Genomic DNA, 55,037 nt, shown 5'->3' on the forward strand with positions numbered 1-55,037 from the left:
GTGGCGTTAGTCTCATTAATGAATACCCTGATCCACCCCAGGCAGGTTATGTAGTTATTAACAAATTCATTCGTCTCAACATACACCTCAGGTCCACTCAATGACCCGTTTAATAATGGGGTCAGTGTCTCGTTGATCTCACCCATGCATTGACTGAGTTGCTGTGGCATGGGTATTGTGGTGTTTAGTAACGTCGATAATTGACTAAGGGCCCCTGAGACATTCTCACCCAGTGGTGTGATGTATGGCATTACCACCTGTAATAGCGTGTGGGTCCTTGCACTTGGGGGAGTTAGTAATGAAATTGTTATTATTTCGGTCTTAATAATTGTTAATTGCCTAATCGTTGAGTTATAGCCCGCACTCATTAATTCATTATACGTCGTATTTAACACGTTGATTGCGGTGTTTAAACCTAGGAGGGCATTAGGCGGCACGTATAGGTGTAGGTGCTTTTCCTCATTGCTTAGTATTCCAATGCTCATGTTTAATAGGTACGTGGTATTACCACCCTTGCCTAATGCCGTCAAGACTCTCAATGTGAAGTTAGCTATGGTCTCATTACTTAACAAGTTATTAATTATGGTATTATTTAGTGCCGACGTAAATGAAGCATAGTTGTTAATCACCGTCTGTGTTGAATTAACATGCCCACCAGCCATTAACTGAGCGGCGAGGTTAATCGCGCTATTTAACGTGACAATAGCCTCCAGGTAGTTACCCGCATTGGCGTAGGATACCGCCTCATTAATTAACTCAATAACTGCCGTTGAATTAATACCACTCGCATTCAGAGCCTCAACAATGCTCAGCCATGATTAGGTGAACGTAGTAAGATGCGATGAGACTTGTGGCATTAACACTCCCATTGACGCTAATAGATGAATTAACACTTTGGGCATACGAAATAGTAATACCCATAATGACTAATAGGGCGATTCCCACAAGGAGGAGTATTGCCAGGGACCTCATCGGAATTGAATTTAGGGAATAGATATATTTAAGGAAGCGCCCGTGGAAAGACCGTGAAAAGATAGAAATGCAATAATAAAATTTAAATTATGGACTTAATACATTAATGCAGTGTCTCTATGTCCCGTACAATTAAGATTGAGGTCGATGCCTACCTACTCTTTGCCGTCTTATTTGGAGTCCTAATCATCACTGGCCTAGTGATTTATGCCGTAACCGCAAACCTTACTGAGTATGAGAACAATTTAGTAAGGGCTCTTGGCTACGTACCCTGCAAGGCACCCACATTATCAAAGTACGTAAATATTCCCCTACTATATTTACCAAATGGTACACTACTAATTGGTGGCAACGTGGATAACATCATCATGGTGGATTTCGCACTCAATGGGACTTACTACATAACTGGTGAGTTCTACTTAAGGCCGTCGGTTTACGTGTGCATAATGCCGGAGGCTGCGACAAGTCTCATTCCATTAACTGTCGGGAATAACACATTCATACCCAGAAATGGTTATGGCTACATAAGGTGCGTGAATGGTAGTGGCCCGGTATGGCTCAACGTAACCCTAGGGCCTGGGGCATACACAATAATCGTAGCGATTTACGGGCATAACGAACCAAACACGCCAATAAACATAACGGTACTAAAGCCATTAACTGGGACGCTAATTAGCAATATTGTATTCTACCCACAATGTGGATACACCTCACCGAATGTCGTACCCCCAAATACGCCAAGGGAGAAGCCACAACCAATACCTTTCCAAAGCGAAATTATTGGAATACAATGATTTGCTGGAGCCCCGGCCGGGATTTGAACCCGGGACCTCCCGCTTACAAGGCTTGCACGGGGCGATTGCCCCAGGGCGCTCCGACCGGCTGAGCTACCGGGGCTCGGCACTTACTGTGTTACATGGGTTTTAAATTTTTCGTAATGTATTTACCGTGAATTACCAATGCCCTGTACCTATTATGGGTTATGTGCTTAGTTTGGAAGTTGAGTGGGTATGGCTAATCTTAGGGCTTACGTAGTTATTTTTATGGATTCAATATCCCTGGCTTGCCATTATGTCCTCAACTGCCTGGTTGAATAGGTAGCCTATTTCGTGTATTTTAACCGTGTCTTCATGCCTTGGTCTGGTTACTGTGGCTATGTAGACACCGTAGTCTGAGTGATTACCCTCCTCTGGTCCCTGTGGGTTTCCGTAGGGTGAGAATAGTATTATGTGCGTTATGTCACCCCTCATTATTAAGGTCCTCAATGCCCTGTCGAGTTGGTTATAGATTTCGCACCTCATTTGTGGCTTTACGTGTAGGAATCTGTCGAGTGCATTTATTGAGGCTATCACGGGCCTTGCCTGGGCCTCGGTTATTATAGCACTTATTACGTTGTTTATTTCCGTGGCTGGGTCAACCTCCTGGTCCATCTTTATGCTGTACTTTCCGTATGTGGGGTTTGTTATTGGTATGTTTATCAGTGATGCCCTGGTTAGTTTAACTAGCGGCGCCTGCATTGGGTCTATGCTTGGTATGTCCTTAACGGGCTCCATCATAAGCACCGACCACCAGGACTTGTCTGGGTACTGGGGCTTTTTGTTCTCGGTGACTCCCCTCTCTATTGAGTTCATTAGTGATAGTAGGAAGTTCGTCTCACACTCCATGAAGCCCTGATACTCAAGCCCTGGGACACCCAGTAGTATTGGCTGCATCCCACTACGTCACTGTTTTGCCTTTAATATCATTTCTCAGTCATACTTATGACTAACGATTACGTAACTCACGTAAAATCAACCTCAGGCTGCCTACTCTTTATTAACTCCCTGAGGAGGACCGTGGCATAATTACCGCGGGGTAGTCGGAAGACCATGTCCAATTCACTACCAATTAAATTAACGCTAATAATCATGGGCTTGATAAATAACGGTCTATAACCACCCCTAACCGATAACTTGGGTATTGACTTGACCATGAACATCGCCGGGTCCACACCCTCACTCCTAAGCACGCCAAGCTCCATATCGCCCTGAGGACCAGGTAGAAGCCTAGTGTTATAACCCACTAAGTGACCAACGGGGACTGCGCGACCCCTCACTATCAACTCATTGACCTTATCCACCATAGACTCATTCACGTGGATAACGTGCTTTGTCGGTAACCCATGCTCATCGAGTAGGGCAACAATGTCACCAGGCAACGCCTATTTATTGGTAGGCCCCTGCCTATCCTCTCGCTCAGGGCTAGGTTGAATAGGTATGATTGGTATGATTCCACGTATAGATTTAACAATTCGTGAGGTAACTTCCTGAGGGCGTTAACGAAGTCCCTTGGATTACTAACCAATTGCCTAAGTACGGCTCTCTCAGGGTAGTACTTGTAACTCCTCGGTATTAGCTCAAGGGCCCTTGAGTAATCACCTCTCGCAATGAGTTCCCTGGCTTCCCTAATCCTTGGCGGCTCCATCGGGTATGCATGGGCTAGTAACTCATCGACAGCCTTATCAAACTCCCCAAGGACTATGTACTTACCAATGACGTGGGAATTCGGTCTCCTCAGGCCGAACCTTTGATAACCGTAGTAGGTCGGTAATCCCCTCTCCATTAATTGATTAAGCACACAATTAATGCTTCCCATCCTAGATATGTCGATATTCCTGACCCTAATGGTGAACTCGTTACCCCAAATATCGCTGGTTATGAAAGCCCTATCCATGCTCACCGCGCTGAGCACCTTAACATCCCTACCAAAGTCACTGGGCACATCATTAATCGAGACCCCACGCACAGAAACTATTTGCGACGTCACCGCCACAGCATCCTTAAGACCACCGAAGCTAATGTCACGTGGGTTAACACCGAGCTTCCTACTAAGTATTAGTAACAACGTTATTGCGTCAATACCCCTCTTCTCAATTATCATCCAGACCCAAGGACCTGGCTTATTAACGATCTTGGGTAGCGGCTTTCCGGTTATGCTGGTCGGCACGACCTGCCCATCAATAAGCACCTCCTCAACAATGAAGTCCTCGAGTCTCTCCTTAACCCTACCACCAACACCCTCACAGTCAGTGATGTAATAATTCATCCCAACATACCTATCAAGCCAAGCCTCGGATGCCAATGGCATTATACTGACCTTGGCAGTGAAGGGAAAGAAGAGGAATTTAATACTTAGTGACACATTGGCTCATCAACTCGGCAATATCTAGGTATGCCTTCCCAAGGCAGTCCCGGCACAGCACCTTAGTAACTCTATTATTGATTATTTCCACGTAACCGAGATCCTCAGGCCCAACCCAGCGACCACACGAAGAACACCTCCTCAATCCAAGCAACCTATTTACCTCACTAACTACTTCTGATGCCTCATTATTTATTAATACATACCTTTCATTGTCCATCTCAGCCACTGCAATCGTTAATCCTTTAACCCTCATTAGTGAAAGTTTTCTGAAGCTACCCATCAACTAGTTACTCTCCCTGCGATTAATAAATTACTTCCAGAGTCATGTATACAATAAGTAACAGGGTTGAGTGAAACTTTTACTTCACTTCCTGCCCACGACTCGATAGGCAATGCCCGATGAGCTCGTCGACGCGTGTGAACGGTGACTTACGTACGTTATACCCCATACTCATTAACTTACCAATTAGGGATAGGTAGTCACTGAGCCCCATGCTCTGTGGTAGGGAGACAAAGACATTACCATCGCAGTAATTGGTGTCTGTCTTAACATCCACGGGCTTTGGTAAGGTGAGTACGAAGTCCTTACCAATGACCCTACTCACAGCCCTAACCCTAAGTCGGGTGATTGAGGAGAAGATTGGGTCCGAGACCTCGACACCCTCAACCCTAGGCACCGCAAACTTACTATAGGGTATTAAGCCGGGGTTGGACCAATCAATCACGTATATGTTGGATTCATACTGCCTTGATAGGTGTACGGAGAATGTTCTCTTAACGACCATGCACTTAGCCTCGAGGTCTATCGTTAACTCCCTACTGACTAGCTTATTAGGCACTAGGTCGGCGGGCTCCCTAACACCGGCTAGTATGGACTCAGGGTTCTCATAAAATATTGCCAGGCCTAGGTCTAGGACGTTAATGTCATTGATAAGTTTGAGGTAATTATTCATCATTATGAGATCAACCAGGGAGAAACTTCTCCTACTGAGCAAATCGATTAGGGCCCCTGCCAGGTCAACATCCCTGATCAAACCCCTCCTATACTGAATTGCCAATGCGTGGACATCCTCGATAAAGCTTGCATTACCCGTTAGCCCATTCCAAACCCTTAGGAATGGGCTATTAATCGACTCGTCATAACCACCACCAACCATCACGATGAGCGATAGGGCTTGCTTCATATTCCTCGTTAGTAACTCATCCAGTGTTTTGTAGTCCTCGATTAGGCGTCTCCATTCGGGGTAGTCAATGTAGGCTAGCACGCCATACTCCTTATTAATGACTTGTTAATAAGGCATTGCCGTGTATGTGTTGACTAGTAAGTGGGCTAGGTCAATGATGGCTTGGCCGCTTGGTATAGCCATTAGTAGGGAGGCGCCTGACTCGATCATTAGGGTAAGGAGTGAGTATGAAAAATCATTCCTAATAACGGTTGGTGATGTGGTTACCCTGAACACAATTAAGTATTGGAGGGTACCCAACCTTGCGTTTATGGATTTAAAGACGAGGAGGACCATTGGTATGGGTGGTGCCGAGGCCACGGGGTTCGACGAAGTCATTAGTATAGTGAATAGCCGGCCACGTTGAGTATTGAGGTGATTAACGCGGTAAGGAGGGCCATGGCGATGGCGATGGGTGGGTCGAGGGTGCTCATTCAGGTTGATGGTGAGGAGGATTTACTCGCCATACCAGCCGTGCTCCTGGCGCCGAGGGGCTCGTTGGTGCTGTACGGTCTCTATACCGGTTACTTAATCGCAATTCCCATCACTGACGAGTACAAGCTAGCAATGCTAAAATTATTCTCAATGATGAGACCAGGCAATGCCTAGGCCCTACGTCATCATAGTCTCAGCAGCCTCGATAGATGGTAGGATAGCCAGTAAGACGGGTTACTCAAGGCTTTCCTGCCCCTTCGACCTAAAGAGACTCCACGAGGTGAGGGCAAGCGTCGACGCAATAATGGTTGGGGCCAACACCGTGATTAATGACGACCCATCACTAACGCCTAGGTACGTTAAGGCAAGTAGGAACCCAATAAGGGTGGTCATAGACGGTAAGTTAAGGATACCACTGACGGCTAGGGTGATTACGAATAAGGAGGCGCCAACAATAATAGCCACCACTGAGGCGGCCGATCCCAATAAGGTGATGCAACTGATTAACATGGGCGTCGAGGTTTGGGTAATGGGTAAGGAGAGGGTTGACCTTGGTAAAGTCCTCGAGAGGTTATTCACGGAGAAGGGAGTTAGGAAAGTCCTCGTCGAGGGCGGCGGCCACCTTAATTGGGAGTTGATTAAGGAGGGTCTCGTTGATGAGATTAGGCTCACGATATCGCCTTACATATTTGGGGCAGGTACATCATTCATGGAGGGAATTGGCTACCCAACAACGATGGAAGGACCAAGGCTGAGACTAAACTGGGTCAGGGTTTGTGAGTGCGGTCAGGAGGTTGTGCTTGATTACACCGTTGAAAGGCTTAATTCCTCGTAAACCACGTTTAAGCCATAACGAGGTCGGTAATTGATTACGTTCAATTACCCACCTGACCCATGAATATGGCTAATCCGTATGGCCTTGAATACTCTAACCTGCCAGTGGTTGGATCAACACGAAGGCCAAGGCCCTCAAGCGTCACGACGCCCAGTAATGGCTCTGGAGACTCCATAATGACGACTGGAAACACGCCATCCCTATCGAGGAATCGCATGTAGGCTAAGGACAAACTGGCAGTAACCTCACGACCATCAGCTAGCTTAAGCCTTATTGTGGTCATGGGCTTTATACCCAGGTCCTCAGCGAGTCCCGGACCTATCACCGTGTAGAACGCGCCAGTATCAACTAGGAAATCAACCTCCTTAACTTTCGACCCATCCGCACTGCCTATAACGCCCTTAACCCTAACATAACCCATATGCACATGAATAATAACTAGGAGTAATTAAGCCTTTAGGAATTACTGTGGGGTTATTTCAATCCTTATTCGGCCCAACTTTTATGAACACCCGAAGTAAAAAAAAAAATCCGATATGCAGTGTTAAGTTGATGGGTATGAGCCTGTCTAGGTCGTGGGTTTTAGCTCTATCAATACTCGCCATACTAATGGCAATAGCCATCACCTTCACAAGCCAGTACATAATTATACCAAGGCACGCGAAACCCACTGAGTATCAATCAACTTATTTCTCATTACCTACCAGCGCAAATGTCTTCGTGGTAGGTCCCCAATCACTAACTAAAAACTTAACGGGATTAGGATTCCCATTAAGTGCCATAAGCTTTGTTAACCCTAGTGAATTACCCTCAACACCTAGCGGCTCAGTCATAATCATAGATTGGAACTACGTAAACAAGACACTGCACATAAATTATAATGAATTAGCAAGGGCACTGGAGAATCCAATAGGTAAGAATGACCTCATCATAATCATAAGCAAAGACCCAAAGGAGATCCTAATGCTTGAGGAGACAATAGCCGTGGCTTGGGGTAACCACTATCACAGTAAGGTAATAGGCTTCCCAGTCTTCTCTATCAATGAGTCATCATACATCGTCGGCTTTGGTAATAATGGTTTAACAATTAGTGTGGTGCCTATCAACCAGATAGAGCAATTGCAATCAATAATGAGGACTTGGTACAACATAACTCATAAGAGCGTCAATATTAATACCGCTGCCAATCTTGACCCAATAATTAATCAAGACCCATGCCAATACATACAAGTTAACTATGGTGGGCAACTTAATGGTCAATATGGTTGGTTCTTCGGTACAGGACCTCGACAAATAACCGCGTATTATGATGGAATAACCTCAACATATCAATTCGATTATTGTATCGTAGTCGTTAACTCTATGTCCACAGGTATCATACCTGAGGTTCCAGTTGAGTATCTTGGCTTCATGAATTATATACCAGGCTTCAGCGGTGGTTCCTTCGCCTACTACAGGGCTGGTATTAACATGACCACGGCGTGGGATGACTATTACGGCGTGCTGAACGGCATTAACTCATACATGGGGTATGTAGGTGGTACGGGTATACAGCCTGGCACAATCACCTGTACGCCTGGTATATTGAGCTATATCAGCATATCAGTACCTTTACCAGGTGGTGTTACTCTTAACTTCCAATTCCAACCAACGGCCTCTAGCACAGGTACGACCGATAGGAACTTCATAACGGATTTTCAGTCCACGCCCACGGTATCGCTTAATAACATTGTTTGGTGGTTCGCATTCCTCAACCAATGGACCTGCCTACCGCAATCAACGAGTGCCAATGCTTGGTACCCAGTGGGTTTTGAGGTCAATAGTGGAGAATGGGCATTAGTTCAGGGAGCTAATAATCTCAATACCGTGGTCTCGCCAGTCTATTGGGAGAGGGGTGTCGTGTGTTATGGCTCCTATCCTTATGAGAATGCATTTGGTAGCGTTGTGTATTTCGTACTTGAGTACCAACCAGGCACGCCCTGGACTGTTAAGCAATTATCGATTAACTACCCCTCTGGTGTACGTACAACGTGATCTACGGTACTAATAAGTGCCCATAATTATTGCTCCTTCTATCTCTCAAAACTACATTATTATTTCATAATACTGTGTCATAATTATTAGGGCTTATGTTAATTCTGGTCTATACGTTGAAAATGGACGGGATAAAGCATAATATAGTCCATAGTAAAGTATTATTTTAATGAAGACGGTATTTGTAGGAACCTGCGGATTCCCCACCTCACGATCTAAGTACTACTCGCTATTCAGGGTTGTGGAGTTGCAGGACACGTTCTATGACATGCCGACCCAGGAGAGAATGAGTAACCTAAGGAGTGAGGCGCCCGGTGATTTTCAGTTTGCCGTTAAGGTGTTCCAGGGCTTAACCCACACGAACGATTCACCGACATGGCGTAGGATGAGGAGGACTAGGCTCACGGGCAACCTGGGTAATTATGGCTTGCTGAGACCCACTAGGGAGAATCTCAAGCTTTGGGACGAATTCCTCAAGGTAACCAAGCCGCTTAACCCGGTTTTCTACGTGTTTCAGACTCCGCCGTCCATGGAGATTACTGAGGAGTCTGCTAGGGAGGTTATTGAGTTCTTCCGAACCATAGGCATTGGCGAGAGGGCTGGTTGGGAGCCAAGGGGCATTAGCTACAATAATATTGACCTGCTGAGGAGGATTTTCGAGGAGGCAGGCGTGATCCATATCGTTGACCCATTTAGGCGGGAAGTCCTGGTTCACCATGGCATGGCGTACTTTAGGCTTCACGGTATTGGTAAGGGCGAGGTTAATTACTCATATAAGTATACTGATGATGACTTAAGGAGACTTAAGGAGTTGATTGATGGTATTGAGGAGTCCACGGTTTATGTAATGTTCAATAACGTTCACATGCTTAATGATGCCCTTAGGTTTAAGGAGTTGATTGGGAAGTGAGTATGCAGACCTTCAGTAGGCGCGTGGCCGAGGAGGTCCTTAAGGTCCTTGGTAGCGACGATGTTAAGGTACTCGACCAATGCAATTGCTTGAACTACACATACGTGCTGATTAACACGAGACTTGGGGAATTCCTCGGGATAGCCTACACACCCACCGAGGACCTGAGAGCCGGTGAGATAGGCGTTGAACCGAGGGTTGAGGAGCTCCCTGAACTCGTTACCAATCTAGACTCATTGGTCAGGGCGTTGGGTGTCGCCTTAATTAACGCCATATCCCATTACCTGGTTGTTCGTGAGGGGTTAAGGCTGAGTCAGGGTGATTTAAAGAGTGAGATCTTGAAATACGTAAGGCCTAATTGCACGGCATGTTTCGTGGGTAGTATCACGCCTGTCGCTGAGGCGCTTAGGGGTGGGTGTACCGTGTATCAATTGGAGAGGAGGAGTGACTTGAGACATGATAGTTACCCAGATATTGATGCGCCACTTATAATACCCAACTGCGACCTACTCGTGATAACGGGCTCAGCAATCGTGAACAACACAATCGACCAACTACTAGCCTGAGAAAGGGCAATGCAATTACTGTGCTAAGTGGGCCAACGGCGGCTGCCTATCCTCCCGTGCTTCATGACCTGGGTATCGACGTTGTTGGTAGTTCCTTGGTTAGGGACCCGCGCGTCATCGTTCAACTGCTTAAGCTCGGTGCTGGTTATAGGTTGCTTGATAAGAGGGGGTTATTATTTAAGTACGTATCCACGAAGACAACTCAGTGGGTAAGGTACTCGTCATAGTTAATTGTAGTAGGAGGAAGTCCGTGGACATGGAGGAGGTTAGGAGGAGGTTGGGTAGGGTGCCTGGCTTTGACCTTGAGAGTGAGGAGTGGTACAGGGAGGTTCTTAGCGATTTAGTGAAGCCAGCTCTTGACATGTATGATGGGCCTGAATTTAGGGTTTTAAGGCACTTTAGGGATTGCATTGATGTATTCGTCTTATCTGCCAGGTATGGCATTATTTCTGGTAATAGATTGGTAATACCGTATAATGCATACCTGGGCAACGCCGATGAATCCGTAATCCAGAGGTGGGCTGTTTATGGTAACCCTGACCTGGGGCGTTTGATTAGTGGTAAGTGGGATCACGCCATTATTAGGTTAACGAGGACATACATGGGTTATTTCAGGAGGTTGGTAGTTAATCCCTGCGTATTGGGTAGGGAAATTCACGTAATCACAGCCAGAGATAGCATTCTCAATTGCAGTAATGCGGTTCATCACTTCATTAAGGGGCCTGGCGATTCCCAATCAGTACTGAGAAGATTATTGATTGGGCTGTGTCCTTCAATTTCTAATTACTCTAAATAGAAAATTTTTAAAAGTAATCGTCAATAAGGGAAAGACTCCACGACCTTTTCAGGCGAATATCTTAGTAAAAGGCAGTTAGTTTTTTTAAAGACATTGTTTCTGCGCTATCATAAAGTCATAGATATGAACAACAGCATAAATAATAATTTGCGTAATAGTGTAAGTGAGGTCGGCCTGCGTAGGGTGCTTGGATTCTGGGATGTATTCTTCGCAAGCCTAGGCGGGCAATCACCCTTCCTTAGCGACTTGACTTACGCCTCAGCGGTTTTGGCAATAGCTGGCTTGGCAGGTCCCGTGGCAATAATAATCGGTACCCTGGTCGCGTTTATTAATGGCTTAGTGGTTGCTAGGCTGAGTAAGAGAGTTACTGAGGCTGGCGGTTATTATAAGTACGCCACTAAGTACCTTGGCGGTAAGCCAACGGGCTTCTTCATTGGTTGGAATTACCTATTCTACGCAATCCTTTATGGCGCGGCTTACGTAATTGGTGCCTCGTACCTAGCCAGTGGATCCTGGGCATTCCCTGGCAGGTCAGCTATCCATATCCCTATTGGTAATGACGATATTGGCGTACCTAGGTATTAGGATCTCGGCTAAGTACGCAATCTTTGCCGGCTCTCTGGAGATGGTAGCCCTCGTACTAATATCCGTGGTGTTATTGCTAATTCCTCATGGGATCTTCTTCAATCCCTTTGCTTACATGAGTTCGGTACCGTTATCAACACTGATGGTTGCCGTGGTCTACGCAATAGCCATACCTACGGGCTATGGCACAATAGCGCCGTTGAGTGGTGAGGTTAAGAGGGCTAGGGAGATAGTTAGTCGTGCGGTTCAAGCCGTCATAATCACCGGAGGCGCCCTGGCTGCCTTAGCCATTTACTCAACGGCTGTTGCGGGCTTATCGTACATGAACATCCACGAATTCATTAACTTCCTAAGCAAGGCCACTAGTAGAGGTTTATCGCCTGTTATCATCATACTGCATCACTTCCTCGGCGTATTACTCGACCCAATAGTAATATTTGCGATGATTAATGACGGCGTGCTCGGTAGTCTTGCCTATGTGCTTGCTGCGTCAAGGACGCTATACGCTATGGCTGATGATGGACAATTACCAAGCATATTATCGCTGATTAATAGTAAGGGTAACCCAGTCATTTCGGTATTAATCAGCGCATTAGCCCTTGACGCACTTGCCATAACAACGACCTACTTACTCGGCCCGTTCAACGCCTTCCTACTCCTTGGCTTCCTATCAATGCTCGCAAACCTAATCGTTCACCTATCAGCCAACTTCGCCCTCTTTAGAGCAGCCACGAGGAAGATTAAGGCCGTGCTCTACGGCGTAGACACCATGAGGGGTTTGGATAAGGCCGTGTCCATAACCGCAGCCTTAATAACGATATTCACGGCTGTAGAGTCCGTGCTTGGTGTAAACCTGGTCGAATTAACGCCGTACTTTGTGGTTCTAGCGATGGTTGTCATTTACCTAATGGTAAGGTCATTATTAATGAGGGGGCTCCTCGGGTCCGGATTTCGTTATAGAATTGTTAAGTAGTCTTCACAAGCCTTAGGAGTGGTAAAAGTGCTAGGGATACTATCACCATTAGTGCCCAGGGCAGCGTGCTTGACATAACCATGGTTTCTGTGAATAATACACTCAGCCACATGCCAATGACCATGTTAAGGGCGTTTAGGGTCGCCAGGGATAGGGCTGGGTTCTCGTGCTTGGCAGCCAACGTGTATGCTGCCGTCAGTGCTAATTCGTTTGTGAAGCCCATTAGGCTTCCAGCAATTATTATGGCCGCCACGTTTAATGTTGGTACTGAAAGGAGTGGTATCGTGCTATTATTGTCAGTATAATTATTAGTAATACCCTATTCTTAATGATGTCGATTACCCGTCCAGAAAGTCCTCCGAAGATACTCGAGAATAGCATTATTGATGTGAGCAGTGAGGACGTGTACAGCGGTAAGCCCCTGGACACGGCGTACGTGGGTAATAAACTACCTGCAGCATAATACGCGCCCCAGAAACCACTTGTTGCTATACCTATTACTATCGCATCACGGCTAAACCTAATACGTGGTACACGCATGTAACCACCCTGGAGGAAAAACACCACCAGGCTAATGGAATACCGACAGCACTGAGCAGCATTGTTGATATCCTCCACCCAAGGAATGCATACGTAACGCCCCACGCCAACCCTATACCAGAGCCGAGACCGAATGCTGCGTTATAAATGCCGAGAAGTGTGCCGACTCTTTCAGGGTAGGCTGTCGATAGCATTGCGGCGCCTGTCGAGAAGAACAGGGCAGCACCAACACCGGCGATTAGCCTGAGGATTAATACCTCGTAGAAGCTGGTGCTGAGTGGCGTTAATAGGCCAGTTACGGCCATAATTAACAGGCCGAGACCCGCCGTCCTCGCATTACCAATGCGGCTTGCTATTACACCCGCCGGTATTTGGAATGATGCCGCACCAACAATAAATATGAATGGCACCAAACCAAGCAGTGCCTTGCTAACCCTAAACTCAATACTTATTATTGGTAGTGCTGGTGCCAGGTAAAACCAGTAGGCACTATATACTATCCTTGCCAGTATTATGACTATGGCTATTACCGACCTCCTCACCACGTGCCATTACTCATAACGTATTAATTTTTTTATTGCAATAACTCACATTCAATGACTTATATATCATCCCTGAAATTATAAATAGTATAAATATTAAAAGTAAAACATACGCTTTTAAATTAATACTAACTATCAATTACTTCGTATGGTCGCAGCATCTAGCATGGCTCTGGCGGCAACAGACCTTGTGTATATAGTTGGTGGTGCCATGCTAATAACGGTCGGCGGTGTCAATATGAATATTGGGAAGAAGAATGAGCCAGGGACTTGGGCATCGTCTTCATAAGTGGTGGAATCATGCTATTAATAGGTACGTTATTTGACGTACTCGCAGGCGATGCCCTAGCCGCAGCTGCCACTGCCGTCTTCGACGCACTCCTATGGATGATTGGTATAGCGGCTACGATAGGTAAGAGCAACCTGTTTGCCATGAACCATGTATTGCTTTACTCAGGGATTTACTTCCTCTTCGTTACCGCATTGGCAGGGCTAACTGCAGATACTGCTGGCGTTGGCGTTGCTCTTCCTTGCGCTCCAGGTATTGACTGCAGCAATAGCCGGTTATAGAATGAGCGCTAGACTACACTGGACCTCAGGTCTCTTGGCGATAATAGATGGAGTACTATTTTTAATACTTGGCGCCGTAGTGTCGTTGGGAGTACCACCACCGCTTGGCATAATACCGCCGTGAAAGTCTAAGTAATCATCATCCATTAAAACATGGTTTTATTTTTCTGTTTCTTTACTCTCAACATCAATACCCATATCCTTTAATAAATAAGCAGCATTATCATAAAGTATCATTTCCAAATCATGCTTGGGTAAACCCGACGTCTCTATACAGTTTAAATTCCTAATTACCTGCCTAAGCCTTAGGTATGGGTAACCGCCACCATAGAGTATTTTCTCAGTACCAACCGACTTTACGAAGTTCCTACCCATTAATGTATTGAATAGTATGCATGAAATACCTGTTGATTCTATGTAAACCCTATCATACCTCTTCACCAGCCTAGCTATTCTCTCAAGCCATGGGTAGGTCATGCCCTCGGATAACCCCAAGGCAGATATTACCAGGTTAATGCTATACCTCTCAAGAACCTCATTGAGTATGTCGGGCATGAGGTTCTTGAAACATATGTCCACATTGTATGGGCAGGGATCTAGGTGCATTATGAGGAGCATGTCATTTTTCTCAACATACTCAAGCACTGCCCTAAAGGCTCTCGTATTTATTGGGTCGAATAATTGAAGGGTGGGTGATACGACGATACCCCTGATATTTAGGCCCTCGAGCTCGTCGAGCTTTTCATAGACGTACTTAACGCCAAGGGATGGGTTAATACTGGCTAGTGGTATGAAGAATCCCTCATAATTTGCTGCCTCATACCATAATTTCACGTTGTCATACATCCTCGGTGACCACATACTCGTTAACCTAAGTATAAACTTACTCCAGAGTAATGCCGAGTATGGGTCCTCCATTGATAATTTTCTAAAGAAATCATTGGGTAATACATGGAATAGTGGTAATGCATCTATTGGTTGTAGGACAACCTTGGTAACCTTCATTAATGAGAGTCTATCCTTAATTAGGGATAAGTCTACAGATGGGCATGCGTGAAAGTCTATTATCATATAGAATGCATATAGTGGCTGCGTTTTTAAATACTATTCACTAAATACTTTATATAATTCATTGAGATAGCACGTTCTTATAAATCTCCCTAAGTACCTTCTTATCGGCTTGGCTGTGCTCGTCTTTGGTAACTCCTTCTCACTAATTATTACCTTGTCTGGTATCCACCACTTCGGTATCTCGCCCCTCTCCACGAACTGCATCAGGTAGTTCCTAATCTCATCCTCCGTAACCCTCTTCCCAGGCCTGGCACGACAATCGCCACAGGCCTCTCACCCCACTTTGGATGCGGAACACCAATAACCGCAACCTCACCAACAGATGGATGAGTACTAATGATGTCCTCTAACTTCGTGCTCACAATCCACTCACCACCACTCTTGATAACGTCCTTAAGTCTATCCATAATCCAAATGTGGCCGTCTGAATCCCATACGGCGACATCGCCTGTGTGTAGCCAGCCACCGCGCCATAACTCCTTGGTCTTCTCGGGATCCTTGAAGTAGGCGGGCGTTAGCAGGGTGACCTAACCACAATTTCACCAATGGTCTTACCATCCTTAGGCACGTCCTTACCCTGCTCATCAACAACCCTAATGAAGGTAAGTGGTATTTGTCTAAGCCCCTTCATTAGGTAGTTTTCCTTCTTATCCTCGGGCCAGTTCAGTGTTGATGCCTTAAATAGGGCTTGGGCAATTACTGGCGCCGTTTCTGATAAGCCATAGCCATTAATTACTATGATGCCCCTAGACCTAGCCAGCTTGTATAGACCTTCAGGTATTGCGGAACCGCCATTACCATACTTGAGACCCCTAAGGTCGTACTTTGGCGAGTCAGGGTGGGTAAGGAGTAGGTATAGTATTACGGGGACTCCGTATATGTAAGTGACCTTCTCCTCACTTATTGTCTTTAGTATGTATCCCCAATCCATACGCCCAGTGAAGACGTACTTCTGACCTGCGAGGAACATGGCATGTGGTCCTCCCCAGGCATGCACGTGATACATGGTTACCAGGGGCATTACTACGTCTCTGACGCTAAGTTCGTAGGGTGGTGCCGCCGTTGATATTGCGATCGCCATGGCATGTAAAACCAACTGCCTGTGAGTGAAGAACACGCCCTTTGGCGGCCCCGTGGTGCCGGAGGTGTAGAATAGTGTGGCTACTGTTCTTTCATCAAGGTCCTTGAAGTCGTATGGGCTTGAGCTCTTTATTAAATCCTCATAATTATAAACCCCAACACCTGGAAGCTTCACCTGCGGTGGTTCTGACTTATCAGTCATTACAACGACTTTCTTAACGGTTTTAAGCCTAGGCATTACTGCCTGAAGCAGCGGTAGGAATTCATCCTTAACGAATAATATCTCATCACCGGCATGATTAATAGTATAGACTATATCCTCCGGTGAGTACCTTATATTAACCGTGTGCAACACAGCACCAAGACCTGGAACTGCGTAATACAGCTCTAAATACCTATGCGAGTTCCACTCCAGTGCGCCAACCCTAGTACCTAATCTCTTGGGATCACCAGGTTTAACACCAAGTTGCTCAAGGGCTGTTGCGAGTCTCCTAACCCTATCCCAAACCTGGCGAAAGTAAGCCTAAGTTTAGGTGCGTCTGGTGGTGCATAGACGATTTCCTGCTCAGGGAATGTCTCGGCACCCCACATTATTAGGTTCGTAAGCGTTAACGGGTAATCATAGAATTCCGATGCCTTTTCGATTAGCTCCTCGGCAGACATCATTAATATTAATTTTAGAGAATCCTTAGGCTTAATTCTTATCATTAATATATAGCCCTATTTACTCGTTTAATAAAAATCAAGGATAAAGCTGATAAATAACAATTATATTAAAATCGATAAATTTTAAGGTAATATAAACAAAGGAAACTCCAATAAGTTAATCATATACGGGAATAAGACTGTTGAGAATACGTGCTGTTGATTCCGGCGATGATGATGCGTATATATAGGGTATTTATTAACTATGTTTAAGTGCGTGGGGCTGGAATAGTCCTTGATGACTGATATTCTGGATCTGTTCCCTCAATATGCAGAGGAACTGAAACTACTCAGAAAGACCGCTAGGGAGTTCGCACAGAGGAACTTCTCGCCAGAACTTGCCAGGGAGTACGAGAAGAAGGAGGAATTCCCATGGGAATTATATAGGAAGGCTGGTGAACTCGGCTTACTGGCTCCATCAATACCCACTGAGTATGGGGGTGGCGGCTTCACAACATACATAGCCGATATAGTCGTTACTGAGGAGTTGGTTAGGGCGGAACCAACGCTGGGAGTTGCGATAATGAGCGGCCCCTTTACATCCCACATGCTCTACTTCTTTGGCACCGAGGAACAGAGAAAGAAGTACTTACCGCCAGTCTATAGGGGTGAAAATACATTCTTCGGCGCATATACTGAACCTGAGCATGGTAGTGATATTACGCAGTTAAATACTGTTGCGGAGAAGAAGGGTGATAAGTACATAATTAGGGGCATGAAGACCTTCATAACAAATGCACCAACTGCTAAATACGGCTTACTCCTAGCACAAACAGACCCAGGGAAGAGACATAGAGGTCAAACACTCTTCATAATACATACCGATTGGCCTGGCGTAACCATTAGAAGATTAACGGGGAAGTTAGGACAGAGGACAATACCCGTTGGTGAGATTTACCTCGATAATGTCGAGGTCCCCGCCGAGAATATATTAGGCGGTGAAGAGAAGGGCCTAAACCAAGGCTTTTACTGGACCTTGGCTTACTTCAACGTCTCAAGGATCGGAGTCGCAGCCCTAGGGCTTGGTATGGCTCTTGCGGCCTTTGACAAGGCCCTTGAATACGCACAGAAGAGAGCCCAATTTAATCAGACAATTATAAACTTTGAGATTATTCAGGAAAAGCTAGCTAGAATGGCGATGCTCATTGAGGCAGCCCGATCATTAGTCTATAGGGCTGCGTATTACGTTGATGATTACCTAAAGTTTAAGATTGACCCAAGAGCCATGGGTGCAATTGCAGGCGCTGCTAAAGTTTACGCGACTGAAGTTGCAAGTTATGTAATTGACGAGGCAATACAGATACACGGTGGTTATGGGTACTTCGAGGAGTTTAATGTGGAGAGGTATTGGAGGGATCACAGGGTCACGAGGATCTACGAGGGAACAAACGAAATAAACCTACTAACAATTGCTGATGCGTTAAGGAGAGGAGTATGGAAACCATAATACTTTCTCCTTAAATTAATTTTAAATCTAAGTAAATGTAAATGACGCCGAAATTTACGCCTATATATAAGCTATACTTATTTATCTGCAAATTATAAGTTATTCATGCCTAGATCAGCCACGGAGTACATAAACTCCGTTAGAGACGGCAGGACCGTTTATTACAGGGGTAAGAGGGTTGATGATATAACGACTCACCCTGTCATTAGCATAGCCGTTAGGCATGCGGCGGATTTATTCGACGTTAAGGATAGGCTTTATGAAGACCCTAATTATGGGCTCATAAGCAAGTACTTCAGGGTCCCCAGGAATACGAATGACTTGCTCGAGAGGTATAAGTTGATTTATGAAGATACCCTCAGGTTTGATGGCTTATTTAACATTGTGCAGGCGATTGGTAGTGACGCCTCTTCTCATTGATGATTATTGCTAGGAAGGTTGATAGGAAGTACGGCACTAATTACTATGACAGGGTAATGAAGTATTACGAGTATGTCGTTAAGAATGACCTAGCCATAGCCGTTGCCCAGACAGATGTTAAGGGTAATAGGGCTAAGAGACCCCATGAGCAGGAGGATAAGGATATGTACCTTAGGGTCGTGGAGGTTCGTGACGATGGCATTGTGGTTAATGGCGCGAAGATACACACCACGCAGGGTCCTGTGGCTAATGAGATAATTGTATTGCCGTACAGGGCCATGGTCGAGGGCGACAGGGATTACGCAGTTGCTTTTGCCGTGCCTGCGAATGCGAAGGGCCTTAAATTCATTGTTAGGCCCGTGCTTGAGTATGATGGCAATCCGAACGCAGTTAACTCGGCGAGTAGGTTTGAGGTTGAGTCATTAACAATATTCGACCACGTATTCGTGCCGTGGGACAGGGTATTCCTATTCAGGGAGTGGGACTTGGCGGGGCAGTTGGCTTGGACCTTCGCGACTTATCACAGGTTCACGGCAATATCCTATAGGGCGGCCACGGCAAACCTATACCTGGGCGCCGCACTATATGCCGCCAGGGCTAATGGAATTGAGAATGCACCGCACGTGAGGGATTGGCTTGTGCAGATGATAATGTATAAGGAGATCATGAGGATGGGTGCCATGGCCGCAGCCCTGGAGCCCTGGATTGACGAGGGAATTGCCATACCAAACCCAGTATACACGAACGTCAGTAAGCTCTACGCCAATGCCCACTTCATAGATGTTGTGCATGGCTCATAGACATCGCAGGCGGCCTAATAGCCACAATGCCCTCACACGACGACTACGCCAACCCAGAAGAGAGGCAGTACATTTCGAAGTACCTCAGGGGCGCCGTTGATGGAGATACTAGGTACAAAATAATGAGCTTGGTGAGGGAATTAGGCGCAAGCCACTTGGTGGGTTACTTGCTAACGGCCATGATACATGCAGAAGGCTCTGAAGCAGCTAGTAAGATAGGAATGCTGAGGGAGTATAATTACAGAGAAGCTGAGGAATTGATAAATAAAATACTGAATAAGCTAAAATTATAGTTAGTAATTAATTCATAATATAAAACCATTGTTTAACATAAAATCAAAAATAGTAGGATAATATTCATAATGCTTGATACTTAAGGTAACAAAGCTATTTAAGTTTCTTGATACTTAGAGCAGCAAGTCATGAGCCTTGATGAGTTCAATCCATGGTGGAGGGGTAGGGAACGTATTGATGAGGACCCTGACATAGTTAGATTGCGTAATGCCAGGGTTAGGTGGGTTCCTAGGGAGATTAATCTCGTGTCTCTGAGGCCGTTTTCGCTCAATTTCATTTATGGACCAGGCAGGTGGGTAAGACGACAATGATCAAGTTAATTATTAAGGACCTGCTCAATGAGGTTAGGCCCGAGGCTATTTTTTTACTATAGTTGTGATTTGCTTAGTGATTATGAGGAGTTGCTTAACGTATTAAGGAGGTATCTCAGGATTAAGGAGGAGCGTGGTATCAGGACTAGTTACATATTCCTTGATGAGATCACGTACGTGAATGAATGGTTTAGGGCGATAAAGTATGGCATTGATAGGGGATTGTTTAGGGATGACGTAATCACTATAACGGGCTCCACGAGCCTATTCATAAAGGGTGATGTGGAGACATTCCCTGGAAGGAGGGGCTTCGGTACTGACGTGGTGGTTTACCCGCTTAGTTTTCAATCATACATAAAGGCCCTGAGACCTGATGTCCACGTTGAACTTGGTTGGTACGAGGAGATCAGGAACCTCTTTGAGAAGTACTTGATAACTGGTGGGTTCCCGCTATCGATCAATTCCTACTTTAGTACGGGCACAATAACCAGTGACGTCTATAAATCATACATTGACTGGATAATTTATGATGTGAGGAGGGCAGGTAAGGATGAGGGCTTGGTTAGGGAGATACTCTCGATACTGCTCGAGAAGGCTGGCTCTAGGGTAAGCCACAACTCGATAGCAAAGGACTTGGGTATATCCCATAGGACGGTGTCTGAGTACCTTGATTTGCTTAGTAGGATGTTCCTGATAACGGTGTTGAACTACGTCGATGTTAATACAGGGAGTAAGGACTATAGGAAATTGATTAAGATACATTTCACTGACCCATTCATATACAGGGTGGCGTCGGTATGGACAGGCGTTAGGGTGCCCGATGAACCAATAATTGTGGAGGGTGTTGTGGCGTCGCACCTGGCTAGAACTGGTGAGGTTGGTTATACGACTATTGGTGATAGGGAGATTGACGTGGTCTCGCTTAGGGATTTCGTTGGTTATGAGGTTAAGTACAGCAGGGGTGCTGAGCGGCTGGGCGTAAGGGCTAGTAGGATGAGGAGGGTTGTCACGATCTCGAGGGATGTGGAGGATATTGATGTGATACCTGCCCACCTATTTTTAGCCAGCATTAACGCGTAGGTACATTCTCACGACTTCTCAAAGCCGAGTACATCAGCGAAGTTACCTAGGTCGAGTAGCCCATGCCTTGATAGACTTTATGGTCTCTTAATAAATTCCTTAAGCTGTGGTCTTCTTTTATGGACGTTAAATTCATTATATATTTTCTGATTAATTGTTTCTTCTTCTCATCGCTTATATCCTCATACTTATGGTAAAGTATCGTTATAATAGCATCCCTTAATTCCTTATTTTTCTCAATAATTTTTATAATCGAGTCAGCATTAACGGCTAAATATTTACCACTTCTATAAACATTGGCAGTAATACTATATTGAGACCTCAACTTCTCGAGGATCTTCTTTGCCTCATTCTCATCATTAACTCTACATATAAGTCGAAGTCTATCAGAGGTATCCACCGTGAACTTCTTGCCAGCAAGAATAATACTATAGTCGCCTTTTCTCCTTATTTTTAAATTTAAGGAGTTTATAAATCGTTTTATTTTTTTTCGCCGTTGCTTCTTGACGTAAAAAAGATTAAAATATTTATTAATATTGGCTCATTTACAGTGATTTCATTATATATCATTTTTAGTACTTGAATAGCATTTTGAAAAAATTCGCAATTCTGATACATTGGGTTTATTACGTTTATGGTAATTACCTACCATAATTCTTAGCATCTTCTCCCACAAGTCTAGCTTTTGCTTCCCTGTAAGACCTGCTTCTGGGTAAATCCTGTTATTTTGTTTTTTTCTGTAATACGATATAACCGTCACCTAACACAGCAGTAAAGTAGGTAATCAATACATTATGAAACGTTAATTCAAGCTTCGGTTTTTCTTTAAATTTATAATCAAGAGATATTAAACTCCACATTAATTTTACATCTTTCTTATTTATATTAATGCGTGAGATTATTAAATAATTTTTCCCTGGAAACGCAAGTAACCATAATATTATTTGCCATAAATATACGGTATTCATGCGTGGATGGTTACTTTTCTTATCAATACTTCCATCAGTATTCATAAGACCTACTTGTATTGACCTCCTTATTAGCTCTGAAATTAAAGGAGGTACATTAGTATTAATACCGCCAATGCCCTTTATTGTTAACATCACAATAATTTTACCATTAATCTTATTAGCGGTTATCGTCACGTACTGGCCCACTATTGTTAAACCACTCCTTCTCCTCCTTATCTCTCCATATTCGTCTTTAACTAATTTCGTGATCTCCCCATAGACCTTGTCTTTATACCATTGTTTGACTTTATTAGTGTAATCGATTATCCTCTCGATTGCCTCAGCAAATGCCTTAATGTTATCACTGACGTTATTATATTTTTCAGCTAAAGACATTAAATGTTCCCTGAACTTCACTAAATCCTCAATCGTCCTATTAAACACATCATCTACTTCATCTATTCTCCTTAGTATCTTTGCTCTAACTTCTTTGAGAATTTCCATAGTTTCTTTATCAAGAGTTTGTATTAGATTTTGCTCTGAATTCATCTCACTTACATTAGGTATTGATGCATTATTAGTATTATTTTCGCTTGATATTAATGAATTATTGGGTATCATTATTTCATCAAATTTTAAATTATTAACTAATTTATATAGCAATACCGAAATCGAAAAAGAGCTTTACGGTAGATATTTCGTAAGCTGCGTAATGTATAGTCTCGAAATATTGTAATATATTCTCGTAATTAAGGGTCATTACTTAACAAGCCAAGACCACCTTTAGATGTCACATAATCTTGAACTTAACCGAGAACTTGAGAATAAACTGAGACATGAACTCACATTTAATTATGACTATGACACTTTAATAGGGAGCACTTAAGGTTAACATGGCTAATTTATGTAGTCGTTTAACCATGTAGTACGACTGCAATTACCATTATCGAGGTATTTCGATAATGAGGTAAAGGTCATGAAGTAAATTAAGACACTGAGTAATGACGTGCTTAAGCTTAAATACCACGTGACATATATAGTCATGAATAACGAACTAAAGACAACCAAGATTAAGTATATGTGTAGTGAGGAAGTAAATAAGCAGAAAAATGATGCTAAATAAGACAATTTAGGTATGTTATCGATTCGTTGATGCGCTAACCATTTGCTAAGTAGCTTAAGACACTCCTTACCATATTTTCTAGCTACCTAAGTCTTTTGCGAGACTTAGTCAGTTAAGGATATTTCATTATCATAATCGTAAAATATTATTCACAAAATTTAAAATTAACCACAATATAATCTTAATACCACATCTTGAGAATCTAGATAGTTACCACCGCGCTCTCTCGCCTACTTATCCTTTATAAGCATTATCCAATAATACATAAACTATTAATCTCGACTCATTAGCTTGCCCTTACTCTTAGGTACTACGGTCAATAAAATAAATATTGATTAATCAAGGTACTAGGGAAGGGTTGCATTTCTTAAATTTAAGTCAGGGAGCACATAATATAGGCACTATATATGATGTTACTCCCGTAACGTAGGTATTGGGTGGTGCATTTGTGATTGATAATCCAACGCTAGATTGTGAGAGAGTTACCGTGGTGCTTGATTTGGGGATTACTATGATGTTCCACGTAACGTCAACCCAAATGGTTTGAAGAACCTCATAGGCGCATGGGTATTGGGCCGTAACCACCGTATTCTCAAAATCAACCCTAAACATGGCAATGCTCGGCGATGACATGTTCCTTATAAATACGCCGGCTGGCGTTATGTCCTCGAAGGCGTTTGTGAATCCCTGATCATTAGCGCCATAGCCTATGCTGAATACCCACGTAATATTACCTACCTGCACGGCGGGCCCATTGGGCAGGCTTATAAGCATTGATGGGTTGAGAAAACCACCAATACTTTCACCAGGGCCGGGAGGTACACCCACACCACCCAGAAGGGTTGGTGAGAACAAGTATGCCGTTAGTGAACATGTAATAGCTAAACACACTACTCATTGGTGGTGGGTTCCATGAATTGGTGCTAAAGTAGTCATTACCCTCATCACCAACTAGGGCATTTGTTACGCCATTTCTATACTGCTCATAACCGTAGTAATAATCAATAGACCCTAATTGATACAGTAAATAACCAAGGTTATTATACATGGTTGAGAGCTCGAGGTAACCTTCATATCCGAAAACATTAATTGGTAACCAATACCAAGCACTCTCATCAGGACTCACGGCATAGGCAGTATTACCAATCAATAGGCAGGTGTCCCAGTAATACGTTCCGTTATCGTCAGAGTAACCTGGTATGCCGCCGTAGGGCGGACCCTGATAGAAAATCGGCAGTATCCACACAAACGTGGCTTTATTATTTGTGTATATGCCAGGTGCAGAACTTGAGCCCCTCATAAACTCTAGATATTCGATGAAGCAAGGATCAGGATCTGCAGCATCGCTAATGCCATTAATCGTCCCTAGACCTACATTAGGCCTTACTGCATTAAGTAGTAATTGAATGCGCTTACTTAAGTATATGGGTCCGGTCATTAATCCTCCTGTTTAACATGACTTGCCATGAATAGTACGGAGCCGTGAGTTTTCACTGGTATTACTGGGTAAGCCACTAAGTATGCGGGCAATCCCCTTAATGTATTATTAGTGGCCACCGCCCAGGAATAAGCGAGGATAAACTCAGCAATACTCTCATCATTGCCACTTGCATAGATACTAACAACATCGCCCCTGGCAATGGCAATGGCTAAATCACGAATAACTGGGCTCGTTAAGTTAATGGTTACTTTATTTCCTGGATCATTGATAATGACGCTGGGCTTAATCACCGACCAATTAATGATTACAATACTGTCATTAGGCACGTCCGTCAACTGATCCATGGTTATTAACTTAATGAATGATCCGTTGATCCCGACCTGCGTAAGTTGTTGTGCTAATGTTAACGAACCAACTATATAAATGGGCGTGCTAATACCTGCTGATGGTTCATTGGCGGTTTGAGCTACGGTTATTAATCTCCTGCTAACATCAACATTAAAGATTAGAGTAAGTAACGACACGATTAGTATGATGGTAATTATGATGATAAATACTTTACGTAAGTTCACAGGCCTAATTATAAATTATGGTTAAAAATCTAACTAACCGCGTTTTTCTTAAGGATTGATGCCTTATCTTAAGACTTAGTAATTATTAATGCTTATTTAGATGAACGTTTAATTTTCAAGATCTCCTTAAGCAATGTTATTTCATCCTCGTTGAGCTGATCCTTGAATTGTGTCATTAGGGTTATTGCGTGCTCCTCGGGCACATCCACGTAGAGTTCGTCACCCTCCTTAATTTGTCTACCGATCATTACATTACCCTCTATGGATATGGCGACTTCCATGCCCTTCCTAGCCTCTGGTATGTTCTTGCCCTTATCCTGTATCTGCATTATAGTCCCCACCCTCCTGCCATCACCTCTAATTAGCGGATAACCGGGCTTTATCGATCCCTCAAGCACGGCAATACCCACGATTACTGGGTTACTCCTCCTGAATACGTAGCCCGGCAATATCCTTATCTTACCGGGCCTTATGTACTTCTCGAGCTCAGCCTCTATGAGTCTCGTCTTCTGCTCCTTGTACCACTGGGTGAATTCCTCAACGAGCCTATACAGTATCTCGTTCCTGAAGATCTTCACACCATTCTGCATTGCCTCAACCTCCACGTCATGCGGGACCTTAACATTGAACGCCAGGACAACACCATAGAGTGGGTTCTTCTTCCTGACTATGGATGCCTCGACTACGTCTCTCCTACTCACGTTGCCAACGTCAGCCTTTCTAACGGGTATCCCCTGGCTCCTTAGGTATATCACCATGGCCTCCAGGGTACCCAACGTGTCCGCCTTAGCTACTACGCCCTCCTTATCAGTCTCTATCCTGACCTCCGAAACCTCCTCCCTAACCAACTTAATGTACTCATCAAGCGATGCTGACTGAGGAACAACAAACACGGGCGCGCCAGGGACGACTTGGTCAAGACCATCGGCAATTATCTTAACGCCAGCCGCCGCCCTGACCTCATCCATGAGCATGTACCTATCCTCAGGATCCCTCATTTCGTCAAGTGGCTTGGGCATTACGAGCATCTTAACTCTAGTGCTTACTGGGCCCTCGAGCCCCGCCGTCACTATTAAATCGCCCTTCCTAATGACTCCATCATAAAGCACAACATCAGCGGTAGCACCCCAACCCTTCTCCTCCCTAATCTCCATAACGACACCCTTACCTGGCCCATAGGTGACTCTCAACTTCTCCTTATTGAATCTCTGGCTTAATCCAGCAAGTACGACCAATAGGTCGGCTAGGCCCTCACCAGTGACGGCACTTGTTGGCACTATGGGGACCTGCGTATTGAAGTCCCTGACCCTGTCATACCTATCCGCGTCCATGCCTAGCTTATTGAATTCCTCTATTATCCTAGCTATGGCCTCCTCGACCCTACCCTGGACATCCTCCCTCTGCTTATCGTATGAATCCAGGAACGGGGCGTTCTCATGGGGCTCCCAGCCATATATCCTGTCCAGCTTATTCGCAGCAACCACGAAGGGTATGTTCCTGGACCTAATCAGGGTTAGGCTCTCATATGTCTGCTCCTCAAAGCCCTTCGTGATGTCTATTACAAGCACGGCTAGGTCAGCCACCGAGCCGCCCCTACGCCTTAGGTTTGAGAATGCAGCGTGGCCCGGCGTATCAACCATGAGGAAGCCTTTATCCAGACCCTACCTTTAAGCCTAAACTTAGTGAGTAGTGGATCCGCCAGCCTTTCCACGGCGATCCAGGGTATGAAGGATAGGCCTATGTGCTGTGTAATCATGCCAGGCTCTCTATAGGCCACGAATGTGCCTCTAATCTTATCGAGAAGGAGCGTCTTACCGACATCCACATGCCCAACTACCACGGTGATTGGCGGCCTATAATCCACGAATGATGAATCAGCCTTACTCATAACTACCTAAATTGATTGTGCTGCTTGATTTAAAAATCATTTTTCTTCATGATGTAGTAGTGCAGGTATTACCTTCTTTAGTAGTAGGGTTATTAGGAATAGAATGAGTATGGAAAACGATGATGAAAGCATCAACGTGAAGTAATTAGTATTGATCCCCAATACCACCACGTACGTAGCCATTACATGACCTAACAACACGTATAGGTAATACGTGAGTATGATGGATAATGCAAGAGTGATTAGTGACACTAGGAATATGGGTATGTTCATTAACTTATTTAATAATAGAAATGTCATTAGGGAAGTAATAACCAATAATGAGAAGAATAATGCATAACTAATGCCAATGGCTACCAGGAATAACTCGAGTATTGAGTACACCTCAGCTGCAATGAGGAGGTACTGCGAATATGTAGGTCTCACGGCAGTGATCACGTATAGTGATAGAATCATAAAAATACCGATTACGTCGAATACCTTCAATCCTAAGTCATAAGTTAATAATAGGTTAATTATCAATAAAGCCGTACCACTAATAATCACGGAAAGCCTTGACGACCTCATGACCTAATCACCGAGAATTACCACATTCACATCCCTCAGGTCAATATTGGCCTTTATTAATTCATTAAGTGAATCCTTAGTTATTAACAGCAGGGAGTTACTGCGTAAGTACTTAGCAAGGGCTTCGATATCCCCCTTGATAGGCCATGATCAGTATTTACCGGGTAAAGTAGTAGCATTATTTCATCAGTATTCAACTCTTTTGCGTACTTCCCGAGAATTTTCAGAGCCCTATTAATCAATTCCCACCTATCCTCAAATCCCATTACCAACTCCCTAAGCCTAAGCTCTAAATTAACTAGTGATACACTTGATGTTATGTTTAACGACCTTACCAAGCCATTACCAATTAATATGAGAGAGAAGTTCATACCCCTTAAGCGGCTTAAGTACATTAACGCCTCATCAATAGGCCTCATGTCACCCATGGGCTTGAGCATCCTTGGCGTATACTCCATTATGACGAGCCTAAGTGCATTACCCGCCTCAGACCTAGCCACACTGATTAACTCATTAACCCTGGCACTAGTTATCCAATGAATATTACTGGCGGGCTCCATGAAGCTGTAATTCCTTAGGTACATGAAGTCACCCATCTTGGATTCCATGTACGTCGCATTATCCACGTAATCACCAGGCAGCCTTTGACCCATCACCTCAGGCGGCGCAACCTAGTTGGTTCTATCGGTATTTCACGCTCAATCTTAATAAAGCGGGAATTCCTAATGACCCCGAGTGGGTCGGAGACCCTAATCACAATACCCACTACCTCAGCAACACCAAGCCACCTAACCCTTATATCAAATTGCTCCTGGGGCCCATTAATTACGATTTGGTAATCATCACCACATAATAGGTGGGGCGAGCATACTAATGATACATGGGCAGGTAATTTAAGGCGTAATGGGGATACCGCGGTAATGCTCAATACTATGCTTCTCCCCGCATGCGTTATTTCATGACTGAGCCTGAGCGTCCCCAGGACTGTACTGGTTACCAGGTCCCAGGTCAGGAAGTAGGATGTGAACACTAGGAATAAGCCAACGCCAATCAGTAATGGCGCCTCGCTCCTCGCATAAATGCCCAGGTACATTAGCAACGCTATTACTACGTAAATCACCAAGATAGCATTACCCCTAATTATGGAACTCATTCCTCACGCCACACTAATCCTAATCATTAACCCCTTATTTACTTTTTATGAATGTATTAGGTTTAATGATAGGCATGCATGATCTTAGGACTTCCTGCTTAAGTAGTAATATATGTAGTACCCTATTATCCATGGAATCATGAGCAGGAAGGATGCCGATGCCGTGTAGAGCACGGTTGTTAATAACTGCGAGTAATCATGAAGCTTATAGATACTTATTGGTTCGAATGCCGTCCAACCAAAATTCGTAAATGCCTCAACCCAAATCACGGCATCACCACCTATATGATACACATAAACGCCGTTACCCAGGGGTTCCCCGACAAAACCCAGCGCGACCCTGGTTGGTATGCCCAATGACCTAAGTATTGCCATGGCCAATACCACGTAGTCTATGTAACTCCCCGTACCATTGACCAGGGTATAATCAATAGGGTACGTTGTATTAGAAATGGTGAAGCGACCATTATTCAAGTAACTCAATAACGCATTAATAACCAACACCCCACTCCCATTGAATGACACGGGTATTAATTCCCACGATACATTGATGCCCAGCGATCCCACATAATCCCTGGCGTACAATATCTCAATACCTGTATAATTAAGGTCTTGGTCGATGTGGCATACGGTTAATTTAAAAACCGCAGCATCAATGGGTTCCTTACTCGCCAATAAATCGCCAGGTTCAAGTACATCAACCTCGGTGAATGGGACCACGTTAACCAACGTTATGTTCGCGACCATAAACGTTAATGACCTACCAACATTGACGGTTATTGGGATTGGGATTGCCTCGATTGGCTGCGAGAAGTTCTCATAAATAACGTAAGTATTACAGTCAGTACCAACGGCGAGGTCTATCGTTACTGGAGGATAGCTCGTAATCACTGGGATGGGATTTAACGTATTGATTAATTCATTACTAGTTGAATTATAGCTATCGAATACGAAGTACCTCAGTAATACGGGTATGCCCGACCTAACGTATACCGTGAGGTTACTAATCGCCAAATTTGACAGGCCTGAATATGACAATGCACCTGGCTTGTTAATCACGATCACCGGCGTGAATGAGCCTACGAATAACGTACTGTTTATTGAACCGTCGTAAAAGCCCACGTAGTCCGTACCATTAACGAAGTCGAGAATACCCGGGAAGATTCCCTGACCCTCTATAGAGCCAGGGCCTACTAACTTAACGGATGCCCTTGGTATAACCATCACGGCATACTTAATACCGCCCTGCTGTGTCAGTAACTCTATAATTACGCTGCTATTCGTAGTCGCCACCACAAAGTAGGGAGCACTTAGTGATAATGAGTACACCATTGACGCACCAGACGCCGCGGGCTTAATCGCAAGCATTACCCCCAGCAAAAGCATTATTAATGCATTCATTGGCAATTGCCTTAATGAACCTTAAAAAAATTCTTTTTGCACTCCCTAATCCTTATTGTACTAACTGTAGTACTTATCGAGTTATTAGTAAATACGCCGGGTATCGTAGCGACGATGCGATTGAATTACCTATACAGCGGTAGTTATGAACCTATATCGTGGCCCATAATCAACGTGACACTCACGGTAAATGGGTCATTAATTAATGGCATAGTGATAGTGGTCTCCCCAAGCACTGAGTCAATAAATGAGGCATTCACTGGATTACTCGTCCTACCCAATAATACCTCCTACGTAATTACGGGCTTCCTGGGGAGCTCGTCGATTTACGTAATTAGTATTGAGAGGATGTCCGACCAAAGCCTAATCAATACCCAATACGGTTACAGTCAATACTACACAGCAGGCAGGGGAGGCATTATTAAAAGAGCTCTAGGTGGCTTGGGTAGCTCGACCAATGGCTCATCAGTAGGTAATTTAAGTAGGGAGGTGGGCACAAGGATCATCAGTAAACACGGGGTTATTCAAAGCATTAATTATCCACTAATAGTAATTACGGCTATGATCATTATTATGTCGGCATCATTTATGGCAATGCACATGAGGAGCAGCATGAAGTACCCTGAATGCCTTGAATATGGCATTACGAAGATCGTGCAAAGAATGAAGATAAGCGATCCAGGGCTAACACCCAGGGAGTTAGGTAATTACATAATTGACCGCATACACGATAAGCAGACGGTTGAGGAAATGATAAGGCTATTCGAGGAGGGCATGTACGGCAGGAAGAAGATTGATTGCAGGAGATTTATGACGCTCATCAGGAGGGTTCTTAAGAGGATTTGATTGCATAAACTTTAAAAATTACTATTGAGAACGAACGCCGTATGCGAATTTATACATGCAGTTTTTGCGGGAGGCCGATACCGCCGGGCACTGGGATAATGTACGTTAAGGCAGACGGCACAGTACTCAGGTTCTGCAGCCGTAAGTGCTTCGTGAGCGCCATCAAGTATAACCGCGACCCAAGGAAACTGACCTGGATTAGGAAGATGAAGAAGGTAAAGAAGGCCCCTTGATTCGGTTTGATCCAGCACGCTTAATTCTATTAGCCACTATTCGCTGTTCTTACATATTGTGGTAGTTGGACGTACCCCATTATGAATGATGGTGCGTATCCTGTGGCTATGGGCCTCGCTTCAGCGAGTAGTCCTGGTGTTAACTCCTGCGGTAATTGGTTCATTGGACTTGTGGTGTTGATTATGTAGATTGCGGGTTCCTCGGTTATGTATTTGCCCTCCTCGTAGAGCTGTTCGGCGGCTTGCGTGGCATTACTAGTGGGTAAAACCCCAATCCAACCATCCCTAACCATCAACCCAACCTCCTCACCCTCATTGGTCACAGCACATGATGGTAGTGCGTAGGGCACGGCTGAGTAGATGAGTACGGTTATTACGTCATCGCTCGTCAAATTAATTGGTGGTAAGTGGGCTTCAATGCTTGTGTAGGCCACGGCCATGTATCCATTACCATTATTGCTGACTGCGAATTTCAAGCCCTCGATGGGTGATGAGGTTGCGTGGGATGCAATAAGCCTACTATTAACGTAAACACCAATGATAAATGCACCACCTGGATTCGACAACCTCGAGAATGCAGTCAAAGTCTCATTAATAATGCCCGCTGGGAAGGCTATGTCGATCACCACGCCATTAATGGTTACATTGCCATGCACGTGGTAATTAAGCACAACCATCGAATTGCCGGGAATGACGATATTAACATTATGGCTCCAACAACCGAGGGCACCATAGTAAACGCTAGGGAAAACCACCGCACCCGGAAGTGGGTGGAAGTGTCTAGGCATTAGGAGGTACTTGATGTACATGGTAATGAGTAGTAGCGATACGCCTATTATCGCCAAGGTTATTACCGCCACTAGCGTGAGTAGTCTACGCCTACTCATCGGTCCGCCTTTGCACGAAGAAGTACTTAACTCTAGGCATTAGTAAGCAAATGTTCTAGGAACTAAAACACAAAGCCCAGAGCTAAGTAGCCAAACAGGTTAAGTCCCATTGTCTTCTCCTGAACTATTTATTTACGCCATGCTAAATTGAGCACCTAGGGCTTTAGGTTTTGGTACGTGGTGTACCAATGGCTAGAGTAACTAGGACCGAGCCCGATCTGGGTCCTTGGTGGGCCATATGGGGAGCTGGGCCTGGAAAGGGCCTGGGCAATAGCACTACTGGCAATAACGGTTGTGGCGGCGGCAATGGTGATCACGGCATACACTGAGCAACACCCAATCAAGGCAATCAAAATAACAATAAGGAATATAAGGAGTGATAACTCATAGGCATGCATACCACTATATGGCGGAGCAATAATATCGAAGAACTACACCGAATCTGCGTCACATCAACGCCGCCTATTAAGTTATGGAAGCCTAGGACGTGAGTAAGTAATACGCCGTGGTTAAGGGTTAAAATCACCCTTTCTTCCTTCTTTTCTCCTTCCTATTACATCTTTGCCGTAGGGTTTGGAGAGCTGCTTTTTAAGTTGGTTTCCTGATGCCCTGGTTAATGGTTGTTATTTATAGTGGTAGGCGCGTCACGCTGGATGTGTCCAGGGTAGTGCTGCCGAATGGTCATGAAATGAATGTGGAGAAGGTCGTGTTCCCACACGCCGTGGCCGCATTACCAATTTATGAGAGCGATAAGGTCGTTTTATTACGGCAGTACAGGCCGGTGATTGGTAATTACATACTCGAGGTGCCCGCGGGCGTGGTTGAGGAGGGTGAGAAGCCCGAGGAGGCCTTGGTTAGGGAGCTGAATGAGGAGGTTGGTGCTGAGGTTGATTATTTTGAGAAGCTCTTTGAGGGCTTCACATCACCTGGCTACTCCACAGAGTACCTAACCATTTACTATGCCAACGTTAAGAAACTGAGTGAACCAAGACCCGAGCCCCACGAAGTTATTAATAGGGTGATCATCAGCCTTAGGGATGCCTTCGACATGGTCCTAAACGGCAATATTGCGGATATGAAATCGGCCCTGGCAATAACACTATATATGCTTAAGAAGGGCGTTAAAGCGTGATTAGTATGAGGTTAACTGAGGAGTTGGTGCTTAAGGCCCTGGCTGGTATTAAGATAGAGCCCAGGAACTTCGCGGCCTTGTACGTGTTTAGGAGTAGTAACGATATTTTTAAGGCCCTCGTGGTGACCATACTGACCCAGAATACGAATGATAGAAATGCCCTTAGGCTTATGAGGGCCTGGTCAAGGCCGTTGGTGATATAACGCCCGAGAGACTGTTAAGTATTGGCGAGGAGGCCTTGGCCAACGCCATTAAGCCGGCAGGCATGCATAGGGTCAGGGCTAGGAAGATAATTGAGCTATCCAGGGTAATCCTGGAGAAGTACGGTGGTGACCTCACATGGATTAGGGACGCACCGCTTGAGGAGGCTAGGAGAGCATTGCTCGAGCTTCCTGGCGTTGGTGAGAAGACCGCGGACGTAATACTGGTTAACCTGGGTAAGCCCACGTTCCCAGTGGATACACACATAACCAGGATATCCCTTAGACTGGGCATTGCCAGGTCAAGGAATTACCGCGAAATACAGAGGGCTTGGATGAATACACTAACCCCTGACCCAGGTAGGTACCTTGAGGTCCACCTTAAGCTCATTCAGTTCGGTAGGGACGTGTGTAAGGCTAGGAACCCCAGGTGTGATGTGTGTGGCTTTAAGGATGTTTGTAATTACTACAATAACATTAAAGGAAGGGCTGGTCAATGATTGTTTTTATCGGATTAATTCCTTGAGGTATGGCTCCGCATTGACCTCTCTATAGCCCTCCTTCGTTATTGTAACCACGTCAATACCCTCGCCACTGCCTGGGTCGTGGTATATGGCCGACCTGACAGCCCTAACCGCCAGTCTAACCGCATCCTCAATACTCATGTCCTTCCTATACCCGTCCTCAAGGACTCCGAAGGCTGTTGGCGAACCGCTACCCGTCGCCATGAACTCGGTCTCCCTGGTAAGCGTGCCGAAGAAGTCCAGCATGTATATGACCGGGCCCTCGTCCGGGTCCCAACCACCGAATATCATATGCACTAAGTAGATGTATGGCCTGCTTGAGAATATGATTAATGACGCGTAATTAGCCAGAGCCTTATTGATATTGGCTTGCCCGTCTCAACCTTGTACTGCATCGCCGTTGTCGTTAATGCGTCAAGCACCTTCTGTAGGTCAGCCACGGCACCACTCATCGTCGCCGCCACGTGATTATCAATCTTCCAAATCTTCACACCCTTCTTCCTATGCGCAATGTAGTAACCGGCAGTAACCCTCCTATCCGTGGCTAGCACAACGCCGTCGTTAACCACAATCCCTACGGTAGTCGTCCCAGTCATTAACCTATTAATCTTATCATTGCTTGTTGTGAACATCAACCTCCTTGAGAATTAATTTATTAATAAATCTTAACCTAATTCCTTAACTTATTGAGAGGATTGCTGAGCCTGCTGGGACTCCGGCTTCGTCTCGGCTTGCTTCTCCTCGGCCTTAGCCTCGGCAGGCTTGGCCTCAGCCTCCCTCTTAATCTCTATCTCATCGACAAAGACAACCTTATTTACGTTGGTGAATTTATTCCCGATGTCGTCGGCTATCCTCGCCTTTATAGTGCCTATATTCTCCATGAACAGCGTCTCAATGGGTAATTTGACCGTGACCACGGAACCACCCTCACCAAGCTCAACACCGACCTTATCAAGCTCGATCCTGGGTATATACTGCTTAATTATGTACTTGACCTTATCCTCCATGGTCTCCAACTTCTTAACCACCTTAGCCGTAATTACAAGCGTCTTCCCAGCCAATGGGTGGTTGAAGTCCAGGGTAACCCTACCACCCGTTATGCTAACAACCCTGGCCTGCTGGTTATTAACCTCGACAATGTCACCAACCTTGGGCAACTTACCGTACCTATAGAACTCCCTAATGGATATAACCCTGACCTTACTCGGATCCCTCTGCAAAGGCCTTGTCCGGCGGTATCTCCACGGTTATTTCCTGACCCTCGCTCGCATTCATTATTGCCTGTTCCAGCGGTTCGAAGAGCTTTGTCTCACCGATGATTATTAGTCGTGGTTCGTAAACCTCATCAGGTCTGTAAATACCGGCCTCCCTGGCTTTATCCTCTACAGTGGTCTCCACGACCTTATTATCATCCTTATCAACAACCGTGTACTCAAGCAGTACGTAGTCACCCTTCTGAAATGGCATCGTCTATGACGATTGATCGCCCCTTTTAAATTTTAAGCTGCAGGAGAATTAGGTTTTAATCCCCCTTCATGATTAATTCGTGTGATGAATATAGCCTATGTAGTGGGTATTGCAGTGACGCTATCGATAATACTGGCATTCCTGGGCATAGCGCTAATAATCATCGACATAATGAGGAGCCATAGAGAAGAGAGTAGGGAAGATGGTGAGGAGAAGAGGGAGGAGAGGAAGTCTGGGGTTGGCGGTGTAATCCTGATAGGCCCTGTGCCCATAATCTTCGGTAACGATTCATCAATTATTAAGTGGGCTATAGTACTGACGATAATAGTAGTCGTATTATTCGTAATACTCACATTACTACCAGGCATACTGTGAGGTGATAGGCATGAGACTTTACCAACTTGGTATTCTGCTGATAATCCTTGCAGTAATCATACCGATCATAGCGGTTATAATGGCCATTGCTGCTGGGGTGAGCGGCTCATATACATCGCAAACCAGTGCGGGTGGTGTGGGTGGCGCCATCGTCATATTCCCAATCGTGCCAATACCAATACTCATAACCTTTGGCAAGTCCCAGATCACGCAGCCATTGATTTGGTTCACGTATGTGGTATTCCTAATATTCCTAGCCCTGATCATATTCTCGGTGGTGCAGTATTATAGGGCGAGGAGGGAGTTAATGAGGCGTTGGCAGGAAGAACATAAATAAACTAGAGGAGTTACTCGGCGCTTAATGAGGCTATACTGGTCACCCGTTGAGTTGGCAAGTAGGTTGGTGAAAAAGGGCGTTAAATACAATTTTGCTACTGGATCACCTGATCCAAGCTTACTACCCATTAATGAGGTTAGGGAGTCCTTTGAGCGGGTTTATGAGGAGTTTGGTAGGGCCATCATTGCTTATCCAGGGCTGGTGGTTTAAGGGAGTTGAGGATTGAACTCTCCAGGTATGTTAATAGGGTCCTTGGCATAAGCACCAATTGGAGGAATGTGATAGTGACCGCAGGCGCCCAGCATGCCGTTAAGTTACTATCGCAGTTATTAATGAGGAGGAGGACCGTGGTGTATGTTGAGAACCCTACGTTCGTGGAGACAGTGGCTCCCATGAGATTTCAAATGGCCCGATTAATAGGTGTTCCCATCGATAATGATGGTATGAATACCCATGAATTGGAGAATTTGGTTAAGAAGTACGGGCCTGGCATTGTGTATACAGTGCCCAATTGCCATAACCCAACAGGAGTATTGCTCAGTAGGGATAGGAGGAAGCACCTAATCGAGATTGCGAAGAGGTATGGGTTAACGATTATTGAGGATGACCCATACACATCGCTATACCCTAACACGGAGCCGACCCTCAGGTCTGTGAGTGATGACGTCATTTATGTCGGAACATTATCAAAGGTACTGGGCCCAGGCCTGAGAATTGGGTTTGTAATAGTTGGTGGCAAATTGAGGGATGATCTCGAGAAGCTTGAGCAACACGACTTCGCTGCCTCGACACTCAACCAGTACTTGGTCTATGACCTGCTGAGGAGAGGTGTCGCGGATGATGTTGTTAAGAGGGCACGTGAGCTTTATCCGAGGAAGCTTAAGGAGCTTGTCGATGCATTAAGTGATTACCTGCCCAATACCCTACTGTTTAAGCCATCCTGCGGCTTTTACGCCTTCATAAGCACCAAGGTGAATGCATGGGAGCTGTTGAGGAGGGGTGTTAAGCAGGGTGTTTTGTTCGTACCGGGTGATAGGTTCTTTATTGATGGTACGCGGCAGGACACGGCTAGGCTTAGTATTGGTTCAATAAGCATTGACTTGATAAGAGAGGGTGTGAAGGCCTTGAGGGATTTAATAACCACTACCTAATGATTATGTACTCATCATTATCACCACCACGCTTTCCACCCAATCCCCTGACTATCGACGCTATTATCATAAGCAGCGTTAACAAGCCAAATATTACTAGTAATGTCTTGATGCCCAGTGGACCGAGTGTCCAAACCCTAACATAGACATCACCACCAGTAATGTTTACGATATAGACATCACTCCCGTAGATAACCATACCGACGGAGGAATTGACCGGAATGCAGTACCTACCTGGGCCCACGTAGTATAGACTACCAATGTTCAATACTGCATTTGGTAATTCATTATTTAGTAGGTCAACGGGCATGAAATCTATCGTATTTGGTTTAATTACCAGCTTTCCCGAACTACTGGCATTTATTACCATAACCCGCTGATAGAGGAGCGACCCATTGCCGAGCAGCTTCACCTGGATTTGACTACCAATCATGGCATTTGGTATGCTTATTACCTGGTTATTACCACTCACTGGAATGGTGTATTGATAATTCCCGTACTTAACCAGTAACTCAAGGTTTAGGTCTGGGCATTTCCCAGGTATTGATATGTTCAGGGTGTAATTGAGGAAGATTGGTATCTCCAATGAGCTACCCTGATAAATAGCGTTTAAACCAAGGTTCACCAACTCATTATTTACCAGGGCATATACATCGTAATTCCCTGGGTAAATACATGAATCATCACTAAGCGGTATCAATGTACCATTAATATTAAGGTATATTAAGGCATTAACGGGGTTACCCGCCTCATCGACTATTGATATGCTTGAACGAGAAATTAATGGTAAACTCACAGTGATTGCTGACGTCGGTATTGAGTTTAGGCGTATGCCTATGGTTTTCACACCACTAATTGTTACGTAAAACGCCCTATCCATTATTGGATTTATTGTTAGGTTGCCCGTTAAGCCCATTATTGAGTTACTCCCTACTGTTACAAATACGTTATTACATGCCAAACTCTGCGCCGATTCGCCAACTATGTTTATAACGATAGGCTCAACTGACTGGGCAATTGAGCAATACGGCGTGTATGCCAGGTAAGTAGTCCATGGAGTTATTCCTGGAATACCTGGATTGATTGGTGTGCAGTTGTTGTAGGAGTATTTAATCCATGGGGCTCCCGTAAGCATTATGATGGGATTCGAGGAAGTGGTTAATACTGGGTTTTGCATACTCGTTATTGGTGCGTAGTAGTAGGGTGTTATCACTACGTATGTCGTGCCGTTGGCCGTAATGCTCACATTACTTGAGTAGGTTATGTACGTGGTTATCTTGGCGTAGGTACTTATCGAACCAATGTTAACGCTTGAGTACTCAGTGCCTAACTCTGCGGTTAGGTAATTATTAATGCCCGCTGTGCTGGTGATATGGATATTAACTTAACTATTGAGAATAGGTAGTTTAGCCCTGGTATTGAGGGTATTGATATGTTTATGGATCCCTGGGTCAGGGTATAAGTAATGTTCGAGACAGGCACCACAAGGGCTTCGAGTGGGTATGGCTCATACGAGTTTAGTCCGAGGTAAATGCCGTATATCGGTAATGAACAGTTGACCTCAATGCTTACATATTTAGGGCTATAGTCAATGACTGGCGTATTCACTGTAGAACCATTATACAGCACCCCTGATACGGACGTTATGCCAAGGCTTGACAGCGGATCTAGGTAGGCACTAAAGAGTACATTGCCCTGGGCGCAGTATTGATAAATTGGTATTACCAATTGATTACTCGTCACATTCATCATTTCCACGTACGTTTGGTTCCCATAACGTATACTGACGCCTAAGTAATTAATCGTGACCTGAGCATAGCCAGTAATGGGCAGCATCACGAATACGGCAATAGCAATAATCCAAATTAGGCGATTTATCACGGTAGGTAATTAGGAAGGAATTATAAATAATACAAACACGTAAAATAACCAGGTGATGATGCAGTTCGCGGAGGAATGAATGACTGGGCCTTTGAGCGCTGATTAGGTGTATATCGTCGTGTTAGGGGGTCCAGCCACTCACGGCTAACTCGACCACGTACCTCATTGTCCTGCTCAGCATTACTTCACGCTCACTAATCTCGTCGTCACATACGCATCTGACCCTCACGGTCCTTGGTTCCTCGTCCGTTATGATGTACGTCACGTGGTATCTGGGCCTAAGTAGTCGTTGCTTAGTGCCCTCACCTGCCTAATCACCTTGACGCCCTTGTCCAGGACCTCAAGGTGGTAATCACCAACGCAGTCCATTGTCAGCACAACCCTCCTTACCCTGGACTCAGTATCGCTGCGCCGGTGCTGTATGGTGATGGAAGCCCATGTCTCTTATTCCGAGCAGCCCTCAGCAACGCCACGAATAATGGGTGAGGCTTAAGCGGCCTACTCCTAAACTCTGGGTGGAATTGGGTGGCTACGAAGAAGTAGTGGTTCGGTATTTCTATCATCTCGACCCTAGGCACGTCAACCCTCCACGCCGAGAACACGAGACCCTTCTCCCTCAATGCGTCAAAGAACTTCGGGTTAACCTCATACCTATGCCTATGCCTCTCCCTAATTTCTGTAGTTCCGTAAATTGCGTGGGCTATTGTGCCCTTAACAATGCTTATCCTCCTATCACCAAGTATCATCGTACCACCCAACTCCTCAACATTCTTCTCCTCAGGTGTTACGTCAATGACGGGGTACGGCGTGTTCGGGTCAACCTCGGTCGTGTGGGCGCCCTTAAGGCCAACGACATTCCTTGCAAACTCGACAACAGCAAGCTGCATGCCGTAACAAATACCCAGGAATGGAATATTATTCTCACGCACGTATCTGATGGCCTCGATCTTACCCTCAACACCCCTGGCTCCGAAGCCTGGCAGTACTATTACGGCGTCGGCATTATTAAGCTCCGTAACCTTGACGTGATCCTTCTCAATTTCCTCAGTATCACACCAAATAATATTCGGCTTAAGCCTTAATTTAGCAGCCGCGTGCTTAATGGCCTCGACAATGCTTATGTATGAGTCGTGGAGCTTAACGTACTTACCGCACATGTAGACGTTGACTTCCTCCTTACCATCCTCAAGGGCATTAACGAAGGAGATCCAATCATCGAGCTTAGGCTCCACCTGGGGCAAACCAAGCTTACTCAATATGTACTTACCCAGGCCCTGCTCCTCGAGCATCAACGGCACCTTATAAATGGTGTCCACATCATACGACGTGTAAACAGCCTCGAGAGGTACGTTGGTGAATAGGGAGATTTTTCTTCTGGTATGTTCATCCAGCGGCTTTGGTGACCTGGCAATTATTATGTCTGGCTGAATACCAACCCTCCTAAGCTCAGCAACGCTGTGCTGCAATGGTTTTGTCTTAAGCTCGCCAGTCGTTGATAGTATGGGCACAAGGGCAACGTGTACGAATAACACGTCATTAGGCATTTCAAGCCTCATCTGCCTGGCGGTCTCGAGGAATGGTAATCCCTCATAATCACCCACAGTACCTCCAATCTCAATAAGCACAATGTCTGGCTTCTCCTTCTTCGTTACGAGCAATATCCTCCTCTTCACCTCCTCAGTCACGTGCGGTATCAACTGGACCGTCTGCCCCAGGTACTTGCCCTTACGCTCCCTCCTAATCACCGTGTAGTAGACTTGCCCACTGGTTATGTTATGGTATTTCGGAACCTCAATGTCCAGGAACCTCTCGTAGTGTCCAAGGTCGAGGTCTGTCTCACCACCGTCAAACGTCACGAAGACCTCACCATGTTGGAATGGGTTCATTGTACCAGCATCGACGTTTAGGTATGGGTCGATTTTTATCGCGGTTACGTGATAGCCCCTCGCCTGTAGTATTTTCCCGATAGACGCTGTTGTGATGCCCTTACCTAACCCACTCAATACACCGCCGGTAATGAAAATGTACTTAGTATGCTGAACCGTCATACTAGGCACGATACAGCTAATAATTTAAAACCTTCTCTTATTAAGGCAGGTCATTTCTCTACGCTCCTCATTAATTCCTCATAAATGCCCTCTATTATTTCATGTCTCTTCCTCACCTTCTTCTCAAGGTCATAAACCGCATTCCTCATTCTATAGACTCAATCCTCATGGCATTAACCCTATTAATTAAATCGAGCTCCCCCGGTGATAGTAGGTATTCAAGCTTGGCATCCGGCTTTAATGTCTTGAGGACTAGGTACACATCCAGCTTACTGAAGCCCCTACTCCTCAGCTCACTCACTATGCTCCTTATGTCCTTAGCCTGTGAAATTGAAAGCATTCGACACCACCTCACGTAGGTCATTAATGAAGCTGTTTAATGCGCCGTTCACGCTGTGCTGTAAATTCATAATGCCACTCACCGTATTCCCGAATAGGCCGCTGATTAGTGATACCAGGGCCACCAACACGGCCATGGATATCGCTATAAGTAAGACCTCCTCAATGAATATGTCTCCCCTCCTTCCTATTTTTCCCTTCCCTATTTTCACGCTCATCAACTGGTAATACTCAACTCGATATATAAGTCACTTACGGAGAGGTCTCCCATAAATTACGTGGGCCACGCCCTTGATCAAGGTCTCGTGAACATCATCACCCAATTACCCTAATGCCTTTCCTGAAGCCCACCTTCTTGACTATGTACGGTATTAGTATGGGTAGGACCACGGTTGCGTCCTGCAGTATGAAGGCTTGCCTGGCCGTTGGCTTAACCTTGCCCCAGGTAATGGCTTCCTTGGGCCGGGCACCACTTAATGAGCCGTCCCATTCAATGGCCATTGTTATGTAGACCACGTAATCAAGCCCACCAGCGAACTGGCTCCACCAAATCACGTGGTGCTTTGATATACCGCCACCGACGATTAACGCGCCCAGGGATTTACTCGAGTAGACTATGTCCATTAGTTCATGTTCGTCCTTAAGAACATCCACCCTCACCTGCCTACCTCCGGTCCTCGTCCTCTGCATCTCGTTGTACGTTAATATTGCCGTACCGAAGGCACCATCGACGAAGCCAGGTACATAAATGGGTACCCTAGCCCTCGATGCAGCCCTCAGTATTGAGTACTCGTCGTCGATCCTCTTACCCATTTCCCAAAGCAATTCCCTAACGCCCCACTCCTCCTTAACCCTAGATAACTCCTCGAGTGATGAGTGCACGAACTTCTCAATTAATGGTCCGTAATGCTCCTTCTTAACCGCAACATTACCGATTCTGTGAATGCCAGATTTACTCATCTCAACGTCATCAACATCGAAGTAACTCTGGTAATACTTGCCGCCCATTGACTTAGCAATGTCGTGGTCGAGAGTCCCCGCCGTGGTTATTACGACATCTGCGAAACCCCTCTCGATGAACTTGGCTATTAAGCTCGAAGGCCCGTTGAGATTAGGTTCGCTGTGAATGATAGAAAGACCGTGGTGTTCAGATCATTATACATATTTAGTAGCACATCAGCGGCCTCGGCTATGTACCTTCCTGAAAACCGCCAATTCGTCTATAGGTCTCGATTAGGTCATCTATGGTGTTTATCCCGACGTCTATATCGTAAACCTCACTTGATATGAATGGTGAATTACTCATTAAGGAGTTCTATGTTGATTATTTTTAATGCTTTACGAACCTACTCACTTAACAACCCTCACCTCCTTAATTAGTCCCTGCTTCATTAATTCACTCACAATATTTCTAACACTCCTTATCGTTAATTGCATCTTATACGATATCTCCTCAATGGACCTATTACCATCAATCAACTCAAGTACTTCTAAGTACTTCTCATTGAGCTGGACGCTCTTTAATCTCTCCTCTAAATCACTGACAGGTACTGGTATTTCGAGACCCAATATTTTATATAGGTAAATCTTGTGACTCCTCCACTCCTCATAAAGATCCTCCACAATCAATGGCTTCCAACCAGGTACCTCAAAGTCATGAGACACAACCCTAGTGCTGGGTTTCAACTCACGCTCAAGCTTAGGCTTTATTCTCTCATTAACGCTCGTGAGCAGGTACATCGTAACTACGTCAGCCTCAGATAAATCCTCCTCGAAGAAGTTCCCGTAAATTACATGAACCCTATCCTCGAGCCCGAGATCCTTAACTCTCCTGAGTGTTTGTTCGTATAGGTCTTTCCTGATTTCAATGCATGCGGCTTGTGCGCCGAATTCCCTGGCAGCCATTATGACGATCCTACCATCGCCGCAGCCAAGGTCATAAACAACCTCACCCCTCTTAACATTGGCTAATTGAAGCATTCTCCTAACCACGACCTCCGGCGTGGGTACGAATGGGACATCGTAAGGCATATTGATATACGCAAAAAAAGTTGGGGCTATATATATCCTTCTCTAACGCGTCTTCTGGGTAATCGTCGAAGTCACTCACGTACCTACGCCATTAATCCTACTTATTATTTTTATCTTAAGTCCCTCACTATCATAATCAACATCAAGATCGATGGCGCCTCTCTTCTTGAGGATCTTAATTGCATCAATGAGTAACTGCCTCTCCTGCGGCATTACCTTACTTAACGCATCATTCAAATCCTCAGAACTATTAATTACATCTATGTACTTCCTCAGCAACGCCGAGTTTAGATTAGCTAATGATGGACTCTCCTCAAGCACTAGCCCATGTAATGCGGAGTCCGTTATTGAGTATATACCCATTAACACGTCTGATAGGGATACGCATTTTGTTATGATGTCATTTATTAATGATGATAATTCAGATAATTCAGGATACTTAGACTCCAACCTACTAATCAACATCCTCAATTCCCCCATTTTCTCGATTAAGTCCATGTATATGCCGTAACCAGGGGTAAAAATTAAACTAACCATTAAATAAGCAACAAAATATGGCGAATCAACGCATAATCCTGACTAACCTACTCGATACCGATGGATGTGATGCAAAGATCCCCAATCTCCTACTTACCAACTCATTATATAGCTCCTTCCAGGTGACCCTAATCAACGCCATTGCGAGACTCCTTGGGGGCACGAACCTAAGGGCATACTTATCTGCTGAATACTCACTTAACTTCATTACAGAGATTATGCCAAACATTTCAAGGAGCATAGCCATTATTAATATGGGTATTGCCGGCAGACTCATTAACGGTATTATGTACGTTATCAAAGTAATATTTACCAACTGAGCCAGCGATATTAAGAAGAGGGTCTTCGCAGAATCCCCATGCACTATATGACCAACCTCATGCATTATTACGGCAGCCAACTCATCAATACTTAGGCATGATGCAAGTCTCGAGGTTAGTATTATGTAGTTAATACCGGGTAATCCGATGGATGCCGCATTGCATTGGTTCGCATTAACTAGGTAAATACCGTAATTACCCTTAATCCCCAACCTATTAATTAATGAATCAATGTTGATCTCCTCCTCATAGAAATTCCTGGGTCTCGTCCTGTCATCATTAATTAATGAGATTAGGAATCTCCTGACTTCGCTCAGTGACTTAGTGTTTTCAATTCTAGATAAAAGCCGCAGAGCCTCATTAAACCTCATTTCATCAAAGTCTCCGTACTCTAGAACGAATTTTATGATCCGCGAATTCCTTAGATCACCGTGCTTTACCCTTAATTGAAGAATGTATGAGTAAATTATTGGTATGAGTAATGGCGATAGGAGTAGTACTATTATTAAATGTATTGATGGTATTATATTAATAATCCTTAATACAGCAACAATTATTGATAATACCATAATCGATATTAGCATAAGCCCTATTAAGCCAATTGGCGGCGAGTAAGCCCTTGGCAGATCATTAACTCTATAAATCCTATTATTCCTCTTCAGGAGGAGTATTGTTATTCTACGCATACCATCGGTACCCAAGTACCTTAAAACCAGGGCATTCATGAGATCCCTCATCCTACCGCGTCCCTTCACCCTAACCTCATGGTTAATGCTCAACTCGGCAATCTCGTTATTTCCATGCACTACCAACCTAGTTATGTCACCATTTACTTCCTTAGTCGTGTATGCCAGTCCGGTAATCTTCAATAAATAATCCTCTACGTAATTAATTAGGGATCGAGGATCGTTAATTAAGTCACGGATTACCTGATATGTTTTTATCCCCACCATTCGTGGCTGTCTGTGGCTGTGCTATTTTTTTGGGCAGCAGATAATTCCCTCAGCATATTTATACTTGTATTATTTCTTCTCACAGTCTTGTAGCCATCAATGAAGGAAAGTATTTCATGAACATTATTATGCTCCAGAATAAGCCAAAACTCTGTATTCCTCATTATACCGTAGACCTTACCCCTGGCGCTTCTCTTGATAACCCTAATGAGCCCGAGCTCGACAAGCTCCTCGAGGAAATTCCTAACTATCACTGACTCAGAGCGTGGGCTCTTCCTAGTCCAGATCGAGATGTCCTGGGCAACCTTTGCAGGTCTGAAGGTTATTAATTGACCCTTGGCGTTGAGGACCATGTCCTTCAGCATTTGGAGTATTAGGATTTTAACCTTCTTGGTATCCATCATGAGGTTTTCCGAGGTTGTCATCAAGGCACCAGGGTTCTCGTATATATCCACTTAAATAAATAAATTGAGAATTGGAGACACTCCCATAGTTAATAAACGCCAGAGTTTCATCAGATCTATTTATAATTAATCGTGCAAATTATTTTTTTTAATTTACTATCAAGTTCTAATATTTTTTTTCAATAACTTTCTCGTCAACCTCGAGAATTCTTTCTATTTCATTGATCTTATCACGTAAATTGGTGACCTCTCTTTCCAATTCCATGATCTGTTTCCTGAATAATGATTCATCATTACTACCATTGCCAACTAGTAAGCCATTGATAGGCATAGTCTCATTATTAGGATTGACCTGCTTCATGAGCATCTTATCATTATTACCATCCTTGCCACCCACTCTCTCGCGTGCTTTTACCTTAGTGCTAATAGTAGTGTTAATGGTCTCATTATCATCACCCACCTTACTGCTTAACCTCTCACTCGATCCGTTATTACCTACTGAGGATATGGTTTCCTGAAAATTCGTATTCCTTAAATCATTAAATCTTCTGATGATTACGTGTGATGACTCAACAATTGCCCTTAACGGTCTTACCTTAGTAATGCCCTTACTCGTTATTACAATAGCCTCCTCGGTGGTCATTTCACGTAATTTATTAATTAAATCCCTGGAAAAGGACACGCCCTCCTCCATTAACTCTGGGTTCATCTTGAATAGGACCATGTTGCAGTGTTTTAGTATTGATGATTTCGGCACGGCATTACTGACCAGGATCGTCCTTAGCCCATACTTCGCCAGTTCCATTATTATATGATCAATAATTGAGTAACTGGGACCCTCCATGTCGAGTAGGTTTTGAGCTTCCTCAATAATTAATACATGCCTAACGCCCTTTTCAATTAAGCCCCTTCTCATGTAATGCGTGTATAGCGCGGCTAATATCAATGATGACACGAGTCTCTTCTCCTCAATGATTGTTAGGTCACTGAGGTCTATGATGGCGTCACCCTCCATAAGAGATTCAACGCTTATGATGCCCTTACCAATATTCATTACCGAATACTCAAGCCTCCTTAGTATGGCCGCCTTCATCTCGGCTTCTGTCCTTGTGCTAACGAGGTAATTATCTATCTTACTTATTAAGTCATTAAAGCTCGTGTAATTACCGTCGCGAATCATCCTATAGAGCATGTACATGCTCGGCTCGTTAAGCCCTAACCCGAAGCCTAATATCTCGGTTAATAACTTTGGTGGTATTTTCTCGAGGTCCATGTTAATCGCCGAGGTTGGTAATGTGGGTAGTAACCCTGCGTATTCACCGTGCCAATCAAGCACCGTGACCACGTATTTTCGTTGAAGCTTCCTGATCATAGCCCTAACAAGTGATGACTTACCACCCCTGGTGGGACCTAGTATGCATAGGTGCTTATCAAGTGGTACCTTATGGGGTAGTAGGAATCGTGTGCCCACCGTGACCCTGTCTCCAGAAGAGAATTCCCTCGTTAGTGATGCGATGGCTAGCGATGCCGGTATCGCTATCGCGCTAATGCCTATTATGTCCATAGACTTCATTATGAAATTCCCAACAGGACTTATAAGGTACTCTACCTTTCCGCATCCCACAGGGGTCTATTTGGCGCTTAATGAGGCTGTATTGGACACCGGCTGAGTTGGCGAGGGGTACGTTAAGTATAACTTCGTCAGCGGCGAGAGGGGTTCTTCGAGAAGATTTATAAGGATAGATAATCCATTACCTGCGCCGCGGCCGCCCCTTTGTGGGTGTTAGACGCTTGAGGTGCTTGATTATGGTTTGTTTCTTTTTCTCGTCCTTTGTTTTCCCGAGCTTCCTGCACAGCACCTTGATGACCTGCTCCTTAATGTCATCGTACTTTTCAATAACGTATGCCGGTATTGCAATAAAATATTTACGAACATTTACCACGAATTCGTCACCATACACAGCCTTTAACGTCTTAATGACCTCATCACCCCTCCTACGCACCAACTCAATAGTGGTCTCGTGCACAACCACTGTGAATCCGTAACCGGCAACATTAACCTGCATCTCACTCCTTCTGTACTTCATCTCCATCTCGGCAATCCTCCTTAGGTTACTCCACTTCTCGAATGATAATGCGTCCATGATGCCGCGTAAAATGGGCGGTAAGACGCCAATCATCGCCCTTGCCAAGCCAATGGCGTTACTGCTATAAAACGGTATTCCAACCACATTACTGCTATCCAAATAGGGCTTGCCGCTCTTAAAACCCATATTCTTTAGTTTTTCAAGCAATGTCTCCCATCTACATTCGCCAGGTAACATGATATTAATGTTGGCTCTCACCACGCTACCATCGCCTAACACAGCGGTGAATATAAACGCTAATAGCTCCTCCATACTGAGCTCCTCGACATTACTGAGGATCTTGCCCTTAAGCGACTTATGGCTGGACCTCAAGAACCACTCAACTGTTATACTACCCTTATTGACGTTAATAGCATCTATGCCCACATACATCCTACCGAAATAAAGCAGTGCCCAAATAATGATCTGCCATAACTGCGTTGTGCTCATGACTGCATAGCCCTTATCAACGTATCCATCGGTCTCCTCGAAACCTCCCTTCAGCGCCCTTAGTATCTTCCTGATGAACTTCCTGTACTCCTCCTCACTCATTATCTTAATGAAGATGTTGGGCACCTCAATATCCGCACCTTCAAGGCCCTTAAGGTTCAATTGAACCGTTATACCGCCGTTCCTCGTCATATCAACCATCAACGTTATGAATTCTCCACGCACGCTTATTCCCGATGCATCCTCACCCCTAATCACGACCTCAGTCCTGCCGTTAATTAAGTCCTCAATTAATTTCTTGGTCTCACCGCCAACACTGCGCCAGTAGTTTAGGAACCGCTCGCTGTAGCCTATGAACCTGTCGACTAATCCGGTAATGTCGTTTATGATCTCGTTGTTGTACTTACCCCTCAGCCGTTGCTCAAGCCTATCACGCCTCTCAAGCCACTCACCCATCCACTCCTCAATCCACCATGCCTCCCAAACCCTCCAGCGTTGTATCCGCCCAACGGCTTTGACCTTCTCCTCCTCACCAGCCTCACCACCACATCGATACCCCTTACCCCTACCACCGCCAATACCACGGCAGAACCTATTCCTCCTCAATGAATCCACGTTTAATTCACCAAACTCACCCAGAGCACTGGACATACTAATTACTGAATTCTCAAAACAATTAGTAAGGCACTGCCCGTGCTTTGAGTCAAATTGGGGCTTGAGGAGGATTGAGGTATGTACCCACACCGCCGCGGTCATCCTATACCGTGAGTACTCAAAATTGATATAACCAATCTATGCAGCGGTCCTAAGCATGGTGTGCGAGGGTGATTACTACTTAGAAGTCCTGGATAAGGAGGTCAGGGTCATCAAACAAGTAAGGGTATTGAGCAGTGACCTACTCAAGCCCAAATACCACGCGACATACGTCCTGGTGAGCAACGAGACGAGGACTGTCAGGGTCAGGTACGCATGCAGTGATGAGACTGGCGAGAGGTCTCCCCGAAATCGGAATAGAAAAATCCACGGAGAAACAAATCACGCAACAAAGGGTAATCACAACACATTGTTCATGAGACACTAATGTAAATCCCGTAAACCACGCACCGCACGGCATCGGAAAGCCATAACACACATGGTCAACACCACCCCTACTGGGTATCCTAATCAGTGAAAAGATTAATAGTGGTTCAGTAAATTACAACGTATGTTCAGTATAAGTTATCTTCGAGGCTATCCTTATTACCTTCAGGACAACGTCTATGGAGTCTAGACCGAATACGTATGTGACGGGCTCCAGCGCATAACCGCCTAGGTCAATCACAGCCTCCAATGTGGGGTCTTTAACGAGCGAGCTTGTCACGGCATTAATTACCTCATCCTCATTGGAGCTCTCGTGCGGACCTACCTTGACGTAGCGTATGTTCAACTCCTTGAGTGCGCGTTCTACCTTATCATCATACTTAATGCTTGCCACGGACCTATACCTCGAGTTAGCGCCCATGCACTTAATAATTAATTTACCCAGGTGTTTACTCCCGCCGTAGGTAGGTCTTGAACCTATTATGACTCTGCCGTCATGGGCGTCAATCCTGCCTGGAACACCAACAACCTCATCCTCGGTAACCGCGCCCGGCTTCGCCTCGACAATATTCATTAATACCCTCGGTATTACCACCTGTATTTCGGAGTGCGCCTCAAGGATTGATAGTGCCCTCTCCACATTCTTAATTACCGAGTCTGAAATGCCCGTAATCAGTACTGAACATACGTTGCAATTTACCGGTATTGAGGGAACGAGCCTCCTATGGGCGCTGCATAACCTTAGTGAACCTAGTTCCATTAGTACGGAATTGGTAAGGTATTCAAGGGCCTCGTACTCCTTACCACTTATTATTAGCTCCACGACATTATCAACAATCCTGAGTAGCCAGCCCCTGTTAATGCCCAGCGATTCAACCTTACCGAGTAATTCATCATAGTCCTTACTCACGTACCTATTAACCGCCGGCTGTGTTACGCCGAGTACCTTAGCCACCCTGAGCTGGCTATACCCACTCTCAAGTAGTCTCTTGGCGACTAGGCTCCTTATTATGGGTAGTACGTTCTCGGCAATAAATTCAATCCCCGTACTTATACTCACGAATTAGTATATGAGTACAATCCACTATTAATCCTTACTTTTCACATTCCTAAATACTCTTCATCTCATTGAGCATTTCAACCATAGCATTTATTGGATCGGCATTTGTTGAGTACTTACTGGTTATATTACCGCTCCTGGTCAGTAGTACTAGGTACTTATTGCCCGTTGTTGCTTGTCCATCATTCATGTACGTCCTAACCAGTAAGTACTTATCACCACTTATTAGGGCTATTTCAAGGGGCATTGAGGGTATCCTGCACATGCATGATGCGCTTACTCGACCCATGTTGGCGTAGTTACGTAGAATGCCGAGTATGGTCAGTACTGTCTTAATACTCCCTGAACTCGTGTATCCAGTATTGATGAATAGTGTGTCGCCAACTGTACGGGCATATCAATGGGTAGTAATCGGAGTAACCAGAATTGGGGTCTCCAATTAGTATGAAGGCGTTCCTTATCGTGACCCAGTCATTATACTTCCTAAGGTCAACACCACCCCTACTGGGTATCCTAATCAGTGAATCCTCATTCAATGTGTATGAGCCGTACCTACTGCCCAGGTCCATGGCCTTAATCACGTACTGCCCAAAGGACGCAATGGCTATGTGGCCCATTACCTGCCTATCCACCTTAAGCTCATCAATCAGCTCAATACCATTAACACTACCTAGGGTGGTTGTGGTGCCGTCAATACTCCACACGGCTAATTCCCTACTCACCCTTCCGATAACCACTACGGTGGGTACCCTGAAGGATGTGATCATTAATTGCTCTTTTTAAATTAATTATTTAAGATTTATATTAGCACGCAACACTTCCTGCATGACATTGGCAATAAGTGATGATTTGGTAAAGAGGTTAATGGGGGTTGTTGATGATAGGTGGGTTAGTATCGATGAGGTGGAGCGCCTGCTGGGTATAAAAATGAGCATGGATCTAATCAATAAATTGAGTAGGACTGGGTTCTTTGAGGTAATGTATAGTACGTTGGATGGTACGTTCTACATAAAGAGGAGGATTGTTGGTAATGCTGTAGTTAATGCTGTCAGGAACGGCATTGGTGATTCGGGTAATGGTAGGAATAATAAGTTGAATCTTCAGAGGCTTGTGGATAGGATGAGGAGTGAGCTTCAGGGCATGATACCAAAGCCACAATTTGAGGAGTGGCTTAGTAGTAATGTTTCTGATAATTGGCGTTTAATATATAATCAATTATTGAATGATGGTGTTATTGAGGAGGTTATTGTCTCGGGTATGGTATTCGTAAAGGTCAATAAGTGATTCACATTACGGTATTGCTATGTAAACATCACCCCTCTTTTTAAGCATTCCAGCAAACACGCCCCATTCAGCCAGTAGTATCTCGAGTAGGTGCCTAATACCTGGCTCCCTAGCCTCTACGTAGCCCTTCTCATTCAGTTCCTCAATTAAGTCATCAATCGTGAACGGCCTGCGCAATCCCAGACTATAGGCGGTATGAAATGGTTCAAGGTTTAGCAGTTTCTGCCGAAGTATCCTCTTCCTATCGCTAATCTTGGCGTTCAGGAACTCCTTACCCTCATCCGTGATCTTCACATCACCACCCTTAACCTCAACAAAACCAAGGTAAACAGCTACGTTCAAGGCCGGCATTAGATCGTCGATGTCAGACTCCATCTCCTTGGCTATCATGAATATGTCTGCCTGCCCCTTAAACTCATTGGCGAGCGTGTCTATTAATCCAAGCACGTCTGCGAACCTCGCATCTAGAGGCATGAATGGGTACTCAGGCATAAAACCTGCTTCCATGGTTTATCACTTCAGTGGTTAATAAACATTATTTTCGAGTAAAAACCACCATTATGATCATGAAAGGACCAATTTATGGGAAATAACTTTGCACTTTTCACAAACCTCAACATACTCATTAACCCAGGTCCTCCATCTACGTGAATAATACCTTGAGGAGTACATTAGGGTCATTGGTGAGCCACAGCTTGGGCAGTCATTACCCCTCAGACTACGTTACTAGCCTCCCTGTAGAAGTTTGTTATTGCGAGGTTAATACCATCCTCCAGGTCCTCCTCCAGCCTATCGATGTTTATTGCGTATACCCTTATGTTCAGTTCCTTATTAAACCAATAACGGGCTCTCGACAGGTTATTAACAATATAATCACTAATCACGTATGGTCTCTCGGAAACGATGAATAATGCGTTGATATCGTTAAGCTCCAGCTCCTCGATCATGCCCAGTGGGTTTGACCACCATGGGAAGTAATCCCCGGGAATAATCCAAACCTTAGTCCTCAATCTGTTAAGGTCAGCCTTCACCGAGTCATCACGGACAATCCTAATTCTAAACCCCCTATTCCTCAACACCTCAACGACTCTATCAATAATTCTCATTATAATTCCTCAGTTAATAACATGGTAGGTTAATAAATTATTTATTACCTTCCAGGGAATTATTAGATGAATGATGAGGACCGGAGAGATGAGCCGTGAAGAGACCACGCAGGACTGATTATTTCCTACCTAGTCGAAACACGGACAATGTATTCTCGGTAATGACATTCCCCAACTCCATGGGGTTCATGTTTAGGATCTTCGAAAGCTCCATAAGCGTTACCTTTATGTGCACGGGTCTCGACTCCTCACCAGGGCTGGGTCCGAGTTCCGGCGTGTCACTTTCGAGGAGTATGCGGTTTAGGGGTAGGATTGAGACTAAATCCCTCTTTTGCCTGGACCTGGTTATGGTTGGTGGTATTGAGAAGTAGCAACCAAGCTCAAGCAGTTTCATTGCCTGCTCCTTACTGCCGCTGAATGCGTGCATTACGCACTTAACGGGTCCATACCTGTTCAATAACCTAATTACGTCATCCTCAGCATCCCTTGAATGTATTATCAATGGTAGGCCAAGATCCCTGGCGAGTAATATCCACTTGGTGAATATGTGCCGTGAGATCTCCCTGAGCATCCTATCCCTAACAACACTGTAGTCAAGCCCAATCTCCCCAATACCGACTATCAAATCCCTCTTCTCATTAATCACCTTTATGATTTCCTGAACCTCCCTAATATTGAAACCACCATAGTCATACCCTAACGCAGTATAGACAAACCCACCATACTTACTTACTAGATTCAATGCATTGTCGATTTCGTTAAATCTCATGGTCACGTTAATGATGGCTAATAACCCCTCCCTACGAGCCTCACTTATTAGTTCATCCGCGTGATTATACACATCCCACCTACTCAAATGTGCGTGTGTATCGATCAAGGCGCCTCAAGCCTCATGATAATCCCCTAAATTAATTTAATTTAATTTGATTTAATAGGCTGGGTGTTAGGTATAGGTTTTTAAAGAGCCATTATTCCGTAACTCGATGTCAGTACTCAACATAAACCCATTGATTTACAGGTTCGTTAGGTATTGCCTAAATAGGGCTTACCTGGAACTCGACGACTCCAGGTTATCGGCTGATGAGAGGTATAGCTTGGAGACCATACTGTCAATAATTAGGCAGGCCGAAGATGGTTGGAAGGATGTTGAGAATGTCGTGAAGTTCATAAGTAATGAATTACCGAAGATCTATGGTGAAGCCCTTGAGAGACTCCCTGATAAGGTAGTTGATGAATTATTCGAGAAAGTGCTAAATAATTGTAAGGATCTCGACGAGGTTAAGACAGACCCGAGGGTGCTTAGCGCCATTGATAATGCCCTTGAGAGTATGAGGAATATAAAGAAGAAATTCCTTGAGGGTTCTAAGACGCGGATTTACGAACCATCAGCATAATCAGTGCCTAATTAATTGCTTTGAGTCATAATTATTTGAATGGATATTGTTGATTACGTATACTCAATACTGAAGGAGAAGGACGCAGTCCTGCTAAATGCCTACCCAGGCTTTGGTAAGTCTAGGATAGCGGTGGCAATAGCAGGAAGTGGGTTAATGAGGGCGGCCAGGTATTAATAATAACTAGGTCCAGGGCGGAGGCACTGCAGCTCTGTGAGTTCGCCAGGCAAGTTGGCATTAGGGATAAGGCGTCGTTATTCCTGGGCAGAGAATCAATGTGCCCCTTCAACGCACGTAACTCCAAGCAATGCCTCATATACAGGTTAAGCGGTAGGTGCAGAGTTGGTAAGACCAAAACGCCGTTACCCATAACGACCTGCAATCCCCTCGACCTATTTAATGATG

General features: G+C 44.8%; 74 protein-coding genes, 1 tRNA gene and 6 pseudogenes (1 of these 81 running past the window's edge). 36 read left to right on the top strand and 45 right to left on the bottom strand.

All coding sequences use genetic code 11. The features are described 5' to 3' along the window. Positions 1-662, bottom strand: a pseudogene (locus JCM14467_RS12985) (hypothetical protein); the annotation flags it as partial. A gap of 179 nt (positions 663-841) precedes the next feature. Here JCM14467_RS12985 and JCM14467_RS18780 point away from each other — a divergent pair. Both JCM14467_RS18780 and JCM14467_RS12990 read left to right on the top strand, forming a co-directional pair. Further along, positions 842-994, top strand: a complete 153-nt coding sequence (locus JCM14467_RS18780; protein WP_252901663.1) for a hypothetical protein — start codon at positions 842-844, stop codon at positions 992-994. 97 nt (positions 995-1,091) lie between these two features. Continuing rightward, positions 1,092-1,766: a hypothetical protein gene (locus tag JCM14467_RS12990; RefSeq protein WP_054850445.1), complete on the top strand. Its 675-nt coding sequence runs from the start codon at positions 1,092-1,094 to the stop codon at positions 1,764-1,766. 5 nt (positions 1,767-1,771) lie between these two features. Here the strand turns inward: JCM14467_RS12990 and JCM14467_RS12995 are convergent. The 6 genes from JCM14467_RS12995 to JCM14467_RS13015 all read right to left on the bottom strand — a co-directional run bounded on the left by JCM14467_RS12995 (position 1,772) and on the right by JCM14467_RS13015 (position 5,420). Then, positions 1,772-1,869 (bottom strand) — tRNA-Thr (locus tag JCM14467_RS12995). 152 nt (positions 1,870-2,021) lie between these two features. Continuing rightward, the gene (locus JCM14467_RS13000) at positions 2,022-2,684 is read right to left on the bottom strand and encodes a hypothetical protein (protein ID WP_054850446.1); all 663 of its coding nucleotides are present in this window, start codon (positions 2,682-2,684) and stop codon (positions 2,022-2,024) included. Between the two features lie 68 nt (positions 2,685-2,752). Beyond that, complete coding sequence (truD, locus tag JCM14467_RS18785; RefSeq protein ID WP_252901664.1) at positions 2,753-3,169, bottom strand: tRNA pseudouridine(13) synthase TruD; 417 nt, start codon at positions 3,167-3,169, stop codon at positions 2,753-2,755. Then, positions 3,103-4,098, bottom strand: a complete 996-nt coding sequence (truD, locus tag JCM14467_RS13005; RefSeq protein ID WP_252901665.1) for a tRNA pseudouridine(13) synthase TruD — start codon at positions 4,096-4,098, stop codon at positions 3,103-3,105. Before truD (JCM14467_RS13005) ends, truD (JCM14467_RS18785) begins: the two co-directional genes overlap by 67 nt. 37 nt (positions 4,099-4,135) lie before the next feature. Further along, the gene (locus tag JCM14467_RS13010; protein ID WP_054850447.1) at positions 4,136-4,435 is read right to left on the bottom strand and encodes a hypothetical protein; all 300 of its coding nucleotides are present in this window, start codon (positions 4,433-4,435) and stop codon (positions 4,136-4,138) included. A gap of 79 nt (positions 4,436-4,514) precedes the next feature. After that, positions 4,515-5,420: a hypothetical protein gene (locus JCM14467_RS13015; RefSeq protein ID WP_054850448.1), complete on the bottom strand. Its 906-nt coding sequence runs from the start codon at positions 5,418-5,420 to the stop codon at positions 4,515-4,517. A gap of 40 nt (positions 5,421-5,460) precedes the next feature. Here JCM14467_RS13015 and JCM14467_RS18790 point away from each other — a divergent pair, with 40 nt between their 5' ends. The 3 genes from JCM14467_RS18790 to JCM14467_RS13025 are packed head-to-tail and all read left to right on the top strand — an operon-like array spanning position 5,461 to position 6,648. Further along, positions 5,461-5,745, top strand: coding sequence for a hypothetical protein (locus JCM14467_RS18790; protein WP_252901666.1), 285 nt, complete (start codon positions 5,461-5,463; stop codon positions 5,743-5,745). After that, positions 5,742-5,987, top strand: coding sequence for a DUF359 domain-containing protein (locus JCM14467_RS18795; protein ID WP_252901667.1), 246 nt, complete (start codon positions 5,742-5,744; stop codon positions 5,985-5,987). The genes JCM14467_RS18790 and JCM14467_RS18795 overlap by 4 nt, the downstream gene beginning before the upstream one ends. Beyond that, a complete protein-coding gene (locus JCM14467_RS13025) occupies positions 5,980-6,648 on the top strand; it encodes a 2,5-diamino-6-(ribosylamino)-4(3H)-pyrimidinone 5'-phosphate reductase (RefSeq protein WP_054850449.1) in 669 nt (222 codons plus the stop codon). Before JCM14467_RS18795 ends, JCM14467_RS13025 begins: the two co-directional genes overlap by 8 nt. A gap of 40 nt (positions 6,649-6,688) precedes the next feature. On the opposite strand, the gene JCM14467_RS13030 is transcribed toward JCM14467_RS13025, so the two are convergent. Then, complete coding sequence (locus JCM14467_RS13030; protein ID WP_054850450.1) at positions 6,689-7,069, bottom strand: aspartyl protease family protein; 381 nt, start codon at positions 7,067-7,069, stop codon at positions 6,689-6,691. A 137-nt stretch (positions 7,070-7,206) separates the two neighbouring features. On the opposite strand from JCM14467_RS13030, the gene JCM14467_RS13035 reads away from it, so the two are divergent. From JCM14467_RS13035 to JCM14467_RS13060, 7 genes are all read left to right on the top strand, one after another. Then, entirely contained in the window at positions 7,207-8,682 is a 1,476-nt protein-coding gene (locus JCM14467_RS13035; RefSeq protein ID WP_252901668.1) for a hypothetical protein, read from the top strand. Positions 8,683-8,851: 169 nt separating this feature from the next. Then, positions 8,852-9,592, top strand: coding sequence for a DUF72 domain-containing protein (locus JCM14467_RS13040; RefSeq protein WP_054850452.1), 741 nt, complete (start codon positions 8,852-8,854; stop codon positions 9,590-9,592). Between the two features lie 2 nt (positions 9,593-9,594). Beyond that, positions 9,595-10,158 (top strand): Rossmann-like domain-containing protein, encoded by a 564-nt coding sequence (locus tag JCM14467_RS13045; protein WP_054850453.1) that lies wholly within the window; start codon positions 9,595-9,597, stop codon positions 10,156-10,158. A gap of 20 nt (positions 10,159-10,178) precedes the next feature. Continuing rightward, entirely contained in the window at positions 10,179-10,385 is a 207-nt protein-coding gene (locus JCM14467_RS18800) for a Rossmann-like domain-containing protein (protein ID WP_252901669.1), read from the top strand. Further along, a complete protein-coding gene (locus JCM14467_RS13050) occupies positions 10,364-10,954 on the top strand; it encodes a DUF6884 domain-containing protein (protein WP_054850454.1) in 591 nt (196 codons plus the stop codon). Before JCM14467_RS18800 ends, JCM14467_RS13050 begins: the two co-directional genes overlap by 22 nt. Positions 10,955-11,101: 147 nt before the next feature. Then, positions 11,102-11,539, top strand: coding sequence for a hypothetical protein (locus JCM14467_RS13055; protein ID WP_252901670.1), 438 nt, complete (start codon positions 11,102-11,104; stop codon positions 11,537-11,539). After that, the gene (locus JCM14467_RS13060; protein WP_054850456.1) at positions 11,511-12,512 is read left to right on the top strand and encodes an APC family permease; all 1,002 of its coding nucleotides are present in this window, start codon (positions 11,511-11,513) and stop codon (positions 12,510-12,512) included. The genes JCM14467_RS13055 and JCM14467_RS13060 overlap by 29 nt, the downstream gene beginning before the upstream one ends. Here JCM14467_RS13060 and JCM14467_RS13065 read toward each other — a convergent pair. Continuing rightward, on the bottom strand, positions 12,505-12,765 hold the full coding sequence (locus JCM14467_RS13065) for a hypothetical protein (RefSeq protein ID WP_054850457.1): 261 nt from the start codon (positions 12,763-12,765) through the stop codon (positions 12,505-12,507). The genes JCM14467_RS13060 and JCM14467_RS13065 overlap by 8 nt on opposite strands. A 78-nt stretch (positions 12,766-12,843) precedes the next feature. On the opposite strand from JCM14467_RS13065, the gene JCM14467_RS19575 reads away from it, so the two are divergent. Further along, positions 12,844-12,975 (top strand): hypothetical protein, encoded by a 132-nt coding sequence (locus JCM14467_RS19575; protein ID WP_256359262.1) that lies wholly within the window; start codon positions 12,844-12,846, stop codon positions 12,973-12,975. Between the two features lie 37 nt (positions 12,976-13,012). On the opposite strand, the gene JCM14467_RS13070 is transcribed toward JCM14467_RS19575, so the two are convergent. Then, positions 13,013-13,594 carry an MFS transporter gene (locus JCM14467_RS13070; RefSeq protein WP_054850458.1) on the bottom strand — a complete coding sequence of 194 codons (582 nt, stop codon included), beginning with the start codon at positions 13,592-13,594 and terminating at the stop codon, positions 13,013-13,015. A gap of 148 nt (positions 13,595-13,742) precedes the next feature. Between JCM14467_RS13070 and JCM14467_RS18805 the strand changes: the two genes are divergently transcribed. From JCM14467_RS18805 to JCM14467_RS19580, 3 genes are read left to right on the top strand one after another with little or no spacing between them, the layout of a single operon-like run. Next, positions 13,743-13,883, top strand: coding sequence for a hypothetical protein (locus tag JCM14467_RS18805; RefSeq protein WP_252901671.1), 141 nt, complete (start codon positions 13,743-13,745; stop codon positions 13,881-13,883). Further along, complete coding sequence (locus JCM14467_RS18810) at positions 13,865-14,164, top strand: hypothetical protein (protein WP_252901672.1); 300 nt, start codon at positions 13,865-13,867, stop codon at positions 14,162-14,164. The genes JCM14467_RS18805 and JCM14467_RS18810 overlap by 19 nt, the downstream gene beginning before the upstream one ends. 1 nt (position 14,165) lies before the next feature. Beyond that, entirely contained in the window at positions 14,166-14,288 is a 123-nt protein-coding gene (locus tag JCM14467_RS19580) for a hypothetical protein (RefSeq protein WP_256359263.1), read from the top strand. 35 nt (positions 14,289-14,323) lie between these two features. Here JCM14467_RS19580 and JCM14467_RS13080 read toward each other — a convergent pair whose 3' ends face one another. Together JCM14467_RS13080 and JCM14467_RS13085 are read right to left on the bottom strand one after the other, a co-directional pair. Beyond that, on the bottom strand, positions 14,324-15,235 hold the full coding sequence (locus JCM14467_RS13080) for an amidohydrolase family protein (RefSeq protein WP_054850459.1): 912 nt from the start codon (positions 15,233-15,235) through the stop codon (positions 14,324-14,326). Positions 15,236-15,293: 58 nt separating this feature from the next. Then, positions 15,294-16,978: pseudogene (locus JCM14467_RS13085) on the bottom strand (long-chain fatty acid--CoA ligase). A 280-nt stretch (positions 16,979-17,258) separates the two neighbouring features. Between JCM14467_RS13085 and JCM14467_RS13090 the strand changes: the two are divergent. The 5 genes and pseudogenes from JCM14467_RS13090 (at position 17,259) to JCM14467_RS13100 (ending at position 21,372) form a co-directional block, all read left to right on the top strand. Continuing rightward, positions 17,259-18,467, top strand: a complete 1,209-nt coding sequence (locus tag JCM14467_RS13090) for an acyl-CoA dehydrogenase family protein (RefSeq protein ID WP_054850460.1) — start codon at positions 17,259-17,261, stop codon at positions 18,465-18,467. 105 nt (positions 18,468-18,572) lie between these two features. Beyond that, positions 18,573-18,887, top strand: coding sequence for a 4-hydroxyphenylacetate 3-hydroxylase N-terminal domain-containing protein (locus JCM14467_RS18815; protein WP_252901673.1), 315 nt, complete (start codon positions 18,573-18,575; stop codon positions 18,885-18,887). Further along, positions 18,887-19,980, top strand: a pseudogene (locus JCM14467_RS13095) (4-hydroxyphenylacetate 3-hydroxylase N-terminal domain-containing protein). The gene JCM14467_RS18815 and the pseudogene JCM14467_RS13095 overlap by 1 nt, the downstream one beginning before the upstream one ends. 129 nt (positions 19,981-20,109) lie before the next feature. Beyond that, entirely contained in the window at positions 20,110-20,292 is a 183-nt protein-coding gene (locus JCM14467_RS18820) for a hypothetical protein (protein ID WP_252901674.1), read from the top strand. A gap of 27 nt (positions 20,293-20,319) precedes the next feature. Then, entirely contained in the window at positions 20,320-21,372 is a 1,053-nt protein-coding gene (locus tag JCM14467_RS13100; RefSeq protein WP_252901675.1) for an ATP-binding protein, read from the top strand. Between the two features lie 46 nt (positions 21,373-21,418). Here JCM14467_RS13100 and JCM14467_RS13105 read toward each other — a convergent pair whose 3' ends face one another. The 10 genes and pseudogenes from JCM14467_RS13105 to JCM14467_RS13150 all read right to left on the bottom strand — a co-directional run bounded on the left by JCM14467_RS13105 (position 21,419) and on the right by JCM14467_RS13150 (position 30,452). Continuing rightward, positions 21,419-21,772 carry a hypothetical protein gene (locus JCM14467_RS13105; protein ID WP_054850461.1) on the bottom strand — a complete coding sequence of 118 codons (354 nt, stop codon included), beginning with the start codon at positions 21,770-21,772 and terminating at the stop codon, positions 21,419-21,421. A gap of 322 nt (positions 21,773-22,094) precedes the next feature. Beyond that, a complete protein-coding gene (locus JCM14467_RS13110; protein ID WP_054850462.1) occupies positions 22,095-22,943 on the bottom strand; it encodes a hypothetical protein in 849 nt (282 codons plus the stop codon). Positions 22,944-23,823: 880 nt separating this feature from the next. Then, positions 23,824-24,273 (bottom strand): hypothetical protein, encoded by a 450-nt coding sequence (locus tag JCM14467_RS13115; RefSeq protein WP_252901676.1) that lies wholly within the window; start codon positions 24,271-24,273, stop codon positions 23,824-23,826. After that, complete coding sequence (locus JCM14467_RS13120) at positions 24,248-24,883, bottom strand: hypothetical protein (protein ID WP_054850464.1); 636 nt, start codon at positions 24,881-24,883, stop codon at positions 24,248-24,250. Before JCM14467_RS13120 ends, JCM14467_RS13115 begins: the two co-directional genes overlap by 26 nt. Next, positions 24,883-25,410, bottom strand: a complete 528-nt coding sequence (locus tag JCM14467_RS13125; protein ID WP_252901677.1) for a hypothetical protein — start codon at positions 25,408-25,410, stop codon at positions 24,883-24,885. Before JCM14467_RS13125 ends, JCM14467_RS13120 begins: the two co-directional genes overlap by 1 nt. Before the next feature lie 140 nt (positions 25,411-25,550). After that, positions 25,551-27,346, bottom strand: a pseudogene (infB, locus tag JCM14467_RS13130) (translation initiation factor IF-2). A gap of 36 nt (positions 27,347-27,382) precedes the next feature. Next, the gene (locus JCM14467_RS13135; protein ID WP_252901678.1) at positions 27,383-27,913 is read right to left on the bottom strand and encodes a hypothetical protein; all 531 of its coding nucleotides are present in this window, start codon (positions 27,911-27,913) and stop codon (positions 27,383-27,385) included. 83 nt (positions 27,914-27,996) lie between these two features. Next, positions 27,997-28,566: a DUF58 domain-containing protein gene (locus JCM14467_RS13140; RefSeq protein ID WP_252901679.1), complete on the bottom strand. Its 570-nt coding sequence runs from the start codon at positions 28,564-28,566 to the stop codon at positions 27,997-27,999. Then, positions 28,566-29,066 (bottom strand): hypothetical protein, encoded by a 501-nt coding sequence (locus JCM14467_RS13145; RefSeq protein WP_054850468.1) that lies wholly within the window; start codon positions 29,064-29,066, stop codon positions 28,566-28,568. Before JCM14467_RS13145 ends, JCM14467_RS13140 begins: the two co-directional genes overlap by 1 nt. Positions 29,067-29,150: 84 nt before the next feature. Beyond that, complete coding sequence (locus tag JCM14467_RS13150; RefSeq protein ID WP_252901680.1) at positions 29,151-30,452, bottom strand: transglutaminase-like domain-containing protein; 1,302 nt, start codon at positions 30,450-30,452, stop codon at positions 29,151-29,153. Positions 30,453-30,503: 51 nt separating this feature from the next. On the opposite strand from JCM14467_RS13150, the gene JCM14467_RS13155 reads away from it, so the two are divergent. Beyond that, entirely contained in the window at positions 30,504-31,313 is an 810-nt protein-coding gene (locus tag JCM14467_RS13155) for a hypothetical protein (protein WP_054850470.1), read from the top strand. A gap of 41 nt (positions 31,314-31,354) precedes the next feature. Then, complete coding sequence (locus tag JCM14467_RS13160; RefSeq protein WP_054850471.1) at positions 31,355-31,546, top strand: 50S ribosomal protein L24e; 192 nt, start codon at positions 31,355-31,357, stop codon at positions 31,544-31,546. A gap of 29 nt (positions 31,547-31,575) precedes the next feature. On the opposite strand, the gene JCM14467_RS13165 is transcribed toward JCM14467_RS13160, so the two are convergent. After that, a complete protein-coding gene (locus JCM14467_RS13165; RefSeq protein ID WP_054850472.1) occupies positions 31,576-32,433 on the bottom strand; it encodes a hypothetical protein in 858 nt (285 codons plus the stop codon). Positions 32,434-32,621: 188 nt separating this feature from the next. On the opposite strand from JCM14467_RS13165, the gene JCM14467_RS18825 reads away from it, so the two are divergent. The 4 genes from JCM14467_RS18825 (at position 32,622) to JCM14467_RS13180 (ending at position 34,265) form a co-directional block, all read left to right on the top strand. Further along, positions 32,622-32,762, top strand: coding sequence for a hypothetical protein (locus JCM14467_RS18825; protein WP_252901681.1), 141 nt, complete (start codon positions 32,622-32,624; stop codon positions 32,760-32,762). 287 nt (positions 32,763-33,049) lie between these two features. Further along, complete coding sequence (locus JCM14467_RS13175; RefSeq protein ID WP_054850474.1) at positions 33,050-33,565, top strand: NUDIX hydrolase; 516 nt, start codon at positions 33,050-33,052, stop codon at positions 33,563-33,565. Then, a complete protein-coding gene (locus JCM14467_RS18830; RefSeq protein WP_252901682.1) occupies positions 33,562-33,768 on the top strand; it encodes a hypothetical protein in 207 nt (68 codons plus the stop codon). The genes JCM14467_RS13175 and JCM14467_RS18830 overlap by 4 nt, the downstream gene beginning before the upstream one ends. 20 nt (positions 33,769-33,788) lie before the next feature. Beyond that, complete coding sequence (locus JCM14467_RS13180; RefSeq protein ID WP_252901701.1) at positions 33,789-34,265, top strand: endonuclease III domain-containing protein; 477 nt, start codon at positions 33,789-33,791, stop codon at positions 34,263-34,265. A 6-nt stretch (positions 34,266-34,271) separates the two neighbouring features. Here JCM14467_RS13180 and JCM14467_RS13185 read toward each other — a convergent pair. The 3 genes and pseudogenes from JCM14467_RS13185 to JCM14467_RS20560 all read right to left on the bottom strand — a co-directional run bounded on the left by JCM14467_RS13185 (position 34,272) and on the right by JCM14467_RS20560 (position 35,756). Beyond that, positions 34,272-34,921 (bottom strand): annotated as a pseudogene (locus tag JCM14467_RS13185) (proteasome subunit beta). A 51-nt stretch (positions 34,922-34,972) separates the two neighbouring features. After that, positions 34,973-35,509 (bottom strand): peptidylprolyl isomerase, encoded by a 537-nt coding sequence (locus JCM14467_RS13190; protein ID WP_444823195.1) that lies wholly within the window; start codon positions 35,507-35,509, stop codon positions 34,973-34,975. Then, positions 35,490-35,756 (bottom strand): FKBP-type peptidyl-prolyl cis-trans isomerase, encoded by a 267-nt coding sequence (locus tag JCM14467_RS20560; RefSeq protein ID WP_444823196.1) that lies wholly within the window; start codon positions 35,754-35,756, stop codon positions 35,490-35,492. The genes JCM14467_RS13190 and JCM14467_RS20560 overlap by 20 nt, the downstream gene beginning before the upstream one ends. Positions 35,757-35,840: 84 nt before the next feature. Here JCM14467_RS20560 and JCM14467_RS13195 point away from each other — a divergent pair, with 84 nt between their 5' ends. The 4 genes from JCM14467_RS13195 to JCM14467_RS13205 are packed head-to-tail and all read left to right on the top strand — an operon-like array spanning position 35,841 to position 37,619. Then, complete coding sequence (locus tag JCM14467_RS13195) at positions 35,841-36,131, top strand: TIGR00304 family membrane protein (RefSeq protein ID WP_054850475.1); 291 nt, start codon at positions 35,841-35,843, stop codon at positions 36,129-36,131. A gap of 10 nt (positions 36,132-36,141) precedes the next feature. Continuing rightward, positions 36,142-36,468 carry a hypothetical protein gene (locus tag JCM14467_RS13200; RefSeq protein ID WP_054850492.1) on the top strand — a complete coding sequence of 109 codons (327 nt, stop codon included), beginning with the start codon at positions 36,142-36,144 and terminating at the stop codon, positions 36,466-36,468. Between the two features lie 24 nt (positions 36,469-36,492). Next, the gene (locus tag JCM14467_RS18835; protein ID WP_252901683.1) at positions 36,493-36,678 is read left to right on the top strand and encodes a hypothetical protein; all 186 of its coding nucleotides are present in this window, start codon (positions 36,493-36,495) and stop codon (positions 36,676-36,678) included. Positions 36,679-36,683: 5 nt separating this feature from the next. Continuing rightward, on the top strand, positions 36,684-37,619 hold the full coding sequence (locus tag JCM14467_RS13205) for an aminotransferase-like domain-containing protein (RefSeq protein WP_252901684.1): 936 nt from the start codon (positions 36,684-36,686) through the stop codon (positions 37,617-37,619). Here the strand turns inward: JCM14467_RS13205 and JCM14467_RS13210 are convergent. The 13 genes and pseudogenes from JCM14467_RS13210 to JCM14467_RS13260 form a co-directional block, all read right to left on the bottom strand. Further along, positions 37,612-38,865, bottom strand: coding sequence for a hypothetical protein (locus tag JCM14467_RS13210; RefSeq protein ID WP_252901685.1), 1,254 nt, complete (start codon positions 38,863-38,865; stop codon positions 37,612-37,614). The genes JCM14467_RS13205 and JCM14467_RS13210 overlap by 8 nt on opposite strands. Before the next feature lie 92 nt (positions 38,866-38,957). After that, positions 38,958-39,500 (bottom strand): hypothetical protein, encoded by a 543-nt coding sequence (locus JCM14467_RS18840; protein ID WP_252901686.1) that lies wholly within the window; start codon positions 39,498-39,500, stop codon positions 38,958-38,960. Positions 39,501-39,621: 121 nt separating this feature from the next. Then, positions 39,622-39,765 (bottom strand): hypothetical protein, encoded by a 144-nt coding sequence (locus JCM14467_RS18845; RefSeq protein WP_252901687.1) that lies wholly within the window; start codon positions 39,763-39,765, stop codon positions 39,622-39,624. Between the two features lie 121 nt (positions 39,766-39,886). Beyond that, complete coding sequence (locus tag JCM14467_RS13215; RefSeq protein ID WP_054850476.1) at positions 39,887-41,548, bottom strand: CTP synthase; 1,662 nt, start codon at positions 41,546-41,548, stop codon at positions 39,887-39,889. 145 nt (positions 41,549-41,693) lie between these two features. Beyond that, positions 41,694-41,849: a hypothetical protein gene (locus tag JCM14467_RS18850; protein WP_252901688.1), complete on the bottom strand. Its 156-nt coding sequence runs from the start codon at positions 41,847-41,849 to the stop codon at positions 41,694-41,696. 16 nt (positions 41,850-41,865) lie between these two features. After that, positions 41,866-42,105 (bottom strand): hypothetical protein, encoded by a 240-nt coding sequence (locus JCM14467_RS13225; protein ID WP_054850477.1) that lies wholly within the window; start codon positions 42,103-42,105, stop codon positions 41,866-41,868. 97 nt (positions 42,106-42,202) lie between these two features. Then, a pseudogene (locus JCM14467_RS13230) lies at positions 42,203-43,193 on the bottom strand (deoxyhypusine synthase). Positions 43,194-43,237: 44 nt separating this feature from the next. After that, a complete protein-coding gene (locus tag JCM14467_RS13235) occupies positions 43,238-43,918 on the bottom strand; it encodes a class I SAM-dependent methyltransferase (RefSeq protein WP_054850478.1) in 681 nt (226 codons plus the stop codon). 75 nt (positions 43,919-43,993) lie between these two features. After that, positions 43,994-44,455, bottom strand: coding sequence for a hypothetical protein (locus JCM14467_RS13240; RefSeq protein WP_252901689.1), 462 nt, complete (start codon positions 44,453-44,455; stop codon positions 43,994-43,996). 25 nt (positions 44,456-44,480) lie between these two features. Beyond that, on the bottom strand, positions 44,481-45,644 hold the full coding sequence (locus JCM14467_RS13245) for a M48 family metallopeptidase (RefSeq protein WP_252901690.1): 1,164 nt from the start codon (positions 45,642-45,644) through the stop codon (positions 44,481-44,483). 71 nt (positions 45,645-45,715) lie between these two features. Then, positions 45,716-46,183, bottom strand: a complete 468-nt coding sequence (locus JCM14467_RS13250) for a hypothetical protein (protein ID WP_252901691.1) — start codon at positions 46,181-46,183, stop codon at positions 45,716-45,718. Positions 46,184-46,298: 115 nt separating this feature from the next. Further along, on the bottom strand, positions 46,299-47,705 hold the full coding sequence (locus JCM14467_RS13255) for an ATP-binding protein (protein ID WP_252901692.1): 1,407 nt from the start codon (positions 47,703-47,705) through the stop codon (positions 46,299-46,301). Positions 47,706-47,883: 178 nt separating this feature from the next. Continuing rightward, entirely contained in the window at positions 47,884-49,359 is a 1,476-nt protein-coding gene (locus tag JCM14467_RS13260; RefSeq protein WP_054850481.1) for a hypothetical protein, read from the bottom strand. Positions 49,360-49,519: 160 nt separating this feature from the next. On the opposite strand from JCM14467_RS13260, the gene JCM14467_RS18855 reads away from it, so the two are divergent. Then, a complete protein-coding gene (locus JCM14467_RS18855; protein ID WP_252901693.1) occupies positions 49,520-49,789 on the top strand; it encodes a hypothetical protein in 270 nt (89 codons plus the stop codon). A gap of 114 nt (positions 49,790-49,903) precedes the next feature. On the opposite strand, the gene JCM14467_RS13265 is transcribed toward JCM14467_RS18855, so the two are convergent. The 3 genes from JCM14467_RS13265 to JCM14467_RS18865 all read right to left on the bottom strand — a co-directional run bounded on the left by JCM14467_RS13265 (position 49,904) and on the right by JCM14467_RS18865 (position 51,615). Continuing rightward, positions 49,904-50,848: a thiamine-phosphate synthase family protein gene (locus JCM14467_RS13265; protein WP_054850482.1), complete on the bottom strand. Its 945-nt coding sequence runs from the start codon at positions 50,846-50,848 to the stop codon at positions 49,904-49,906. A 49-nt stretch (positions 50,849-50,897) separates the two neighbouring features. Continuing rightward, on the bottom strand, positions 50,898-51,113 hold the full coding sequence (locus JCM14467_RS18860; protein ID WP_252901694.1) for a hypothetical protein: 216 nt from the start codon (positions 51,111-51,113) through the stop codon (positions 50,898-50,900). A 67-nt stretch (positions 51,114-51,180) separates the two neighbouring features. Next, a complete protein-coding gene (locus JCM14467_RS18865; RefSeq protein WP_252901695.1) occupies positions 51,181-51,615 on the bottom strand; it encodes a hypothetical protein in 435 nt (144 codons plus the stop codon). Between the two features lie 58 nt (positions 51,616-51,673). Here JCM14467_RS18865 and JCM14467_RS13275 point away from each other — a divergent pair, with 58 nt between their 5' ends. After that, entirely contained in the window at positions 51,674-52,132 is a 459-nt protein-coding gene (locus JCM14467_RS13275) for a hypothetical protein (RefSeq protein WP_054850483.1), read from the top strand. Between the two features lie 6 nt (positions 52,133-52,138). Here JCM14467_RS13275 and JCM14467_RS13280 read toward each other — a convergent pair whose 3' ends face one another. The 3 genes from JCM14467_RS13280 to JCM14467_RS13290 all read right to left on the bottom strand — a co-directional run bounded on the left by JCM14467_RS13280 (position 52,139) and on the right by JCM14467_RS13290 (position 54,115). Continuing rightward, entirely contained in the window at positions 52,139-52,639 is a 501-nt protein-coding gene (locus JCM14467_RS13280) for an AAA-associated domain-containing protein (protein ID WP_252901696.1), read from the bottom strand. Between the two features lie 206 nt (positions 52,640-52,845). Continuing rightward, the gene (locus tag JCM14467_RS13285) at positions 52,846-53,238 is read right to left on the bottom strand and encodes a hypothetical protein (protein WP_252901697.1); all 393 of its coding nucleotides are present in this window, start codon (positions 53,236-53,238) and stop codon (positions 52,846-52,848) included. A gap of 118 nt (positions 53,239-53,356) precedes the next feature. Then, positions 53,357-54,115 carry a TatD family hydrolase gene (locus JCM14467_RS13290; RefSeq protein ID WP_054850485.1) on the bottom strand — a complete coding sequence of 253 codons (759 nt, stop codon included), beginning with the start codon at positions 54,113-54,115 and terminating at the stop codon, positions 53,357-53,359. A 106-nt stretch (positions 54,116-54,221) separates the two neighbouring features. Between JCM14467_RS13290 and JCM14467_RS13295 the strand changes: the two genes are divergently transcribed. The 3 genes from JCM14467_RS13295 to JCM14467_RS13300 form a co-directional block, all read left to right on the top strand. Further along, positions 54,222-54,632, top strand: a complete 411-nt coding sequence (locus tag JCM14467_RS13295; protein WP_054850486.1) for a hypothetical protein — start codon at positions 54,222-54,224, stop codon at positions 54,630-54,632. Positions 54,633-54,671: 39 nt separating this feature from the next. Then, positions 54,672-54,809: a hypothetical protein gene (locus tag JCM14467_RS18870; protein ID WP_252901698.1), complete on the top strand. Its 138-nt coding sequence runs from the start codon at positions 54,672-54,674 to the stop codon at positions 54,807-54,809. A 98-nt stretch (positions 54,810-54,907) separates the two neighbouring features. Then, positions 54,908-55,037: the beginning of a helicase C-terminal domain-containing protein gene (locus JCM14467_RS13300; protein WP_252901699.1), read on the top strand. It continues 1,229 nt past the right edge of the window; the window shows 130 of its 1,359 coding nt (coding positions 1-130); its start codon is at positions 54,908-54,910; its stop codon lies off the right edge, out of view.

It is taken from the genome of Vulcanisaeta sp. JCM 14467 (assembly GCF_001316245.1).
GTDB lineage: Archaea > Thermoproteota > Thermoprotei > Thermoproteales > Thermocladiaceae > Vulcanisaeta.

Excerpts from the sequence above, each read along its gene's own strand:
- JCM14467_RS13175 (WP_054850474.1), top strand. The coding sequence starts at position 33,050 with ATGGTTGTTATTTATAGTGGTAGGCGCGTCACGCTGGATGTGTCCAGG.
- JCM14467_RS13110 (WP_054850462.1), bottom strand. The coding sequence starts at position 22,943 with ATGATACCCAATAATTCATTAATATCAAGCGAAAATAATACTAATAAT.
- JCM14467_RS18860 (WP_252901694.1), bottom strand. The coding sequence starts at position 51,113 with ATGTGCAGGATACCCTCAATGCCCCTTGAAATAGCCCTAATAAGTGGT.
- JCM14467_RS13080 (WP_054850459.1), bottom strand. The coding sequence starts at position 15,235 with ATGATAATAGACTTTCACGCATGCCCATCTGTAGACTTATCCCTAATT.
- JCM14467_RS13235 (WP_054850478.1), bottom strand. The coding sequence starts at position 43,918 with ATGCCTTACGATGTCCCATTCGTACCCACGCCGGAGGTCGTGGTTAGG.
- JCM14467_RS18835 (WP_252901683.1), top strand. The coding sequence starts at position 36,493 with ATGAGGCTATACTGGTCACCCGTTGAGTTGGCAAGTAGGTTGGTGAAA.
- JCM14467_RS13100 (WP_252901675.1), top strand. The coding sequence starts at position 20,320 with ATGAGGTTAGGCCCGAGGCTATTTTTTTACTATAGTTGTGATTTGCTT.
- JCM14467_RS13215 (WP_054850476.1), bottom strand. The coding sequence starts at position 41,548 with ATGACGGTTCAGCATACTAAGTACATTTTCATTACCGGCGGTGTATTG.
- JCM14467_RS13195 (WP_054850475.1), top strand. The coding sequence starts at position 35,841 with ATGAATATAGCCTATGTAGTGGGTATTGCAGTGACGCTATCGATAATA.
- JCM14467_RS13090 (WP_054850460.1), top strand. The coding sequence starts at position 17,259 with ATGACTGATATTCTGGATCTGTTCCCTCAATATGCAGAGGAACTGAAA.
- JCM14467_RS13120 (WP_054850464.1), bottom strand. The coding sequence starts at position 24,883 with ATGACCGGACCCATATACTTAAGTAAGCGCATTCAATTACTACTTAAT.
- JCM14467_RS18870 (WP_252901698.1), top strand. The coding sequence starts at position 54,672 with ATGGATATTGTTGATTACGTATACTCAATACTGAAGGAGAAGGACGCA.
- JCM14467_RS18825 (WP_252901681.1), top strand. The coding sequence starts at position 32,622 with ATGGCTAGAGTAACTAGGACCGAGCCCGATCTGGGTCCTTGGTGGGCC.
- JCM14467_RS13135 (WP_252901678.1), bottom strand. The coding sequence starts at position 27,913 with ATGAGGTCGTCAAGGCTTTCCGTGATTATTAGTGGTACGGCTTTATTG.
- JCM14467_RS18855 (WP_252901693.1), top strand. The coding sequence starts at position 49,520 with ATGGTGTGCGAGGGTGATTACTACTTAGAAGTCCTGGATAAGGAGGTC.
- JCM14467_RS18865 (WP_252901695.1), bottom strand. The coding sequence starts at position 51,615 with ATGATCACATCCTTCAGGGTACCCACCGTAGTGGTTATCGGAAGGGTG.
- JCM14467_RS18820 (WP_252901674.1), top strand. The coding sequence starts at position 20,110 with ATGAGCCTTGATGAGTTCAATCCATGGTGGAGGGGTAGGGAACGTATT.
- JCM14467_RS13280 (WP_252901696.1), bottom strand. The coding sequence starts at position 52,639 with ATGGAAGCAGGTTTTATGCCTGAGTACCCATTCATGCCTCTAGATGCG.
- JCM14467_RS13240 (WP_252901689.1), bottom strand. The coding sequence starts at position 44,455 with ATGGTTAGTTTAATTTTTACCCCTGGTTACGGCATATACATGGACTTA.
- JCM14467_RS13160 (WP_054850471.1), top strand. The coding sequence starts at position 31,355 with ATGCGAATTTATACATGCAGTTTTTGCGGGAGGCCGATACCGCCGGGC.
- JCM14467_RS13255 (WP_252901692.1), bottom strand. The coding sequence starts at position 47,705 with ATGAAGTCTATGGACATAATAGGCATTAGCGCGATAGCGATACCGGCA.
- JCM14467_RS13225 (WP_054850477.1), bottom strand. The coding sequence starts at position 42,105 with ATGAGCGTGAAAATAGGGAAGGGAAAAATAGGAAGGAGGGGAGACATA.
- JCM14467_RS12990 (WP_054850445.1), top strand. The coding sequence starts at position 1,092 with ATGTCCCGTACAATTAAGATTGAGGTCGATGCCTACCTACTCTTTGCC.
- JCM14467_RS13145 (WP_054850468.1), bottom strand. The coding sequence starts at position 29,066 with ATGAGTTCCATAATTAGGGGTAATGCTATCTTGGTGATTTACGTAGTA.
- JCM14467_RS18805 (WP_252901671.1), top strand. The coding sequence starts at position 13,743 with ATGGTCGCAGCATCTAGCATGGCTCTGGCGGCAACAGACCTTGTGTAT.
- JCM14467_RS13000 (WP_054850446.1), bottom strand. The coding sequence starts at position 2,684 with ATGCAGCCAATACTACTGGGTGTCCCAGGGCTTGAGTATCAGGGCTTC.
- JCM14467_RS13200 (WP_054850492.1), top strand. The coding sequence starts at position 36,142 with ATGAGACTTTACCAACTTGGTATTCTGCTGATAATCCTTGCAGTAATC.
- JCM14467_RS19575 (WP_256359262.1), top strand. The coding sequence starts at position 12,844 with ATGTCGATTACCCGTCCAGAAAGTCCTCCGAAGATACTCGAGAATAGC.
- JCM14467_RS13150 (WP_252901680.1), bottom strand. The coding sequence starts at position 30,452 with ATGCTTTTGCTGGGGGTAATGCTTGCGATTAAGCCCGCGGCGTCTGGT.
- JCM14467_RS13140 (WP_252901679.1), bottom strand. The coding sequence starts at position 28,566 with ATGGGTCAAAGGCTGCCTGGTGATTACGTGGATAATGCGACGTACATG.
- JCM14467_RS13295 (WP_054850486.1), top strand. The coding sequence starts at position 54,222 with ATGTCAGTACTCAACATAAACCCATTGATTTACAGGTTCGTTAGGTAT.
- JCM14467_RS13285 (WP_252901697.1), bottom strand. The coding sequence starts at position 53,238 with ATGAGAATTATTGATAGAGTCGTTGAGGTGTTGAGGAATAGGGGGTTT.
- JCM14467_RS13040 (WP_054850452.1), top strand. The coding sequence starts at position 8,852 with ATGAAGACGGTATTTGTAGGAACCTGCGGATTCCCCACCTCACGATCT.
- JCM14467_RS13165 (WP_054850472.1), bottom strand. The coding sequence starts at position 32,433 with ATGAGTAGGCGTAGACTACTCACGCTAGTGGCGGTAATAACCTTGGCG.
- JCM14467_RS13275 (WP_054850483.1), top strand. The coding sequence starts at position 51,674 with ATGACATTGGCAATAAGTGATGATTTGGTAAAGAGGTTAATGGGGGTT.
- JCM14467_RS18780 (WP_252901663.1), top strand. The coding sequence starts at position 842 with ATGAGACTTGTGGCATTAACACTCCCATTGACGCTAATAGATGAATTA.
- JCM14467_RS18815 (WP_252901673.1), top strand. The coding sequence starts at position 18,573 with ATGCCTAGATCAGCCACGGAGTACATAAACTCCGTTAGAGACGGCAGG.
- JCM14467_RS20560 (WP_444823196.1), bottom strand. The coding sequence starts at position 35,756 with ATGCCATTTCAGAAGGGTGACTACGTACTGCTTGAGTACACGGTTGTT.
- JCM14467_RS13025 (WP_054850449.1), top strand. The coding sequence starts at position 5,980 with ATGCCTAGGCCCTACGTCATCATAGTCTCAGCAGCCTCGATAGATGGT.
- JCM14467_RS13030 (WP_054850450.1), bottom strand. The coding sequence starts at position 7,069 with ATGGGTTATGTTAGGGTTAAGGGCGTTATAGGCAGTGCGGATGGGTCG.
- JCM14467_RS13260 (WP_054850481.1), bottom strand. The coding sequence starts at position 49,359 with ATGTCCAGTGCTCTGGGTGAGTTTGGTGAATTAAACGTGGATTCATTG.
- JCM14467_RS19580 (WP_256359263.1), top strand. The coding sequence starts at position 14,166 with ATGAGCGCTAGACTACACTGGACCTCAGGTCTCTTGGCGATAATAGAT.
- JCM14467_RS13060 (WP_054850456.1), top strand. The coding sequence starts at position 11,511 with ATGACGATATTGGCGTACCTAGGTATTAGGATCTCGGCTAAGTACGCA.
- JCM14467_RS13035 (WP_252901668.1), top strand. The coding sequence starts at position 7,207 with ATGAGCCTGTCTAGGTCGTGGGTTTTAGCTCTATCAATACTCGCCATA.
- JCM14467_RS13045 (WP_054850453.1), top strand. The coding sequence starts at position 9,595 with ATGCAGACCTTCAGTAGGCGCGTGGCCGAGGAGGTCCTTAAGGTCCTT.
- JCM14467_RS13010 (WP_054850447.1), bottom strand. The coding sequence starts at position 4,435 with ATGGGTAGCTTCAGAAAACTTTCACTAATGAGGGTTAAAGGATTAACG.
- truD (WP_252901665.1), bottom strand. The coding sequence starts at position 4,098 with ATGCCATTGGCATCCGAGGCTTGGCTTGATAGGTATGTTGGGATGAAT.